Genomic DNA, 57,671 nt, shown 5'->3' with positions numbered 1-57,671 from the left:
CTTTCGAGCACATAAGTGCTAGCGTCCTGCCGTCCTGGCCAAGCACTGCTTCGATGTTGTAGACAAGGCTGCCGTGCAGAATGCGCATTTTCGCCTCGATGCCGGCGCGATAGCGAATCGTGATGGTCGACACCACCTGGTTTTGCGTGGCGCCAGCGGCCGCGAACTCGCGCCCGTTGATGTCGCGAATCCCGGCCCACACCTTGCCGTCGCCATCCAGCATCAAGTTGACCCAGCCGGCCGGCAACGGCTGGCCAGCAGCATCCTGGCCGGCCGCCTGCACCTGAATGGTCACGCGCTTGTCCAGGCGCAGCGCCAGGCTCATATGCGGCTCCGGCATGCATCCAACAGGCGCGCGATGAAGGGCGAAGGTGCCGTTTCCTTCTCGGCGCGCGTGTTGGGATCGAACTGATCGACAAGCTTGGCTAACAGGTAGAGCCGCACATTGGCAGGCACCTTATCAGGAACGTCCCCATAGCCACACGCCACCGTCACCACCACCGCACTAGGGTCAGCAGATACCGCAGGCCATGCGGTGCCACGCGCTGGCACTAGACTCGACGCGTATCGCCCTGGCACCAGTTGGTATCCCTCGGGTGCCAGCTGCTGCGCCACACCCTCCTGATCGATGTAGGCGACAAACTCGACTTCCAGCACCGGATGAGGCAACGGGATCGAGGCCGGGAAGGAATCGAGGCGTACTTCCCAGGTCTGGCGCATCAGGCATTGGCCGATCTCATGCTCGGCAGCCGCCGTGATACCTTCCAGCCAGAGGGTCAGGAACTGATCCATGTCCGTGCCATCGATGCGCATGTTGGCGCGCGCCTGCTCGATGGGGACGGCCAGCGAACTCGGCGGGATGATGCAGATTTGGGTCATTGCCGGCTCAGCGATTCAGCGTACTCGACCGCAGCCGGGTCGGTATCGACAACAGTCGCGAGGGCTTCGGTCATATCGACATCGATCTCGACTACGTCGTTCGGGGCACCGAATTCGCAGTCAACGAGGACACGGGCCTTAATAAGAACCGTCTCAGGCTGTGCAGCCGTCTCAGGCGGCGCGGCCGTCTCAGGCTGTGCGGCCGTCTCAGGCTGTGCGACCGTCTCAGGCTGTGCAGCCGTCTCAGGCGGCGCGGCCGTCTCAGGCTGTGCGGCCGTCTCAGGCTGTGCGACCGTCTCAGGCTGTGCAGCCGTCTCAGGCTGTGCAGCCGTCTCAGGCTGTGCGACCGTCTCAGGCTGTGCAGCCGTCTCAGGCGGCGCGGCCGTCTCAGGCTGTGCAGTCGGACCTGGCTGTGCGACCACAGGGTCTTGACCAACAAATTTTGTTTTTGCCATGATATTTCCCTATCAAGTAAAAAAGGCGGGCCGAAACCCGCCAACAAATTAGGCCGCGGACTGCTGGTACAGCTTGATGCCGTTCAGATCCAGCAAATTGCCGCCTGCACGCGCCCACGCCAGAAAGCCAACTTGCCCCTTGCTGGTATAGATCGAGTCTTCGAAACGGAACAGCAACATTTCCAGTACATCGCGGATCATGTACTTCGAGAAGTCGCCGAAGCCGATGGTTTTGGCGTTCGCCGCTGGCTGCGCCATGTCGTTGTTGATCACGACATCGGAGCCGAGAAGTTGCGCCGGCGTGCCAGTCTTGATACCCGCTTCGTACGACTCGGCCCAGATAGGGCGACCCGAGCTATCCTTGAGCTTGCGGACGCCTTTGCGGGTCTGCTGGTGCATCATGAAACGGCAGGTACCGGTGTCTTGATATGCCTGGTCAATCGATTCCTGCAGGTCAATCAGATCATCCACGGTAACAGTGGCAGTCTGGCCGCTGGCGCCGATCTTGCCCACACCGGCCACCGAGGCGAATCCGAACGGCTGACCAACGCCCGAGCCGGTGCTAAAGCCCTTGTTCATGGTGCGCCCAATACGATCATTGATGCGCTTGGTGACCATCGCGATGATGTCGATGGAACTATCTTGCAGCAACTCCATCGGAATGGTGATAATTTTCGAGCTGGCCTTGAACGCGCCCAGGCCAACGGTGCCAAACGTGGGATCAGCGCTGGATGCCTGGGTATTTTCTGGCACCCATTCGCCCTCTTCCGACGTGCCGTCCGAGGTTGGGTAGCTCAATGGATTGCCCTGCGAGGTGGTGATACTACTGGCGACGCCGCGCATGCCGCCGAACGATTTCAGGGCGTCGATCAATTGTTTGGCAACATCCGACTGCACTGTGTAGCCGCCCTGGCTGCCCGTGCCAGTCGACATGGTATTACGAATTTCCGTCACTTCTTCGCGCGTCATGTTCTGCGGCCCTTCGCGCAGCAGTTTGGCGAACAGTTCGCGCGACTTGTTGTTTTCCACACGGGCGGCCGGGTTGGTACGGAACTGCTCAACATCGCGGTTGTGGTCTTCGATTTCCATCTGCATGACCCGCTCGGTCGCAGTGATCTCACTCTCCAGTGCCTCGATCTGGTCGGCGCGCGCATCGAAGGCAACCTGGTCATCCTTGGTCCAGGCCCGGTCGCCCTTGTTCGCCAGCTGGTTGCGGGCTTCTTTTGCGAGCGACTGACGCTGCTCGCGCAATGCTTGAATCGATTTCATTGGTTCATTTCCTTATGATGGGCGTAAAAAAAGCCGCTCAAGAGCGGCCGGTATCAGGATTGCGCGAGCGCGTTATCCGATTTCGTGCAGACGCAACCGGTTCATGTTGCGCTGGCGGGTAGCCTCCCACTGCAAGGCATCCGCGCCCGCATCTTCGACTTGCGGCGCGTTGTTATATGCCGAGAGGTTCCACTTGTTTTCCACTTTGGCGACCTCGCTGATGGAGTCGACAAAACCATTCGCAACAGCTTCCTCGGCCGTGAACCAGGTCTCGGCCTGCATCCATGCGATGATTTCGTCGTTGGACTTGCCTGTCTTCTTGGCATAATCGGCCACGATGGAGTCATCGATCTTGCCGAGCAGCGCAGCCGTCTGGGTCAGGTCGCCCTTGTTACCGTAGGCCATGGTCCAGGCTTCGTGGATCATGTAGAAGCTGCCGGCCGCGATAGTCACCGTGGCGCAGGCGGCAGTCACGTAGGTGGCGGCACTAGCCGCCAAGCCTTCGATTACCGCATGCACATTGCCGTGCTGAGCAATCGCCGCCGCCATGGCCCGCCCGTCGAACACGTCACCGCCTGGCGAATTGACGCGCAGCGTCACCTTTTTCCCGTTCAGGCCGGCGAGCGCCTTGTTGAACTCTGCAGCACCAACACCCCAGTAAGGATCGATGACCTCATACAGGAACAGAGTGGCATCCTCGCCTTCAGCGCGAATCTTGGCCGGCTCACGCCCAGCATTGTTACGAATCAGTTGCACCAGTTTTTTCATCATCATCCTTGATTGAGGGTTCAGAGGCGGCGAGCGCCAAGTTGTCTGGCCGGAACAGAACATCGCCACCAGGTACAGGAGGCAAGTTTTTGACGCGGCGCACTTCGTTGATCGTCATCCAGCCTGGCCCCTGCGAGCCACCGACACACTGACGCAAATAGTCGCCTTCAGCCTTAGAGTCACCGGCCATTAGCGATTCCATCTTGTGTTCCACAAACGGCGAGGCACGGCGGAACAGCTTGCGGTTAAGTTCCTGTCGGGCAATGTCCAGATGGGCCTGCATGGAGAATTTGATAAAGCCCAGGGTTTGCGCCTGTACTCCCGAACCCCACGAACTTGTGGACTCCTGGGCGCCAATCATGTGTGCCGGCACGCCGAATGCACGGGCGATATCGACAATTTGAAACTTGCGTGACTCCAGCAGCTGCGCGTCGACGGACGTCATGCTCATCTCTTTGAGGTCGACACCATTTGGCAGCACCATCGGCGTGCCGGCGTTACGGGCACCTGCGTACTTCTTCAGATATTCCGCGCGAAGTAACTCGATTTGCTCCGGGTCCAGCTTGGCCTGTGCCTTGAGCACATGCTTCGGTGCCGCGCCATTTGCAAAGAAGCTTCCAGAGAAGGTATCGGCAGCCAGCGAGATCCCGATGGACTGGAAGGCGCCCCACTGGATGGCGGACATGCTGCGGATACCGTTAAAGCCAAACCCGGTAAAGTGCAACATGTCATCCTGATGCACTGCGTAAACGCTGCCATCGTCCCTTGTAACGCTATACACCAGGTAGTCGCCGACCTTGCGACCAAAAACCGCGTCCGGGTGAAGTGGGCGTAGAGAACGGATGCCGGCGCCGGCGCGAACGATCTCCACATAGCCATCGCCGCGCATCATGCGGCTTTGCATGACCCAACTCCACATCGCCGCAGCAGTCCAATTGCCGATCGGTTCCTCGTTTAGCAGCCACCACAAATCCGGCTGAATGCTCTCTCGCTTACCGTCCGACTCACGATAAATCGACACTGGAATCGATGCCAAGGTTCCGGCTAGGAGGCGCACCGCTGCGAAAACCGCTGACACGCGCATCGATGAGTCAGGTGTAACGGCAAACCCACTGGTCGACTCGGCACCGCCCAGCACGGCGATAATCTGCGGGTCGCTCGACCTGGTCACCGTGACGGAGTTTTCAACATCTACCCCCCCAGGTTCGATCCGCTCCACCACTGCCGTACTTGGCGCGCCACCCGCCCACATGGCTGCGAGCGCTCGTATTGGATTAATCATTATGCTCAGCCGCCTTACAGGGAAATAATTTGTACAGTTTCGTCAGGGTGAAGGATCATTGCCCGGTTCAGGCACATGATCAGCGCCACAACGCCATCGATCTTGTTTTCCAGCCGTTCCTTGTTCGGGAATATGTTTTCCTTCGCGTCGCGGTGGCAGACTGTATTGCTGACCATCCAGGTCAACACGGGGTCACCGTCATGGTGAAAGCGGCCTTCCAGTACCAGCGCCTCCAGCCACTTCATCGGCTCGCTAAAATTCTTCACGGTTGCACCCACCTCGATCATAGGCAGGCTGGCAGCGACCATTCGCTGGCTGAACTGGGTCGCTTGAAACGGGTCGTAGGGAGCGTCGGTCAGCGTGAACATTTCGTGGTCAGCCAACAGGTCGTCTTCGATGACGCCAAAGTCGGTAACGTTGCCTGGCGTCGAAACGATATGACCAGCGCTTGCCCAGCCTTTGTACTGGGAGTTCGTGCCAGCCTCGATGGCCGCCTCGTTCAACCAGTAGGTGCCAAATGCGTAGTAATGCTGCACGCCATCGATCTCGCGCCAGAACAGCTTCATCTTGGCCGCGATGTCCACCTTGCTGGCCAAGTCATGCGACGCGATTACTTCCTGGCCAATGAACTGGCTGATCTTCATTTCAGGGTCGTAGCATGCCTCCCACGCCCTCATGTCCATCCAGGCGCTATCGGCGTTGACCCATATGTTGACGCGCTTGGTCAGGAACTCGTTCTGGGCGCTCATCATCTTTTGTGCTTTGCTGCAGGCGGCGCGCATGTCGCCCAGCTTGACCGATACACCCAGGTTAGGATTAGCCTTGCGCCAAACCGTTTCGTCTGCCCAGTCGTCTCCTTCGTCCAGAGTAAAGATGATGCAAAACACCGTATCGTCGACGGCCACTTCGCCGGCCACCTTGTATCCCATGCCGTCATGAGCATGCAAAGTGGTATTCAAGATCATGCACGCATAGCTGCGCTGCTCGTAGCAGACCCCCGCACGGTCGCTACCCGCCGTGGTGATCGCAAACCCGAGCGGCTGGGAACGCGCCCCAGTGGATGAATCGACCACGTCGTACAGGCCGCGATCCTTCTGCGCATGCAGCTCGTCGGCAATAAATCCGTGCGTATTGAGACCGTCGAGCGAGTCGAAACCACGCGCCAGCGGCTCGAATTTACTATTGGTCTCGGTGTTGTAGATCGATGACTTGTTGGCCTGCAGGCCCAGCTGGCCAAAGTCAGGCTCACGCTGCATCATCGCAGCGGCAGTCGACCAGACAATCTTTGCCTGCTCCTTCTTCGTGGCGAAACTGTAGACCTGGGCGCCGGACTCATCGTCCGCCGCCACCAGATACAGCGCGATGCCTGCCGCCATGGTCGACTTCGCATTCTTTCGGGCCACCTCCTCATATGCCCGCCGGAAACGGCGCAGGCCCGTGATCTTGTCCAGCCAGCCGAACAGGTTGACCAGGATGAATACCTGCCAGTCTTCCAGCCTGATCTTCTGGTAGGTTTTCACCTGCCCCACCCATATCGGCTTTCCCCACTCCCCCTCGACGTGCGGTAATAGCTCGATAAATTCGCAGATCCGGGTACCTTCAGCATGGTCTAGCCGATAGGGCCAGTCTGTTTCCTGCCTATCCAGGTCATCCAGGTAGCGCTGGCACGCCGCTTTTTCCCACTTACCGGCAACTACATCTCCCTCGACCACGGACTTTGCATACCGCAGTGCGCGTTCGATGAAGTCCATAGTTACCTTTTACTGAAGTTCCCCAGGCTCTTCACGTTCGGTGGTGCATTGGGGTCTATCGGCGGCGTGTCCGCGCCAACGATTGGCACCGGGTCGGCACCCACAATAGTTGGAGCGAACAGCGACAGCTGGGTCGTGGCCGGCGCCAGGTTGACTCGCGACGACGGGGTCAAACCGAAATCGCTGCAGAGCTTGTGGTACAACTCGATTGCACGATTGCTGGCCATCAGCGCAATCGAGTGAACCGTGTTGCCATTGGAAGTGACCGTGCTGAAGCCGCCACTTCCTGGGATATCCTTCGCCGCCGCAGCGATCATGTCCTCGGCTTCGACATAGCGGCCCCACTGTGTGCACAGCATCGCAAGCGCGCCACGGTCCATAGCCGAAACCATCTGATAAGCAGCCAGCTCGGCGCACACCCGCACCCATTCCTTTTTTGCCTCACCCTTCAAATGGCGTGGACAATCCGGCGCTTCAGCGACGGGGCGAAATTCGTTCTTGTTGACCGGGCGCCGTCCTGCATTTCCATCGATGGCGCGCAGGGCACTCGGTTTTGCTTTACGTCCCATATACCCCCCCCCCTCCTAAAATAACGCGCTTGCGAAAATTCGACTATATGGCCGGTCTTTGACGTTTTCGGGTTTGACTTTTTGATGCCCCCGGGTAACATTTCTTGGGTGAAATATGTTGCCTTTACGCAACAACATCGATGTAATTCGATGCACCATTGAAACATTTCTAATTAGTAACATTTTTCCACCGTCCGAACGCACCGTCCTCGGTCGCGGTCTTGATGTCATGGTGGGTCTTGCACAGCGGCTGCCAGTTGCCTTCGCTGTCCCAAAACAGGGCCCTGGCTTTGACAATGGCCGCTGCATCACCACTATCCATCGCGGCCTTCAGCTTGTGGTTGATGATGTGGTCGACCACCGAAGCCGCAACGACGCGGCCCTCGTTCATGCAATGCTGGCAAAGCGGATGCTTGGCCAGGTAACCTGCACGCGCCTTTACCCACGCAGATGTGTATCCACGCTCGTGCGCCGTGCCGCGTGCTGCTGCGTCCATCACTTGCATCTGCTTCTTGTGCTTGTCGCAGCGACCTGGTGCTGCGATCAAAACCCCGCAACCGGCATGACGGCAAATACTCTTCGCTGAACTGGCCATGGAATCACCTAGAAATGCCTTGGCAGCGATGATGTGCAGACGTCTGCACAAAACGCCCCACAAGAAACGCAGCCGCCTTGTGGTTGATGCGTGCGCCCTGGGGCACTATCATCAACACAAATAAAAAAGCCCACCGAAGTGGGCAAGCACCAGAAACGAATGTATCCCCCGCTATGGAGCGGATCGAGATAGATCACCTCTTTCGCTGTTGAAAAATCGTATCGCTAAACGCAAAAAAGCCCGCTTGTGCGGGCTTTAGGCGTTACTGCTGCGAGAATGACCGAAATATACACCCGCTGTAACAGCCGCGTCAAGCTATTGCAAAAACTCCTCAACCACGCCATCAGCAACAAAGCTTGGAGCGAGGCGGTTCAATGCCATCTCCTCAAGCTCCCGCACATGCCCGTGCATCTTCGTCGATGCCCGCTGATAAGTCATGTGGCTTGCACCAAATGACTTGGCCAGGTCACGCACCGTGATATCCAGCTGCTTATGGTTGGCGAACAATCGCCCCAGCATGCAGTCGACTGCATGCGGGTTCAGCCCAGGAAACATTGGCCGGAACCAATCCGCCAATCCCTTAATGGCCTCGATGCGTTCAACCGAGAAAGCAAAGCGGCGATGACCATCAATATCCTCGAAATCCGTCTGCCCGTACTTTGCCTGCAGCACCCACATTTCCGTTTTCGGCAGCCGATGCTTTACCGCCTGCAGCACCAGGGCGCACTGGGCGCGCACCTCGTTGCCATCCAGGCCGCCGAAGTTAATTGTTCCCGACGCCGTGCCGCGCAGCTGCTCCAGCCAGCAACGCTGACGTCCGCTCAACTGCACCGACTCCATCGCCTTGATCAGTGCCGCCCGCAACGGCGCATCCTGCTTTGCCTCCTGGGCCATGATCAGAAACGACACATGCACCGCCTGGCCCACATTTTCAAATACAGCTTCTTCCGCTTTCACTTCCATCGCCTAGCCCCTTTTCTCATTTTCAATCGCCTGCTGATCCAATGCTGCCTGCCATGCCACTTGCCCACTCCGTGATTCATACTCCACTGCCACCACATGCCGGCCTATCCTCACGCTCCGATAAACCGGGGTACCAACTTCATGACCGCCTTCCATTGCATGAAACCCCTGTTGCCCTCGCATGCCTCGTCGTATCGCACTGTCGACCGCCTCAGTCCCAAACACCTCGCGCATCTTGTCGATCCAGGCCGCTGTTACCGGCATCGCTTCGCGCATTCTTGCTTTCCCGCTCATCGCCTCGACCTCCACGTACTACTTTTTGATCGGAACCACTACAATTCTTAAACCCGTCATACCCATCACATACCCATCACATCGCTAACCCGCATGGATACTGACTTGTGATGGGTATGAGTACTGTTATTACTTCTTTCTACTTTCTGACAAAAAAAATACAGCGAACCATCGACATTCAAACGGCCTTGCCCATCAATGCGCGCATGTGTGCGTGCGCGAGAACCCGTAATACCCTTCATACCCATCACATTCCTGCATCCATGCGGGTTTGCGATATGATGGCTTTGTGCGATGTGATGACTTAACCCTCAACATCGGCCGCATCAACCCCGCTGCGACTCCGGTATGCCCTCAAGCTTTTCTCGAACAGGCCCGATGCATCTGCCGCCCACTCTGCAAGCGTCTTGCCCTCTGGCTTCTTCCCGGCTAAAAACACGTTGCGTTGCTTGACCACCGATCCCAGCTCATACTTGATCAGGTGCTTTTCCAGCGCCTCGCCGGCGTACCGCAGCACGGTGGGCGAAAAGATGGTCTGCGAGATGTACTTCGATTCACCGCTCTTGTCGCACCAGACCTTGTAGGCGTCGTATAGCTGGGTAGCGCCGCACGTGATGAAGGGCAGCGGCAGGAAACCCCGGCTCCAGTCACGGTAGAAGCGCTCGGCTGGCGTCAGGCTTTTCTCGATCAGGTCGTCCTTGGCGTCGGTGTAGATCGGCTTGGTGTGCTCGTCAAAGTCGCCCATATCCAGTTCGTGCATGAGATAGTGGTAGTACGCCTCGATGCCGCCATTGGCGATCTCTTCGGCCACCTGGACATAGAACTCGCGCGACAATGCCGGCGGCGTCCAGATCACCAGGTAGCGCCGGTCTGTCTTGTCGAGGGCCAGCGGCTGCAGCTCATTCGACAGGAACACGAAGTTCATATGGTTGGCCTCGCCATGCTCAGGCAGGCCCTTCGGGTTGATGATGATCATGTCGCCCGACACCAGGTACTTGAGCTTGCCCTTCATGTGCTTGAGTTCCGAGCGCGTCACTACCTCGTCCGCCACCATGAAGAGCTTCATCGATGCCCAGTCGTTGAACTGGCTCTCCAGCTGCGCATTGCCGATCACATAGCCGTACTCGCCGTAGATTTTCTTGATGACTTTCTCGAAGAAGAAGTTCTTACCGCTACCCTCGTCACCGTGCATGATGATCGACGTCTCCATCTTGGCGCCGCGATTGCGCAACGGGTAAGCCAGCCAGCGCTCGACCCACTCGACCAGGGCATCGTTGCCGTCGCACAGGTGAGCGATCAGGGTCTGGATGCGCAGGCAGCTGCCGCGTCGCGGCTGCATCTTCCACCCATTGAACAGGTTGACCGTGGCCGTGGCGCCGCTCGATGCCGGCGACGGCGTATCCTGCGGGTCGAAAACGATATTCTTCTTCAGTACCCAGCGCCGAGCTTCGCCGCCCCAAAACTTCATGACATCGTTATTGGCCACAATCGTGCGCATGCTCGATATCTTCATCAGCATGCGTTGCGACACATCCCACACCAGGTCTTCGCCATACACCAGCACGAAGTTTTTCAACACGTACTCCACCTGGTTCCAGTGGTCCGCGCCGTACACCTTCTTCGGTTTATCTTTCGCCTGCTTGCCTTCGCCCCCCGCCCCCGGCGCGGAAGCGGAGCCGTCCGCATCTGGAGGCTCAGGCAGCGATCCATCCGCATGCCCTGCCTCCAACGCTGCAGCAAGGCGCGCATCGCTATCGTCCGCCTCTGCGTCGACAGCGCTCCTGCGGGCTGGCTGCTCCGCACCAGGGGGTGGGGGGGATTCATCGGTAACACCCTCAGCAAACAAGACCCCGAGGTCGAGCACTGGCGCGGGTACGCCAGCATCCGAAAGGCCTGAATCTGGCTGCTGCGCAGCAGGGGGAACGGGGGAAGCACCTATGGCTGCGAGAGCAGCTGCAGGCGAAACCATTGGATTGGCCGCTGACGCGGCAGGAGGAACGGGAACAGCAGATTTGGGCTGCTTCGCAGCAAGGATGGCAACCCCAAGTTGCGCCGCCACCGTCTCCAGCCCTTCCTCGATCTGCAGGTCGTTGAAGTCCGACAGCTTGCGCCCCGCCCTGTCGGCGAACACCGGCATGATCATCGAAGTGCGGTCCATCTTCCGGCACAACGCCGAGCAGCTGGCCACGCCGGCATTCTTGAACGTGTAGCGCTGTTGCCGGCGGCCGGTGCGCACATCCGCCTCGATGTACCGCACGCCGGCCGCGTCGGTGCGCCACCAGGCAGTGACTTCCACGTCCGCACCATCGTCGGCCAACACGACATGCGAGTTGCCGTCGATCAGAACAGCGGCCAGCACCTGATAGTCCTCGAGCAAGCGCTCGATGAAACGCTCGACTAACTGGTCATCATCGTCAGTAAGAAACAGCAGATGCGCGTACGGGAACGTCTCGCGCAAAGCGGTAGCCACGGACGCCAAAGAACCGGCGTCAAAAGCCACGGCCACAGGCAGGTCGGCGCTGGCCAGCGCTGCAGCCGCACGCGCACTCGCACATGTGGCGTAACCCTCGCCAACGGCGATGACAGTTGCATCAAGCGGCTGTCCAAGCATGTGGTACGCGCCAGGCTTGTCCATGCCGGCGTTGTAGCGCTTCTCGCCCGCTTGGTCGATCTTCTGCAGACCAACCAGCTGCCCGGCACGCTGCAGCGGTATCAGCAATGATCCGGCGCGGTCGACGCGTACGCCCTCGCCCGCGATCTGCTTGCGGTCCAGGTACGGATGTTGCACAGCGATGCCAGCGGCTTTCATCCACTGATCGCGCGCACGGTTGGCGGCCAGCTGCGCTTCGCGCTGCTTCTTCTCGGCCTCACGCTGTTCGTTCTCGCGCAGCTTGGTCGCAAACTCCGCGCGCTCGTCATCCGTCATCGCCTCGGCATCGACTGTGACAGGTACTGTATTGCGGTTGTCGCCCTGGTGGAAACCGAAAGCTCCGGTGACGACCCTGCGGCCGGTCTTGAGAACCAGTTCGCGCAGAATGTACCAGCCCTTTTTCTTTGGTCCAAAGCGGTGAAACTTGCCATCTAAAACGGGGTGATTGGGTGGGAGTTGCGGCATGTCATATACCGCCATTTGAGCAATAACCTGGGCAACATCACTCACTGACAATTGCTCCCATCACACCAGGCATAGCCACGCCGTGCGGCACGCGTTGACTACCCATACGGGAAGGGATAGTTGCATAGTCAAACGAGCCAGGACGGGCCAGTGGCGCGCGCACCATGTTCGCGGGAGACAAAGGGAGTTTCTTGCCAACATAGCGAGGCCCTGCAACCTGGCCTGCCGGCGCCACCTTGGCTTGAGTCGAGCGGCCAACAAAATCCCAGCCCTTCTGCGTCACCACAAAATCGCTTGCCTCGCGGCGCACCACGTGACAACGCATCAGCGAATTGATGATTTCACGCTCAAACGTGGTAATCGGGCGCGTCCAGGTAATGGCATTCATCCAGCCATGCAAGCCAGCGCGGCCGCCCAGCTGGACCAGCTTGCGAAAGGCGAGATCAGGGCGCGTTCCGGCGCGCGGACCAAAGTGGCCAGTCATTCAGCACCGTCCTTGCCTTCGGATGGGCAATAAACCGCGAGCGTCAAGGACAGCAGCTCAGCTACTGCACGGTGCATTGCATCTGCCACCGCCTCCAGCTTCGCGCGCTCAAGCGAATCGATCAAATCATCTGCAGTAGCTTTTTCAAAAACGTCCGCATACGTGCCAATCGCAACATAGACCTTGCGAAATTTCTTGGCCAGCATTTCATTACTGTCGGACATTTGGGTCGGCAATGTGACGAACGTCCCGCCGCTCGATGCAGCGACCGCCTCGGCGAACAATGTGGTTCCAGAGAACGCCTGTAACTGCAGAGCGGTATCAACCAGTACACCTTGCCCCCTACGCTCGTAAACTCGGTTTTGCAATGCATCAAAGCTCATGCCAAGAGCGCCACACATTGCGTCCCAACCGCCAGGGAAAGCCTTGATCATGCCAAGGTACGATTTTTTGATTTTCACAACATATCCTTCTTCTTGGTGGTTGTTCTCATCACGCGGTCAAGCTACGCTTGCGACATGAAAGTTGATCCTGCTCATGCCCGGCTTCGCGGATCGACACCCACAACGGAATGCTCCGGTACGGTATCGAGAATGTTTGTTGACGAAGGCAGCTGACGTCCTGCACGACCGGGCCCAGGAGCGAGCCGCCCTTCTGAACTAAAGACTTCTGGCCGCGCCAGTTTCAAGAACATAAGACGCGCACGCGGGATGCCGTTGCGGCGCCATTCAGATACGGACGGGTCTTTAACTTCGCAAATCCGTGCGGTTTCTGACGTGCCGCCAAGCGCGTCAATAATTTCGTCGGCTGTAAGTTCATTAGTCATACCTTATTTTAGGCAAGCCTAAAGAAATAAGCAAGAATAATTTAGGCATCCCTTATGTGGAAATTGTTAGGATTACCTAATGGATTGGCATAAAAGACTTACGCTGGCCCGCGAGGCCAAAAACATCAAAAAATCAGCTTTTGCGAAGCTGGTGGGGGTATCCGCGCCGACAGTTACCGACTGGGAAAATGGCGATACAAAAATGATCGAAGGCAACAACCTGGTAAAGGTTTGTCAAGTGCTGGAGGTGTCGCCAGATTGGCTGCTTCACGGAACCGACAAAACGATAGAGGACGCTCGGAAGCTTTTGCCTGGAGCCGTTTCCATCTCACTTATCGAAGATGACGAGGAGGCGCTTTACCGCGTTAAATTAGTACAGTTGCGGCTACAAGCCGGAGTAACAGGCTTTCAAACAGAACCTGACAACACCGATGGCGGGACTCTGGGACTATCTAAATCATGGGTACACCGCAAGGGCTTTGACCCTGAGAGCCTTCTGGCAGTCAAGGTAAAAGGCGAAAGCATGGAACCTACTTTCTATGAAGGCGATACGATAGTTATAAATCTTGCCGACAAGAAGCTAACAGACAACGGCGTGTTCGCAGTCAACTACGGCGGGGAAGCTGTTGTAAAACGGCTCTCGCGTGACGCCGGCCAATGGTGGCTGATGTCTGACAACTCCGATCAACGAAAGTTTTATCGCAGGAATTGTCGAGGCAACGAGTGCATCATTATTGGCAGGGTGGTACGTAGAGAAGGCGACCACTTTTAACCCAATCACTTAAAGCAATCCACCCCGCACGCCGGGGTTTTTTTTCGCCTTGTCGAAAGCATCACAGCACCAAACCACCAATAATTTAGGTATGCCGAAAATATTAGCTTGACTGTTTCTTTAGGCATGCCTAAACTTCATCGTGTTAGCAACCACAACGATGGAGCAAAGACGATGGAAAACCTTCCAAAACCCCCTCTCACAGTTCTTGAGAGTATTCAACAATGCATTGACGTCGCCACGAGCAGGCACCCGCAAGATCGCGTCCTGTGCACCGAAACCTTCATCGCCGCACTATCTGGCGCGCTGCAACGAGACGACATGACGCTGGCCAACCGCGTCTTTGCATTGCTGCTCACCCCGAAGAAAAAGGCTCAACAGTGAGCGCCTTCCGCGTCACCGTCAAAACCTCGCTCGGCGTGACGCACTACTACGCGCTGGCCAGCACGGCCGCAGGTGCGTGCGAGGACGCCGTCGACGCCCAGTGCGGCGAACCCTGCGGCGTGACCGCGCATCCACTGTAGGAGGCCGCAGCCATGCCCTCGACCGCTACCCGCAAGCCGGCTAAAGCGCCGTTGCCATCGTCGCAAAGCCTGCACGACACCCTGGCCAGCGCGAACGACGCTGCCCAGTTGGCCCGCTTCACGCGCAATACCGGCTGCGCTGCCAACGAAGTGACCGGCGCCGATGGCCGCCTGTCCATCCTGCAGGTGTTCGAGGCCATGCGCCGCCGCGGCTACCACGTCACCGAGCCAGTGCGCCCACAGCAGCAGCCCCGCGCCGGCTTCACCGCCTGGTGCGTGAGTGTGACGCTGCCCAAGGGCATCAGCTTCAAGCTCGCCTACCACACGCCAGGGACGGTCAAATGACAGTCCCTCTCGTCCACCTGGCCATAGACGTGCGCAGCGTGCTGGCCAGGCCACTGCACGAGCTGCGCGGGTTCACGCACCCGGACGGCCGCGCCATGACCCCGCGCCAGGCCAAGGCAGCCCTGGCGGCGCAGCTGGCCGAAGGCCATGAGCTGCTGCCCATCGGCCGCAGCACTCCTTTCGATTTCATTAAACGCTAACCGGGCCGTCCCCGCCCAGAACCAGGAGCCGCACATGAGTAGCGACCTCGTAATACCCACCATCGGAGGCATGAAGAAAGCCCCGCCCCGCAGCGAGAAACGCATCGTCGTCGACGAACTGGTCGACGACCAGGTATTCGCAATCACCGACTGGGCCGACATCCGCCCCAGCTACACCAACCGCAAACGGTTCAACCAGACCGCGCTGGAGCAACTGGCCGCCAACATCAAGGAAGTTGGGATTGTCCAGCCCATCCTGATTCGCCCCGTCACGCCAACCGTTGACGCGCCTCAGCATTTCGAGATCGTCGCCGGCGAGCGCCGCTGGCGCGCCGGCAACATCGCCGAGCTGCAGCGCGGTCCGACCATGATCCGCAAGCTGACGGACCTGCAGGCGCGCGAAATCCAGCTGCTGGAGAACCTGCAGCGCGAAGACCCACACCCGATGGAAGAAGCCGAAGGGTTCCAGGAGCTGATGCTCAATGCCGGCTACACCGCTGATCGCCTGGTGGAAAAACTGAAAAAATCGCGTAGCCACATCTACGGCCGCTTGAAGCTGTGCGCACTGACGACCGAGGTACGCGAGAAGTTCCTCGATGACGCGATCACGCCGTCGACCGCGCTGCTAATCGCACGCATTCCCGTGCCGGCGCTGCAGATCAAAGCGCTTGGCGAGATCAGCGCCCCTATCTACCAGGGCACCGGCGAACCTATGCCCTATCGCGCCGCACTTCGGCACGTTCAGCAAAACTACATGGTTGACCTGACGCGCGCACTGTTCAAACTGACCGACGCAACCCTGCTGCCGCTGGCCGGCGCCTGTACCAAATGCCCTAAAAAATCCGGCAATCAACCGGAGGTATTCAGCGACACCAAAAGTGCAGACGTCTGCACAGATCCTAATTGCTACGCCGAGAAGCGCATGGCGCATGATGCGTTGGCAATTGCTGCGGCAGGCAAGGGCGGCATCCCTGTCTATGAAGGCGAGGAAGGGGCAACGCGATATCGTAAAAATACCAACGACAAATACACCCTGTACGTCAAAGCCGACGCTGCCTTATGGATGTTTGACCGCAACGCACCTGCCACGCAAAACTACGGGAACGCAACCACGTTCCTCGAAGGCGGTCTGCTACCTGAACCGGCATGGTATGTGAAGCATGACAATGGCGATCTGACGCCCTTCTACGACAAAGCACTCATCCAAAAATTGCTGGAAGACGCTGGTGCATGCGAAACGGTCGAAGTTCATGCGGCGCGCATGGCCGATGTGCGCGCCATGGCGGAGAGGAAGGAAGCGGCAGCGAACACACCGGCCAAACAGGCCCATGTAGCCAAGGTGCGCGCGGAAGAGGTCGCTGCCGAAAAACAGGCCGAACAGGACGAGCTCTACCGCATCGAACTGTACAAACGTCTGCGTGCTAAAGGCGCGAATGGATTCTCACTGGCCTCGCTACGCGAATTTACCAAATTGGTGCTGATTGACCGCGATCTTCCAGACCAGGCCCTCGCTGGCGTTTACACGTTTGACACCTCCAGCACCGAGAACATCCACGCCTATATCGATCAGGCCGGCCTACCCGATGTGCAGCTGCTGTTGGTCGACATGCTGCTGGGTGACTGCCTGGGCGGCATGGGATGGTTCAAAGCAGAGGAACGTGAAGCTCAAGAGGCCACAATTCACGCCATGGCCAGGCATGAAGGCATCGATCCTGATGCCGTGCGCCTGCAGCTGGAAATGGACGAGATTCCATTCGAGGACGTCCAGGTACACCAACTGGGCGACTTCATTGCCAACTCACCAAGCCGCCTGAACGATCTCACCAAATTCATCCTCGCCGAGTGCCCACTGATGATCAAAGCCCTCGAACAGGCCGCAAATACCCACGGCTGGTATTACGCACCTGGTCAAGTCTGGCTGCGCGCCGGCGAAACAAGCACACCTGGCATGACCCACGTGGCGCCGGAGCAATCCAACGATGAAGATGCCGACGACCTCGCCGATCAAATCAACTTGGCGCCGCAGGACGACATTGCCGTAATCGAGCCGCCGGCAGCGGTTGCGGTCGAGCCGCCAGAACCAGAAGCCAAGAAGCCAGCACCACGTACATGTAAGCCCAAAAGCCCAACGAAACCTGCAGCATGGCCCTGGCCAACATCCGCAACCGCATCACCAACTACCGTGAAGGAAGCACAATGAACAGCGAGAACATCGCGGCCACGCCCGCCCATGAACGTATTGACGCAGTCGAAGTCCAGGAACGCCTGTCCTGGCCAAGCGCTCCAGCCGCCGCTTACTGCGACACCTGGCTTATGGTCAACGCCGGTGCACTCAATTTCAAAGCCAGTGAAGAGCATCAAGTATCGGCCATGGCCAACATTGGCCACCAGCTGCTGCAGGAGATTGCAGCCTATCGGCCAGCGTTCAAGTGGACCATCAGCCCGGCTGAGATCGTCGGCGCATTGATCGAGGAGGTCAGCACGAAGCCTCCGACGTTACCACGAGTCGAGATCGTGCCAGAAATGTGGCAATCCAGGATCGCCGCAGTAAAGGAACGGTTTCCTGCTATGACCCATCAGGAAGCCCAAAGTAACGCAATTCTGTCAGAGGTAGTTGATCTACGCCGGGCGCTTGCAGATGCCTTGGCCGCAATCCCAAGCGGGCCAACGCAGTCATCGTCCTGCCCAACGGACTCCGACATGATCGACTTTCTTGAGCGCACAGGCTCAGTGGTGTGGGACTTTGAAGCCTGCAGCATCCGCTTTGATGTTCCTAATGACCTAATTTTCGGATCGGTACGTGAAATTGTGACAGCCGCGATTGTTGCCGAGGAGGCGAGAGTATGACAGTCACTCAGGATAATTACTTTCGCCGCCTCCTGCGTCGCTTAGAGAGGCACCTCGCCAACAAGGTCGAGGAGCGCGAAGATATCGCTATCGTGGCGCACTTGGCGGCCGTAACAGCATCTATCGGCGCCCCGAGTTCCCGGCGCCAAGGCAGCTCCGAGCCAATGCCGTACCGCTCCCGGATCGTTTTCGCATTCGCGGTACTGGCTGGCGCCCTCGCCAGTCTTTCGTGGTGGTGCCCATGACGAACTACTTAAGCGCATCCGAGCTCGCCGAGCTGGTCGGATGCAAGCCTGGCCAGCGCTGCCGCATGCAAGCATGGCTGACGAAGAACCGCTGGAAGTTTGAAGTAGACGCACGCGGCCTGCCAAAAGTGGCCCGCGCTTATCACGACCGCAAGATGGGCATCACCGAAGACGCAACCTCAATCAAATATGACCAAGCACCAAACCTCCAAGCCTTCTGCTAAAGAACGCACCGGCGTCGACCGCCTTTACAAGCGCGTCGGCGTCCGGAAAATCTCCTACTACTACCAGCACCCGGACGGCAGCAGCGAGACACTGGCCACGGCCGTGGTCGGTGATCGGAAAGGCATCGCGGACGCTGACCGCGCGGCCAAGCGCAAGGCGCTCGACATCATCGAGGGCAAGATCATTGCCGGATCAGTGGCCCAGCTGATCGAGCGATTCCGCGACGAGATCGCTCCCACCCATTACCTGGACCAGTCCAAGGATGGACTCGCCGTCAGGGAATCTGGCTACAAGAATCTGACCAAGTTCTTCGGCAAAATGGACCCGAAATCACTGCGCATGCTGCACGGCTATCAGTACCTGGACGCGCGCGCCAAAGCGGGTGCGCCGGCGAAGGCGAACAAAGAGCTGTCGCTGATGTCGACCATCTGCAAATACGCCGTGCGCTGGGGCGTGATCGAGGCGATGCCGTTCACGGACATTATGCAGAACGACATCGAAAAGGATGTGCGGACCATCTCACGTGGCCAGGTAGTGCGTTTTTATCTGTGGTCGCTGCGCCAAACCGCCACATTCCGCAATCTAGGGTGCGCGGCCATGTTCACCTACCTGACAGGCTTTCGCGCGGCCGAGGTGAGGCCGTTCCATATCGATGGCAAGACGAAGGAAGGCGTGCTCGTCACCAGCGCCAAGCGCAAGAAGGGCCAGGCCGAGGTATTGAAGCTGCGCGAATGGTCAACCAGGTTGCGCGTCGTTGTCGCGCGCGCCGAGCAAACGCACTCGGTTCCACGCCAGTTCCTGTTTGCCAATTCAAAAGGCCAGGCATACACGCGGTCAGGAATGGGGTCCGTGTGGCAGGATGCCATGTTCGAATGGATCGCATCGTTTGACCCCCAGGCAGCGGCAGCGCTCGCTCGCAAACGCGCTGCTGAGCTGGAATATATCCTGGCGTATAAGAAGGGACTGAAAGTGGCGAAGTACGAAGCCGATTACCGACTGGCAGACCATGCGCAGTACTTTTCGCTGCAGGATATCCGGCCGGCCGCTATCACGACCAAGTTCCAACAACGTAACGCCGACGCATACGACTTTGCCGCCCATGCGGACCCAGGCACCACACACAAGCACTATGATCGCAGGAAAGTAAAGAAGGCCGGCGCCACCGAGTAAGCATTTTCCTTTGCCTGCTTTTGAGCGATAGCCTCCCCCTGATACTGCGATTCCTAATCGGCCCACAGGGCCGCCGAGCCGGAAGCACGCTTTACTCCGGCTCCATCTGTAACGGTAATATCATCACCCTCTCGTTTCCAGCAGACGAGGTTCTCCATTCCGCTGTTCTTCCCTGGTTCGCGAATTTGAAGTGCATTCCACCCCTCACAAGCTCCTCCGATGGAGGAGGGGTGGTCAAGTGCAACGTACTCCGTTCCTGCGTCAATCCTGAGTTTACCGGTGTACTCGGAATTTTTTTGCGTACAAGCACTTAGGAAAAGTACTAACAAGCCGACGGTCAAAAATCTCATCATTTCCTCATTAAAGATGCAAAATAAGGCCGACAGGATAACAGTTTTGCAATCTGAAATATGCGTTAAAGCCAATACCTTAAACCGCGAAATACTTGGCTCACCTCAACACAAAGAGCCGACTCTGGCCCGAAAGCAACCGTCCGAATCTTCCAACGAGCAGGCTGCGGGCCGCATAGACTGGTGAGGAAAAATGTATCAGCATTGGAAAATAAAATAACTAAGCCTTTGATTTAAAAAAACAATGTGCAGTTAAGCGCTAGGGTTGTGATTCCTGTTGTCGTGGGTTCGAGCCCCATCAGCCACCCCACAGAATTAGCGGTAAATAAAAGGATTACATGCTTCGGCTTGTAATCCTTTTTTCATTTCCACACACATGCATGAGGCAACATCAGCCTTCTTCTCCCGCAGCTTGTCCGGCGAAGGCAATCCGAGCTTCGACACCATTTTGAGGGTGACGCATGCACTCGGCTTGCAATTTCGCGCCGCAGCACTGAACACCTGACCACCCATCAGGCGGGGCGGTGGAAAACCTACCCCGCCAGCACCGACTGCACCGTCGTCGCCAGGTCTTCCAGGCGCACGGGTTTAACGAGGAAGTGGCGGAAGCCCACGGCCAGCGCATCGTCCATGTACATGGGCAGGCTGTGGCCGGTGACGGCGATCAGCACGGCGTTGGCCGTCTCGGGATTGTGGTGCAGGCGGCGGCCGATTTCGATGCCGCTGATGCCGGGCATTTCGATGTCGAGGTAGACGGCGTCGGGCACGCACAGCTTGACTTGCTCGACGGCCATCTGCCAGTTGCGCACCACCACCGCGTGGTGACCCAGCGCTTCGAGCAGCATGGCCAGCGATTCGCCCACTTCCTGGTTGTCGTCGACCACCAGCAGATTGAGTTTGCGCGCAGCACTTGCCGGCTGGTCGCCCTGGCGGCGTTCCACGGAGGAACTGCCTGGTGTCGTTTCAGTTGTCTGGCTCATTGTACCTTCACGTCTGACGGCTGCAAAAACGCGAGTATACAAGAAGCACGTGGAATGCCGTCGCACCCCAGCAATGCTGCCAAGCAGCAATCCAGGCGCCCCGCTGTACCGCGCCAGCAACACTTCCCCACCCCGCGCGGAGAAAGCCAGCCCTACGCAGTTTGCGCAATTGACGGATAAAATGAGAATCATTATCATTCTTATCCCCTTGCGCCGGATGTCCACGCCACGCTGTTGTCGCGCCGCCTGCTTGCCCGCGCAAACATTGTCACTACGGAGATCCATGCATGGCCGCCACACTTTCCACACTGCCGTTTTCCCTGCGCCCGTGCGCGCTGGCCATTACCCTCGCCTGCCTGGGCACGTCCCTTGCCGCGCAGGCACAGGAAACCACTACGGCTAGCACAGCCGATAACGCCGGCCCCATCCTGGAATCGATCCAGGTCAGCAGCAACCTGCTGGGCACCAGCATGGCCGCCAGCACGAAGAATTTCGCGGGCGCCCGCACGGTGGTGCAAAAGGACGATATCGACGACTCGGGCGCGACCAGCCTCAGCGATGTGATGCGCCGCATTCCTGGCGTGCAGATCAGCGACAACTCGGGCAGCGCCGGCAGCGCCATCTCGCTCAATATCGGCGTGCGGGGACTGGCCGGGCGCTATTCGCCGCGCAGCACGGTCTTGCTGGACGGCATCCCGATGTCGGTGGCGCCGTATGGCCAGCCGCAACTGTCGTTCGCGCCCGTCAGCCTGGCCAATGTCGAGACGGTCGATGTGGTGCGCGGCGGCGGCGCCGTGCGCTTCGGCCCGCAAAACGTGGGCGGCATCATCAACTTCAAGACGCGCCGCGTGCCCACCACGCCAGGCGTCACGGGCGACGCCAGCGTGCGCTACAACACGTACAGCGAAGTGGGCCACAACACGCAGGCCAGCGTCTTTGCCGGCACCCAACTCGACAGCGGCCTGGGCCTGGCGGTGCTGTACTCGGGCATCCGCGGCAGCGACTGGCGCGTCGGCAGCGACGAGAAGGTCAACGACTTCGCCCTGAAATTTCGCTACGACCTGAGCCCCACGGCCGAGGTGTATGGCAAGCTGTCCTACTACGATGTGACGTCGCGCACGCCGGGCGGTTTGACTGCGGCGCAATACAAGGCGGACCCGTTCCAGAACACGCGCCCGACCGACTTCTGGAGCGGCGAGCGCAAGGCCTTCGACATCGGCTACCTGAATGCCCTGTCCGGCACGCAGGAATTCGAGGTGCGCGCCTATTACAACAAGAGCTCGCGCGAAAGCACCCTGATCAGCGGAAAAAACCTGGGCCACCAGCCGCGCAACTATGAAACGACGGCCATCGAGCCCCGCTACACGCAGCGCTTTACCACCGGCAAGGTTTCGCAGGACGTCACCGTCGGCTACCGCTACCTGGCCGAGCGGGCCGATGAAGCCATCTACAACGTGGTCATCGCCAGCGGCGTGCAACAGGCGCCGACGCGCTTTGCCAATAACTCGACCGATGCGCAGGCCGTGTACATCGACGACAAGATCGCCATCGATGCCTGGCGCATCACACCGGGCGTGCGCTACGAGCACATCAAGACGGAACGCTACAACCACTTGCCGGTCGACCAGAAGATCGAGTTGCTCAACAACAAGGCCCTGCCCTCGCTGAATGTGGCCTACTTGCTGAGCAACAACGTGACCCTGTTCGGCAACTACAACAGCTCGTTTGGCGCCGTGCAAAACACGCAGCTCAATGCCCAGTCGAGCAAGAATCCGCTGCAGCCGGAACTGGCGAAAACAGCCGAGCTGGGCGCGCGCTGGAAGAGCGGCCAGCTGTCGGCCGAGGCGACCTTGTTCAACATCAAGTTCGACAACCAGATCCAGTCCGTCGGCAGCGGCGAAAACGTCGTCTTCTACAACGTGGGCGCCACGCATCACCGGGGCCTGGAATCGGCCATCGACTACCATTTCGACCGATCCGGCCCGCTGGCCGGCTTGAACGCCTACGCCACCTACACCTACACCAAGGCGACCTTGCAGGATGGCGCGAACGCGGGCAATGACGTGCCCTTCTATTCGCGCACCACCGATACCGTCGGCGCCCACTACCAGCTGGGCGCCTGGGGCTTCGATTTGTCGAGCAGCCACCAGAGCCGCCAGTTCGCCGACGAGGCCAACACCGTGGCGGAAAATGCGGCCGGCAACCTGGGCGTGATTCCCGGCTTTCGCACCTGGAACACGCAAGTAAAATGGAAGGTGCCGGGCCAGAAAGGCCTGGAACTGGTCGCCGGCGTCAACAACCTCGCCGACAAGCGCTACTTTACGCGCACTTCGGACGGCAACCTGGGCAAGCTGGTGGGCGCACCGCGCATGCTCTATCTGCAGGGCCGCCTGGCGTTCTGAGCATTGCGTGCGGCAGTTCCTATCGAATCGACATGTCGCCGCAGCCGCACCTACCCTCCCAAAAAACCTGCATCGTTGTTGTTACGATGCAGGTTTTTTTACGCCCGGATGTTACAAAAATACTGCCATGCAAGAAGGTTAGAAGTCGCGCTCGCCTTACATCACGGCAGTGATTACTTCGCCATGGAAATTAATTACAATACAGACACAAATAATTTCACAATTGCAAATATTTTTTAGCAGACCCTGGTTTTTTGTGTGAGTTTTGGTGATATCATTTAAATGTCATTTGAGAAATCAAATTATCTTATAATCAACTAAATTGGAACTCCATGAAAATGCCAGCCACCTTCCTGAAGATTGCCGCATTGGCCGCCCTGGCCACCGCTGGCACAGCCAACGCCGCGACCGAACTGGTGGTCAATGGCAGTTTTGAAAACAATGTCATCTCATCGCCCTGGGCCGCGCTCAGCAGCGTGACAGGCTGGACCTCGTCAGCCAGCGGCAACTCGGCCTTTGAAATCCAGAAAGGCGCCACGCAAGGCGGCCTGAGCGGCTTCAACCCCGTCGCCGCCGCCGGCACGCAATACCTGGAACTCAACGCCGCGCGCCTGACGTCGGTATCGCAATCGATCGCCACCACGGCCGGCGGCACGTATGCGCTGTCGTTTGCCTATTCGGGCCGCCCGGATACGCCAGGCGGCGCGAGCAGCCTGATGAATGTCTACTGGGGTTCCACCCTGCTCACGCCAACGGCCCTGATCGGCACCACGAGCGGCGTATGGCAAACCTACAGCCAGAACGTGACCGCGCTCGGCTCGTCGAGCCTGCTGCGCTTCGAATCGATCGGCCCCGTCTCCGCACCGACCTATGGTTCCTACCTGGACAATGTCTCGGTGATGGCCGCCGTGCCGGAACCAGAAAGCTACGCCATGATGCTGCTGGGCCTGGGCTTGCTGGGTTTCGTGGTGCGCCGCAAGAACGCCGCCTGAACCCGGACAGTCGCCGCGCAACAGCCGCCCCGCCATCTGGCCGGGCGGCTTTTTCATGGGCAAACGGGTGCATTACCTCAGGAAATGTTGCAAAGAAGAATTAAATTGGCGCTACAATAGCGGGGTATCAAGCAATGCCAAGCATCGCTCCGCCAGGGCCCCTACCCCGCCCTGATCATCAGCACGCATTTTTTGAACAGGATGACTGGCGCTGCCGGGCCCGATTGCGCTCCCGGTACGGCCGCCACACACGCACCATGTCTGCAGAGAAAACCATTACCGAAACCAGCTCCTACGGCAAGGATACGCCCGTGGGACGTCCCGACATCGATGGCCGCGCCGGCATTTTCGTGCCCACCGCGGAATTTGACCTCGACAACACCACCACCATTCGCAAGGGCGCGGGCATCGTCGGCTTCGGCAACCTCGATGGCACCCTGACCGTGTATTTCGAAGCGAACCGCTTCGACGAAAGCAATCTGCACAAGTGGGAACACAAGGCGCGCAAGGCGTATGACCGCATGGTCATGGGCGCGCCCACGGTGTCAAAGGCGAAAATCGATGCGCGCATGCTGGAACAGGTCGGCATCATCGATGGCATGGGCATCAATCTCAAGCATCCGGAACGCCTGACGCACTGGCTGGCGATCTCGAACGTGCCGGACACGGCGCCGGAAGAGCCGGTGGTGCGCTGGAAAAACCGCTAAACGACGGGAGAGCGAGGCGGGGCGCCAGGCACGAGGTGTTGTCCTACATCGCGGCGGACATTCATCCGATGCCCGAGAGCATCAACTCAACCTATGATGAAAGCCTGACTACACATTCCCCACCACTCAGGAGTACGACATGTCCCGCCTCATCCCGATCAGCTTTGGCGCCTTGCAAATAGGTCTGGCAGCGGCGGCGATGTACATCTTGTGTTCGGCGGACATACTGCACCAGGGTTCGGTTTATTTCCACTAATAAAATGACAAAGCCGGGCAAGCAACGCTTGTCCGGCTTTGTCCTGCATAGCACCGCAATAGATTAGCGGCGGCCGTAGTAGCGTCCGTGCCCGCCCCAGCCGCCCCGGTGTCCACCGTAGCGTCCAAAACCAAACATGAAGTCCAGCCCGATCGATACGGGTGGATTGTAATAATACGGTTGTGGCGCGTACACGGGTGCCGGCACATACACAGGTTGCTGCACGTACACAGGTTGCTGCTGCACGTAGACGGGTTCATTCGTGTATTCCACGCGCGGTGCGCTCATCACGCGGCCCGACTGCACCGGCTCGGACGAAACCGTATGCCAGTCGTATGGATTGTAGGCTCCCTGCGGCGCGCGCGAACCGTAATACGCAGGACCGGGGGGCGCCACGACGCAGCCACCCAAAGCGGCCAGCGAGATTACTGCCAACAGGGTTTTCATCGCAATTCTCCTAATGTGTACTACCAGTACTATAAGAAATTACGCCGAGCTTTGCTGCGCTTTTACCGATTGTTACACGCCGACGCACGCCGCAACATGAAATGTGGCAAAGCTGCCACAAGCGGGCCAGGCGCCATGCTTCCTCAAATAAACGGAATCGCACACGTGTCGATGGCCTTGCCGGCCGCATCGTAACGCTGCACGCATACCTGGTAGCGCACGCCGTAATCGAGCTCGACTTGCTCGACCTTGCCATACTTCAATTTCCAGCCGGGCTGCACGCGCTGCTTGCCCCCTAGCGCGGCCACATCCTGGGGAATCGCCATCGCCGTTTGCGTCTCGCCCTGGCGCGCATCCTGGCGCCGCGCCACGTCGATCGATACGCTCACGGCCAGGTCGACCCCGCCGTCCACATAGGCCAGCGTGGGCGCGCCGCGCTGCGCCCGCATCACGCCCCAGGCGCAAGGCTTGCCATCCGCATCGCATTGCTTCAATTGCGCCAGCGGAAAATATTCAGGGGCAATCTTGCCATCCTTGATGGGCCAACTGGTGCGCACGCCGTCGCGCTTGCCCGTCAGGGGATTGTCCCAGCTCAGGCTATTCACGACGGCCACGGTCTGGCCCGCCTGCAAGCCAGCAGGCGTGCCCAGCGACGCGCAAGCGGAAAGCAGCAAGCCGGTGGCGGCCAGGGTGGAAAGTGTCAGGATGCGCTGCATGGTAAGCCTCTTGTGATGGGATTTCCCGAAGGTATATTTCGAGGGTAACAGAATCGGCAGCGACGGTGCCGTTGGCTGGCGCACATAACAGAACGGGCGGCACCCTTGCAGGCGCCGCCCGTAGCGGAGTCGGCCATGCCGGGAGACCCGCTCCCGGCGCTAGGTGGATCAGTCCAGCTTCCAGGCGTAATCGACCTTGGTCCAGGTTTGCGCTGCGGCGCCATCCTTGGTGCCCGGCTTGAACTTGCATGCGGACAGGGCCTTGATGGCGGCCTTGTCCAGGTTCTTGAAGCCGCTGCTCTTGTCGACTTTCGAATCGGCAACGCTGCCATCGGCATTGACCAGGAAGGACATCGACACGGTGCCTTGCTCTTCGTTCATCAGCGAGGCTTTTGGATAATCGGCCTTGCAGCTCTTGGCATCGAACGACGCCGGCACCTCGGCCGCGAAGGCGGCGGAAGAAACGGACACCAGCAAGGCTGCTGCAACACTCATCAAACGCTTATTCTCAAACATGTGCTTCCCCATGATTATTATCAAATACGGTAGTTACAATTTCCAGGAATAGTGAACCGTGGTCCAGCTTTCCACTGCGCGGCCATCTTTGCTCGCTGGCACAAATTGACAGCGAGCAGCGGTCATGACCGCAGCCTTGTCCAGCTCGCGGAAGCCGGTACGTTTTTCGATCTTCACATCCGCTACCTTGCCTTCCGCCGTCACCAGCACGGACAAGGTGATGTCGCCCTCTTCCTTGTTCAGCCGGGCACGCTCCGGATAGCCGACCTTGCATTGTTCTGCATCGAATACTGGCGGCACCTCCTGCGCCAGGGCCGCGCCACTCGCGCCGCAAAGCAGCGCGGCAACCAGAAAAGCGCCAGGGCATTGATACGGAACGTTCAAAACTCTTCCCAATCGTCATTGCTGCCGGCTCCTGCCGCCTTGCGTGGCGCCGCAGCAGCCACGGGAGCGGCCGCTTCGGCCTTGCGGGTCAGCGACTTGACCGGGCGCAATGCCGGCGCCGGCTTGCGCACGGGGACGGGGACGGGTGCGGCGGCCACCGGTGCCGGCACATACGCTGCCGGCTTCTCTTCGCCTTCGACCAGTTTGAAGATGCTGACCACGTGGGCCAGTTCGGCCGCCTGGTCTTGCAAGCTTTGCGCCGCGGCGGCCGCCTGTTCCACCAGGGCCGCATTTTGTTGCGTCATGCCATCCATCTCGATGATCGACAGGTTGACCTGTTCGATGCCGGCGCTTTGCTCCTGGCTGGCACTGGCGATCTCGCTCATGATGTCGGTCACGCGGCGCACGCTGTCGACTACTTCGCCCATCGTCACGCCGGCCTGGCCCACCAGGCGCGTGCCGCGTTCCGTCTTCTCGGCCGAATCGTCGATGAGGATCTTGATTTCTTTCGCGGCGCCAGCGGAGCGCTGGGCCAGGTTGCGCACTTCCGAGGCCACCACGGCAAAGCCGCGGCCTTGCTCGCCAGCACGTGCCGCTTCCACGGCCGCGTTCAGCGCCAGGATGTTGGTCTGGAAGGCGATGCCATCGATGACGCCGATGATGTCGACAATTTTCTTCGCCGATTCATTGATCGAGCTCATGGTGTCAACCACTTGCGACACCACGGAGCCGCCCTTCAGGGCCACGTCCGAAGCGGTGGCGGCCAGCTTATTGGCTTCGCGCGCATTGTCCGCATTCTGTTTCACGGTCGAGGTCAGCTCTTCCATCGCCGATGCCGTTTTTTCCAGCGCGCTGGCCTGCATTTCCGTGCGCGACGACAAGTCGATATTGCCGTCGGCGATCTCGCGCGACGCCGTGCCGATGGTTTCCGTGCCGACGCGTACCTGGCCGACGATACTTACCAGGCTGTTGCGCATTTCCTTCATTTCCGCCAGCAGGCTGGACGTATCGGACGGCTCGGTGTGGATGCCGATCGACAGGTCGCCATTGGCGATGCTCCCGGCGATCGATGCCGTGTAGTCAGGCTCGCCGCCCAGCTGTTTCAGCAAGCCGCGGGTAATCACCAGTGCCGCCGCCACGCCCATCGCCACGGCCAGTACGCCGAGGATGATCATGAACAGGCGCGCGCTGTCAAACGCCTTGCGGGCGTCCGATTGCATCTGCTCGTTCAACTTGTCTTCCAGGGTGGCCAGTTGCTCCAGCGCATCCATCCATTTTTTCTGTACCGGGCGGATTTCCTTGATCATCACGCGCGTGGCGCCTTCCGCATCGTTGGCCATCCACAGTGCCGACGCCTTGGCGATGGCCGGCATGGCTGCCGCCTCGTATTCCTTGATCGAAGCGAGCAAGGTTTTTTCTTCGGCAGTCGACTCGATGGCGAATTTCTCTTCGAGCTTTTTCTGCGTTTCCTGATAGGTGCTGGTCTGCGTCTTGATACGCGCCATTTCCGGCTCCATATCGCTCGCGTCGGTCATCAGGGTGAGGATGCGCAGCGAGGTGATGCGGTCGCTGACGTTGCCACGCATGTCGATCACCAGGCGGGTGACGACATTGTTGACATTGATCACGTGATCGAGACGTTCCTGGATTTGCGCCATGCGCGCGATGCCGAGGACGGTCACGGCCACCAGCAGAACCAGTACCAGGGCGAATCCCAGGCCCAGGCGTGTACCAACCTTCATTTTTGCTAAATTCATTTCGGCTCTTCGTAAATGAAACTATTGATAAGAATTTTTGCCCGGCACGACAAGACGAAGGCCGCGAGACACCGGTATCCGCCCTTACCCATTGGTATGCTGGCGGTATCCGGCCGCACGCAGCCTGGGGTACTTCCTGGTCTACAACAGCCCTGAAAACGCCAGTGACTGCGAATGCAAATTTATTCCACACACTGAATTGTTGACACCGTTGATGTGAGATCAACATCAAACATTCATATGAGAAATATTTGTCTATAATCAATTATAGGTGTAAATTTTGCCTCAAAGCAAGCAATAAGTACCTGAATAAATGCCTGATTAACTTTCTTCGGGGAAATGGCAACAACGCCGTTTCTTGCCTACTAGAAATGCCCCAAGGCAGTGCGCGCGTGCGCCGAAACAGCGCATTTACAACACATGGCATAGCCATCAGACATCATTTGTGGAGGGGTGCTCAGAGGAAGGGGGAGTGCGGACAATACCACTGCGCCGGGGCAGCGGTATAGACAAGTTGGATCAGCTGTCCCAGCTGCAATGCATCACATAGGCGTGGCACTCTGTGCCAAAGACAAAGACGCTCCAGATGGCGCCCAATTGTCCGGCCAGGCTGCGCTGACCCGATGATACCAGTTGATACCAGTGCGGCTCGCTGCCCAGCAGTTCGGCCAGTTCGCGCTCGAAACCGTCGAACAAACGCACGTCGAGCGGCTGCCGGTCGGCCTCGCTGATCGGACGCAAGCGCTCGAGCAGCCACTGGCGCGGCGTGCACAAGGCGCCGCTGCACACGACTGTTTCTATCGGCTGCAGGCGCAGGCCGTCCGGCGCTATCTCCAGCGCGCGGCACAAAGCATCGAGCGATGCCTGCGGCGGCTGCGCGCCCAGATAGGTACACGCGAAGAGGCTGCCATCATCCTTGAGCGCGCTGACTGCCAGCAGGTAGCCGTCGATCAGGCGCGCAAGGCTGTGGCAGTCACAGCTCATCAGGCGGGCAGAGACAGGCGCGCCGCCGCTTCCAGCAGCAGGCGCGGGTCACCCGAGGCCAGCTTCTTCGAGTCGGACAGGGTCTGACGGAAACCGCGCGCGCCAGGCAGGTTTTGCATCAGGCCCAGCATGTGGCGCGTGATGCTGTTGAGCTTCAGCCGCCCCGCTTCCTTTTCCAGCTGCGCGCTAATATAGGGAATCATCGCTTCGAGCACCTGTTCGCGCGTTTTGACAGGAGTGTCGTCGCCGTAGTAGCGCTGGTCGAACTGCGCCATCACATACGGGTTGTGATACGCCTCGCGGCCCAGCATCACGCCGTCCAGGTGCTGCAGGTGCAGGTCGATCTCGTCCAGGGTCTTGATGCCGCCATTGATAATGAACTCGAACTGGGGAAAATCACGCTTCAAGCGGTAGGCATAGTCATACTTGAGGGGCGGTACTTCGCGGTTTTCCTTCGGGCTCAAGCCTTTCAGGATGGCATTGCGCGCATGCACGATAAATGTCTTGCAGCCGGCATCGGCCACGGTGCCCACGAAATCGCGCACGAAGTCGTACGACTCGCTGTCATCGATGCCGATGCGGTGCTTCACGGTGACGTCGATATCGACCACGTCGCGCATGGCTTTCACGCAGTCGGCCACCAGTTGCGGCTCGGCCATCAGGCAGGCGCCAAACGCGCCTTTCTGCACGCGCTCGGACGGGCAGCCGCAATTGAGGTTGATCTCGTCATAGCCCCATTGCTGGCCCAGCCTGGCGCTGGTGGCCAGGTCCTTCGGGTCGCTGCCGCCCAGCTGCAGCGCCACCGGATGCTCTTCCTCGTTGAAGCGCAAGTGGCGTTCCACGTCGCCGTACACCAGCGCGCCCGTCGTCACCATCTCGGTGTAGAGCCAGGTGTGGCGCGTGATTTCGCGGTGGAACTTGCGGCAATGGCGGTCGCTCCAGTCCATCATGGGGGCAACGGACAGGCGGCGGGAAGGCAGGGTTGGGACAGTCACAATACGCTCGCTACAAAAAAGGGAATCCAGAACGGCAAACCCGCTGCGTCGCATCACCGCAAGGTCATGCAAGCACAGCGGGTCTGGTTGGCGCGGCACCGCAGCGCCGCACCACTACACCACTACAACAATTACGCGTCGCGGCCGGCGCGCTTACGCTCGTTTTCTTTCAGGAAGCGCTTGCGCAGACGGATCGATTTAGGCGTGATTTCAACCAGTTCGTCGTCGGCGATGAATTCCACCGCGTATTCCAGCGACATTTGCACTGGTGGTACCAGGCGCACTGCTTCATCGGTACCCGACGAACGCACGTTGGTCAGCTGCTTGCCCTTGATCGGGTTGACGACCAGATCGTTGTCACGCGAGTGAATACCGATGATCATGCCTTCGTACACTGGATCGTTGTGGACCACGAACATGCGGCCGCGATCTTGCAGTTTCCACAGGGCGTAGGCAACAGCGGCGCCGTCATCTTGCGAGATCAGCACGCCGTTACGACGGCCAGCCATTTCGCCACGGGTGTTGTCGACTGGCGCGTATTCGTTGAATACGTGGCTCATCAAGCCGGTGCCGCGGGTCAGGGTCATGAATTCGCCCTGGAAGCCGATCAGGCCACGCGCCGGGATCAGATACTCGAGACGCACGCGGCCCTTGCCATCCGATTCCATGTTTTGCAGGTCGCCACGACGACGGCCCAGCTCTTCCATGACGCCGCCCTGGTTGACTTCTTCCACGTCGACCGACAGGTTTTCAAACGGCTCGTGGCGCACGCCATCGACCATCTTGTAGACCACGCGCGGACGCGATACGGCCAACTCGAAGCCTTCGCGACGCATGTTTTCGAGCAGAATCGTCAGGTGCAATTCACCACGGCCCGATACTTCAAAGATCGTGTCGTCGTCGGTCGGCGCTACGCGCAGAGCAACGTTGGCTTTCAGTTCGCGGTCCAGACGGTCACGCAATTGACGCGAGGTCACGAACTTGCCTTCGCGGCCAGCCAGTGGCGAGTTGTTGACCATGAAGTTCATGGTCAGGGTTGGCTCGTCGACGGTCAGCATAGGCAGCGCTTCCGGGGTATCCAGTGCGCACAGGGTCGAACCGATGCCGATTTCGTCGATACCGTTGATCAGGCAGATGTCGCCGGCAACGGCTTCGTCTACCAGCACGCGCTCCAGGCCCTTGAAGTTCAGCACCTGGTTGATGCGGCCTTTGATAGGCGTGGCGCCTGGACCGTTGATGACCAGCACGTCCTGGCCGACCTTGACGGTACCGCGGTTGACGCGGCCAATGCCGATCTTGCCAACGTACGACGAGTAGTCGAGCGAGGTGATTTGCATCTGCAGCGGGCCTTCCGGATTGTCATCACGGACAGGCACGTGTTGCAGGATGGCGTCGAACATCGGCTTCATGTCGCCGCTGCGTACGTCTTCGGTCAGGCCGGCATAGCCGTTCAGGCCCGAAGCGTAAATGATAGGGAAGTCCAGTTGCTCGTCGGTAGCGCCCAGTTTGTCGAACAGTTCGAACGTCTGGTTGATGGCCCAGTCCGGACGTGCGCCTGGACGGTCGATCTTGTTGACGATGACGATAGGCTTCAGACCCAGTGCCAGCGCTTTGCGCGTGACGAAACGGGTTTGCGGCATCGGGCCTTCTTGTGCATCGATCAGCAGCAATACCGAGTCGACCATCGACAGAACACGTTCCACTTCGCCGCCGAAGTCGGCGTGGCCTGGGGTGTCGACGATGTTGATGTGGGTGCCTTCGTACTCAACAGCGCAGTTCTTCGACAGAATCGTAATGCCGCGCTCCTTTTCCAGGTCGTTCGAGTCCATGACTCGGGTGTCGACCGCTTGGTTTTCACGGAAGGTGCCGGATTGGCGCAGCAGCTGATCCACCAGCGTGGTTTTGCCGTGGTCAACGTGGGCGATAATGGCGATATTACGAATTGCGCGTTTTGTATTTGACATGGTCGTAGTAGTTACTGAAAAACTGCGGAGTGCGTACAAGGTGTACGAGATACCCGAATGCTAATCTATTTCCGGAACCGCGTAGTATAGCATGTTGCGTTGCAACGCTATCTAAAAATGCTGGCGGCTCCCACAGTCGGGGACGATTTGTTTAAAAAAGCGACACTGTTTAACGAGTGTCGCTGGGTAATATGACGTTGCTGTGACTTATTGATGCGCCGTGGCAATCAAGCGTTCCGGCGCCAGGATGCTGTATTCCTGCAACTGGCCCGTGCCCAGCAGCTTGCTGTCGTGATACACGCGCACCCTGCCCGGTTCGGCTGGTACGGCGACGTCTTCCTTGCCCAGTGCGATGCGCTGGCCATGCAGGAAACGCTTGGCCAATTCTTCCGTCAGCTGGACGGCGGGGAAACTCGACAACAATGCATCGACGGGCGCAAGCAAGCTCAGCGGCGCGGCATGCGCCGTCAGCTCGTCCAGGGTGACGACGCCATCGAGGGTCAGGCTGCCCACCTGCGTGCGGCGCAAGGCGTTCAGATGGCCGCCGCAACCGAGGGCATGGCCGATGTCTTCGCCCAGCACGCGGATATACGTGCCCTTGCTGCACATCACGGACAATTTCAGGAACGGGGCTTCGTAGCCGAGGAACTCGAGCTTGTGGATGGTCACCGGGCGCGCTTCGCGCTCCAGGGTGATGCCGGCCCTTGCATACTCATATAAGGGCTTGCCGTCTCTTTTCAAGGCCGAGTACATGGGCGGCGTCTGCAAAATCGGCCCGCGGAACCGCGCCAGCACGGCTTCGATCTGCTCTTCGGTGACGTTGACGTCGCGCGTTTCCAGCACCTCGCCCTCGGTATCGCCCGTATTCGTCGTCTGCCCCAGGTGCACCAGGGTTTCGTAGGTTTTATCGGCTTCCAGCAAGTCCTGCGAGAACTTCGTGGCCTCGCCAAAGCACAGCGGCAGCAAGCCCGTGGCGAACGGGTCCAGCGTGCCCGTATGGCCCGCTTTTTTGGCATTCAGCACGCGCTTGGCCTTGATCAGGGCATCATTGCTGGACCAGCCCACGGGCTTATCGAGCAGCAAGACGCCATCGACCAGGTCGCGCACCCGCTTGATGCCGGGTGGTTTCTTCGGACCCGCCACGTTTATTGCTCGTCCGCTTTGTCTGCTGGCTTTTCGTCCGGCTCGGCGTCGGCCGCGCGCGTGGCGTTGGCCTTATCGATCAGCAAGGACATTTCCATGCCGCGCGACGTCGAGCTGTCATGCACGAAATGCAGCATCGGCAGGGTATGGATGTGCAGGCGCTTGCCCAGCAAGCCACGGATGAAGCCAGACGCGGCCATCAAGCCTTCGGTGGTGTTCTTGATGGCTTCCTTGCTGTCTTTCAACATCGTGAAAAACACCTTGGCATGCGCGTAATCGGGCGTGATCTGCACTTCGGTGATGGTGATCATCGTGCCCACGCGCGGGTCTTTCAATTCGTAGGCGACGATTTCAGCCAGATCGCGCTGGATCTGGTCGGCCACGCGCAAGCCGCGCGCTGGCATGGTTTTGCTATGTTTAGCCATGATTTTATGCTGTCCTAAGTGCCGCAGGGCGCATGAGTCAAACGGTTGCCCGTTGACCAATGCGCCCCACGTGTTTGCGCGGACATCACTATGTCCGCGCCATTGTTCTTGCTGAGATTACAGGGTACGAGCGATTTCCTGGACTTCGAACACTTCCAGGGTGTCGCCAACCTGAATGTCGTTGTAGTTGCGCAGCGACAGGCCGCACTCCAGACCGGCGCGAACTTCTTTCGCATCGTCCTTGAAGCGTTTCAGGGAGTCGATCTCGCCGCTCCACACCACGATGTTGTTGCGCAACAGGCGGACGGAAGAAGCACGCTTGACCACACCATCGGTGACCAGGCAACCGGCAATCGCGCCCACTTTCGAGACCAGGATAACCTGGCGGATCTCGACCTGGCCGATGACGGTTTCGCGTTTCTCTGGTGCCAACATGCCCGACAACGCCGATCGGATCTCGTCGATCGCATCGTAAATGATGTTGTAGTAGCGAATGTCCACGCCATTCGACTCGGCCAGCTTGCGTGCCTGGGCATCAGCACGGGCGTTAAAGCCGATGATGACCGCTTTCGAAGCGACTGCCAGGTTGACGTCCGATTCCGTGATGCCGCCGACTGCCGCGTGAACAACTTGTACGCGCACTTCGGAGGTCGACAGTTTCTGCAGCGAACCGACCAGCGCTTCTTGCGAACCTTGCACGTCGGTTTTGATGATCAATGGCAAGTTTTTCACTTCGCCTTCGGCCATCTGGTCGAACATGTTTTCCAGTTTCGCAGCTTGCTGCTTGGCCAGTTTCACGTCGCGGAACTTACCTTGACGGAACAGACCGATTTCACGCGCCTTGCGCTCGTCAGCCATGACGACGACTTCTTCACCGGCAACCGGCACTTCCGTCAAGCCCTGGATTTCGACCGGAATCGAAGGACCCGCTTCAGCGATGGACTTGCCGTTCTCATCCAGCATGGCGCGAACACGGCCATACGAAGAGCCAGCCAGAATCACGTCGCCGCGTTTCAATGTACCGGACTGCACCAGGATCGTCGCGACAGGACCACGGCCCTTGTCCAGACGTGCCTCGACAACCAGGCCGCGCGCAGGCGCATCGACCGGTGCCGTCAGTTCCAGCACTTCGGCTTGCAACAGCACTTGTTCCAGCAGATCGTCGATACCCTGGCCCGTTTTGGCCGAGACCGGCACGAATGGCGATTCGCCACCGTATTCTTCCGGCACGACTTGCTCGGCGACCAGTTCCTGCGTCACGCGGTCCACGTTGCCACCCGGTTTGTCGACTTTATTGATCGCCACCACCAGCGGTACGCCGGCTGCTTTCGCATGGGCAATCGCTTCTTTCGTTTGCGGCATCACGCCATCGTCGGCGGCAACCACCAGAATCACGATGTCGGTTGCCTTGGCGCCACGGGCACGCATGGCGGTAAACGCTTCGTGGCCCGGGGTGTCGAGGAAGGTGATCATGCCGCGTGGCGTATTGACGTGGTAAGCGCCGATATGCTGCGTAATGCCGCCCGCTTCGCCGGAGGCAACCTTGGCGCGGCGGATGTAATCGAGCAACGAGGTCTTGCCGTGGTCGACGTGACCCATGACGGTGACCACCGGTGCGCGCGGCTTCGACTCGAAGTGCGCGTGCTCGCCCACATCGGCCAGCAACGCTTCCGGATCATCCTGCTCGGCGGCGAACGCCTTGTGGCCCATTTCTTCCACCAGAATCATGGCGGTTTCCTGGTCCAGCACCTGGTTGATCGTGCACATCTGGCCCAATTTCATCAAATGCTTGATGACTTCGGATGCCTTGACGGACATTTTGTGTGCCAATTCGGCCACGGTGATCGTTTCCGGTACGTGCACGTCTTTGACGACGGCTTCCGTAGGAGCCTGGAAGTTCGATTCACGGTCGTCATGGTGCGTCGGGCGACGGCCCTTCGCGCCACCGCGCCAGCTGTCACGGCCGCCTGGGCCGCTATTGCCGCGTGGCTTGGGACCACCGGTGGTGCCGCGTTTTTTCGCGTCATCGGACCAGGTGGACGACACATTCGCCGACTTGATGGATTTCTTGTCTGCAACAGCAGGCTTCTTGTCGCCAGGCTTGTCGCCAGGTTTCTTGTCAGCAGGCTTGTGCAAGGTGCCTTCCGGCGCCTTCGGCTTGACCGGAACCGGTACGGGTTCAGGAGCTTTGATGGCGCGGCGTGGCGCGTTCATCATGGCCTTGATCTGGGCGACTTCGTCGGCAACAGCCTTGCGTGCACGGTCCGTGGCTTCCGCTTTGTCAGCGGCTTCCTTGGCGGCAACAGCGGCGGCGGCGGCCTTCTTCTTCGCTTCTTCAGCGGCAGCAGCTTTTTTCGCTTCGGCAGCGGCGTCGTCAACGACAGGCGCAGCGGCGCTGGCGGCAGGCGCGGCAGCAGCCTTGGCAGCAGCTTTCTTCGCTTCCGCTTCAGCTTCTTTCTTCGCAGCCAATTCAGCCTGTTGCGTGGCTTTCGCCTGGGCTTCTTTTTCCGCGTCGAGCTTGGCCAGACGTTCTTGCTTTTCGCGCAGATCAGCTTCCTGGCGGGCGATCAGTTCAGCCTGTTTACGGGCATCTTCTTCACGGCGCGCCACGTCGGCGGGATCGATCACCGGTGCGGCAGGCGCGACCGGTTCTGCCGCGACCGGCGCAGCTTCGTCACGCTGGACGAAAGTGCGTTTCTTGCGCACTTCCACCTGGATGGTGCGCGACTTGCCGGTGGCGTCAGCTTGCTTGATTTCAGTCGTTTCCTTGCGGGTCACGGTGATTTTTTTCTTTTCTGTGTCAGCCGCTGCGCCGTGTGTGCGGCGCAGATGATCCAAAAGCTTGTCCTTATCATCTTTCGACAATGGATCTGACGTCGAACTTTTCTCGACGCCGGCAGAACGCAGCTGCGTCAGCAGCAAATCTGCAGGCATCTTCAGTTCGGTGGCAAATTGGGCTACGTTGTTACTCGCCATTCAGTCCTCTTTTCTATGTGTCGCGGAGATGATAAAGATACTCAAATTAAGCCTTTGCGGATTCGGCCAGACTCCATGCCTTGGCTTGCAACGCCTTGGCACGATCGTCATATTTCGAGTCAACCAACTTCATCTCATCGTCGGTCACATCTTTAAATTCACTTGTAATCAGTTCACGCGCACGGTCCGCAGACAAGGCCAGGATTGCGCCAAATTCGTCGTATGCCAGTGCTGCAAATGCTTCAACGGTCTTGATACCAGCCAGACCCAGCTTGCCGGCGGTAATGCGGTCCATGCCTTCCAGACCCACCAACGCCTCGTCCATGCCTTCCAGACCCTCTTCCGAAGCAATCGCTTCGGTCACGAGCGCGTCACGCGCACGGGTACGGAGTTCATTGACGGTATCCTCGTCAAACGATTCGATTTCCAGCATTTCGGAAATTGGCACGTAAGCGATTTCTTCCAGACTGGCGAAACCTTCTTCCACCAGAATATCGGCCACTTCCTGGTCGACATCGAGCTTTTCCATGAACAGGATGCGCACGGCAGCCGTTTCCTGGGCAGCTTTGTCAGCCGATTCTTCGGCCGTCATGATGTTGATCTTCCAGCCGGTCAGGTCCGAGGCCAGGCGCACGTTCTGGCCGGAACGGCCGATCGCGATTGCCAGGTTTTCTTCGTCCACGACGACATCCATCGCGTGTTTTTCTTCATCGACCATGATCGACGACACGTTCGCCGGCGCCAGGGCGCCGATGACGAACTGCGCCGGATCTTCCGACCACAACACGATGTCGACACGTTCGCCACCGAGCTCGCCGGTAACAGCCTGCACGCGCGAACCGCGCATGCCGACGCAGGTACCGATCGGGTCGATGCGCTTGTCGGCCGTGTAGACGGCGATCTTGGCGCGGACGCCGGCATCGCGGGCAGCGGATTTAATTTCCAGCATGCCTTGCTCGATTTCCGGCACTTCCAGTTCGAACAGCTTCATGATGAATTCTGGCGCGGTGCGCGACAGGATCACTTGCGGGCCGCGCATATTGCGGTCGATGCGCAAGATGAAAGCACGCACACGGTCGCCGATACGCAGATTTTCTTTCGGGATCATCTGGTCGCGTGGCAGACGCGCTTCGATCTTGCCCGATTCAACGATGGCGTCGCCGCGTTCCATGCGCTTGATGGTGCCGGTGACGAGCGAATCGCCGCGTTCCAGGAAGTCGACCAGGATCTGTTCACGTTCGGCGTCACGCACGCGCTGCAGGACGACCTGTTTGGTATCCTGGGCGAAACGGCGGCCGAATTCAACGGATTCGATCGGCTCTTCGATGTGGTCATCGACTTCGATATCGGAAATCTGTTCTTTTGCCTCGAAATGCAGGATCTCCTGATCCGGCAATTGCAGGCCAGCTTCATCGGGCACCACGTGCCAGCGGCGGAACGATTCGAATTCGCCCGTTTCGCGGTCGATCGAAACGCGGATGTCTACCTCACCCTCATACCGTTTCTTCGTGGCTTGCGCCAACGCGAATTCGAGGGCGCCGAAGACGACATCTTTATCGACGTTTTTTTCGCGCGCCAGCGCGTCAACCAATAATAAAACTTCGCGGCTCATGCTTTGCGTCCCTTAAAAACCACCTGCGGCACCAAGCGTGCCTTATCCACATCCGCGAGCGTAAATTCCAACATCGCCGGACCATCCTTACCTTCAAATTCCAACGACAATTTATCGCCCACGGGTTCTTGCAAGATCCCCTGGAACGATTTCCGGTTGTTCGTACCCGGCATCGCCACATTCAGCTTGACGATGATTTCCTGACCTGCGAAACGGACAAAGTCTTCCAGCTTGCGCACCGGACGATCCAGACCCGGGGAAGAAATCTCGAGACGCTCGTAAGGAACGTTCTCTACCGTCAACACATGCGATAACTGGTGACTCACCGTGGCACAGTCTTCGACCGTGATCGGACCTTTTTCAGCGGCATCGGCGGCGCTGAAATCAATAAAGACGCGCAGCATTCCGCGCTCGGCACGTTCGACATCAACGAGCTCATAGCCCAGACCTGTAACTGTCTTTTCAATTAATCCCAACTGCTGCAAGAAATTCTCCAGAAATAAGGCCCGTTTTCGGCATGACAGCGCCGCATTGAGCGCCGACAACATGCAAAAACACGCATTCAAGTCATATATGGCCCCTTGCGGAGCCATGACAAACGGTTCAACAAAAAAAAAATGGGCATCTGCCCATCTTCCTGTATTTCCCCAACCAGATAAGCACTCCCCGCCAAACAACCCTGCGGAGAACTTTTATTAGGCTGCAGATTATAACCTCTTATTAACTTCGCCGCAATGCCGCACACAAGGAGCGGCCCGGCTTACAACAGTTACAAGAGCGCGCGCCCGGGGCTAATTATCGGGCGAGCAAGAAGAAATCCCCTGATTTAACCTTTGCTGCGACGGCGCGGCATGCCATCCATGCCGCCACGGTCCATGCCGCCACGCGGCTGGCCACCGGAACGCGCCTGACCACCTGCAGCACCGCCCGCATTGCGGCGCGGACCCGTGTTGGCAAAGCCGAAGGTCGTTTGCAGCGGATCGGGCTGACGCGGACCGCGCTGCGGCGCGCGACCCTCACCACCGGCAGGACGCCCCTGCCCCTGGCCTGCCGCACGCGGCGGACGCCCCTGGCCTTGCGGCGCACCTTCGAAGGATGCCGACGAGCGCTGCTGGCCACCCTGGAACGGACCTTGCGGCTGGCCACGGCCAGGACCACGCGCATCGCCAGGACGGCCGGCGCCGCCTGGGCGACCCTGGCCTTGCGGACGGGCAAACTGGCCTTGCGGCTGACCACGGCGCGGCGCGACCGGGAAAGGATCGGCGTTGCGGTTGCTGACATCGATGCGGTTGCCATTCGGCTCATCATCGCGGTCCTTGCGTTCGACCTTGCGCGCTTCGCGGCCCTTGGCGGCACCAGCGGCACGGGGGTCGCCCGATGCCGGCATTTTCTTTTCGATGCCGTAGGCGGTCAACAGATCGCGTACGGTATTTTCTTCCATCTCTTCCCAACGACCGCGCTTCAAGCCGCTTGGCAGGGTCATGGCGCCGTAACGGGTACGAATCAGGCGCGAAACGGTCAGGCCGATCGCTTCGAACATGCGGCGCACTTCGCGGTTACGGCCTTCGCCGATCACCACGCGGTACCACTTGTTGATGCCTTCGCCGCCGCCATCGGCGATCTTCGAAAATTGCGCCAGGCCGTCTTCCAGCTCGACGCCGGCCAGCAGCTTCTGGCGCATGCCCTCTTCCAGCTCGCCCAGGGTACGCACGGCGTACTCGCGGTCGATGCCGTAGCGCGGGTGCATCAGGCGGTTGGCCAGGTCACCGGAGGTAGTGAACAGCAGCAAGCCTTCCGTGTTGAAGTCGAGGCGGCCAACGGCCAGCCATTTGCCCGCTTTCATGGTCGGCAGGCGATCAAACACGGATGGACGGCCGTCCGGGTCGTTGTGGCTGACGATTTCGCCGGCCGGCTTGTGGTACACCAGCACTCTTGGCGGCTTCTTGCTGACGCGGCGCTGAATCAACTTGCCATTGATGCGCACGTGGTCGCTTGGCAGGATGCGCTGGCCAATGTGGGCCGGCTCGCCATTCACGGACACGCGGCCCGACACGATCAGGTCTTCCATGTCGCGGCGCGAACCGAGACCGGCTTCGGCCAGCACCTTGTGCAGCTTCGGCGCGTCGTCGTCGGACGTCAGATCGCGGCGCACGGCCACTTTCTGCACGCGGCCCGCGCCGCCTTCTTCGCTGTCGAACGCGTCGGAGGTGACAAACGAGAAGACAGCATCAGCGTCGCTGAGTTTACCTGGCGCAGCCTGGCGGCCCTTGCCCTTCTTGCGGCTCTTGCCGGCATTCTTGCCGGCGCCCGGCACGTCGTTGCGCGGACCGCGCGGCAGGCGCGGACCGGAAACGAGGTTGCCTTCGGCATCGAACACATCGGCGACAGGCGCGGCGGCTTGCTCGGCGGCAGGCACTGCCGCAACGGCTTCGGCCGCCTGCGGCGCTTCCGCGCGCGGCGGCTGACGCAGTGCGCGTTCCGCCTGCACGCCACGCATCTGGCGCGGACCACGGGTTGGGCGTGCTTCGGCAGGCTTGTCAGCGACGGCTTCCGGCGCGGCTTCCGCCTCGGCGGCAGCGGCCTTGGCGGCGGCGCGGGCGCGCGGCGGACGCGGCGCCGGGGCGGCAACCGCCTCGGCAGCGGCTTCGGCGGCATCGGCGACGGCTTTCAGGGCCGGCTTGGCGCGGGTTTTCTTGACGGCTGGCGCAGCTTCAGTTTCCGCAGCGGCGGTGACAGGCGCGTCGGCGGCCACGTCGGCTTTGGTGCGGCGCTTCGGCTTGGCCGCGACGGCGTCGCCGGTAACGGCAGCAGCGGCCGTATCAGCTTCGATCTGGGCCTTGGTGCGGCGCTTGGGCTTGGCAACGATGGCTTCGTCGCTGGCGATTACTGTCTCGGGTGTGTTCGGATTATTCATTCTTCGTTTCTTGGCTGTGCTGACCTGGCGCAGCGTCAACCGTTAGTTCTGGCGCAGGGTCGTGAGTGTAGGCTTCGTCCGTGGGCGAAGCATCGGGGCCGGCATCAAGGCTTGCTGTCACATCTACATCTGTCACAGCCGTATTGCTACCTGCACCAAGCTGGGGGGCAAGCTCGTTGCTTGCCTTGTCAAAATTTTCTTGCAGGGCCGCTTCCAGGGCTTCGAGCCCATTGCCCTGCATGTCACTGATTTGCTGCAAAGGCGGCAGCTGGGACAGCGAATGCAAACCCAGGTCATCCAAAAACTGCTTGGTGGTGGCCAGCAAGGCCGGCCGTCCCACCACGTCGCGGTAACCGATGGCATCGACCCAGCCACGGTCTTCCAGCATCTTGATCGTCTGCGAATTGACGGCAACGCCGCGGATTTCCTCGATATCGCCGCGCGTCACCGGCTGGCGGTAGGCGATGATGGCCAGGGTTTCCAGGGTCGCCCGCGAATACTTGGGCGGCCGCTCGGGCGTCATGCGGTCAAGATACATCTTCATTTCCGGGCGGCTTTGAAAGCGCCAGCCCGAAGCCAGACTGACGATCTCGATGCCGCGCCCCTCCCACTCCTGCCGCAATTCTTCCAGCAATTGCTTGATCGTGTCGGCGCCGACGCCGACGCCACGCACGCGACCATTCTCGTCCGCATCGACGAACAGCTTTTTCAGGCTGTGGATCGTCAGCGATTCACGAGCGCACAGCAACGCGGTTTCGAGGACTTTTTTAGCCTCAATTGTATTCATAGCAATTCTGTGCGGATGTGTATTGCAATTCGTAGGCAGAGAAAGAAATCAAAAACGTTCATTTCAACGTAACAGATGGCAGACATCGATGATGACGCCGTGCTGGGTTACAAGTTGAGGCTGTTTTTCCGACGCCTTGGCCGATGCGCGCAAAGCGGGATTAAAGCGGATGCAGTGAAAGTCCTGCCATCCATGGTGCTGGCCTTAAATAACCAGCAATGAAACGAACTCCGGAGCTGCTGCTATTCCCGTGCTATTCCCGTGGCGAAAATTCAGCCAGACAGGAGAGCGACAGTCGTCGTTTCATCCAACGATGCCAATTGTACCTGATAAAAAGCGGAAAAGCGCAAAACCGGGCAAAACACGCGTTTTACCCGGCCCTGGCGCGACACATCGCCCACTGCCCGCATCACAGGGAGGCGAGTTTCTCCGAGAGAATGGCCGATGCACCCAAGAAAGCTGGGTACTGCGCCGTGATGACGAAGGTCGGCACTTGCGAGACATAATTGGCAAAGCGGCCCTTGCGCTCGAAGCGGGCGCGGAAACCGGAACGGTCGAAGCGCGGCCCCAGGCGCGGCACGATGCCGCCGCCGATATAAATACCGCCGAGCGCGCCCAAGGTGACGGCGACGTTGCCCGCCACCGTGCCCAGCATGCAGCAGAATGCTTCGATGACGTCGTCGCACAGCTGGGATTCGCCGGCCAGCGCGCGGCGCGTGATTTCCGCCGCCGGCAAGGCTTCCGCCGGCACGCCCGCGCGGTCGGCCAGGGCGCGGTAGATCAGTTCCAGGCCATCGCCGGAAATCAGGCGCTCGGCCGAGACGTGTTCGTATTCGCGCCAGGCAAATTGCAGGATGCTCACTTCCACTTCATTGAACGGCGCAAAGCTGACGTGGCCGCCTTCGCTTTGCAGGGCGATCCAGCCGCCGTGCGAGGGAATCAGGCCCGACACGCCCAGGCCCGTGCCGGCGCCGATCAGGCCGATGGCCGTGTTCGGACGGGCCGTGCCCGCGCCCACCTGGTGCTTTTGCTCGCTCGACAGTTGCGGCAAGGAACGCGCCAGGGCCGTGAAATCATTGACCACGTCCAGGGTCGTGAAACCGCACTCTTCGCGCATGGCGCGGATCGAGAACGACCAGTGGTGGTTCGTCATGCTGAGGAAATCGCCGTCGACCGGGTTGGCGATGGCGATCACGGCATGGCGCACGGCTTGCCCGCCGGCGGCGGCGATGTGCGGCAGGGCCAGGTAGGCTTGCAGGGCGGCGGACAGGCTCGGGTAATCGGCACAGGGCAGCACTTCCACCAGGGTGATGTGGCCGGCGGCCACTTCCAGGGCGAAACGGGCATTGGTGCCACCCACGTCGGCCAGCAGGCGCGGTCCATCGGCAAAGGCGGAAGTCGGCAGTACGGGAGAAGACGAAGCGCTCATGATTTTAAATGATGAAGTGGGACGCATGGGACGCCAAGCTTAAAGGATGAATGCGCCCGGAGGCAAGCAAAGTTTGTAGTTTAAGTACATCAAAACCAGCCTTTATTGGTAGTTCCACTCCAAATGCAACAGGCAGGGCAGAAATTACTCAAAAACAATGGTTTATAGTAAGTACTTGCACTCGGCAAGCGCACGAAAAGCATGCTGCACAGCAGCAGGAGTCGCCCTTCACGGAGAGTATGCCGCAGTTTGCGCAAAGGCGCTTTGTATGGAACGGCGCAGGCGTGGCGCTGCCGTCCCGGTGGCCCGGCGACGGTGTTTTCGTATTATTACTACCAGTTTTTACTGATCAGGAGGGCATGCCTTCGCCCAGCAGGCTGGCGGGCGCCGGCTGGTCCGAGCGGTAGGCGGCGTTCCACGCATCGAGGCCGCCATGCAGGGGCTTGGCCCGGTGAAAGCCGTGCTGGTGCAACAGCTTGGCCACTTGCGCGGCCGTCACGTCGTTGGGACAGCTGCAATACACGATGATGTGGCGGTCCTTGTCCATGGCGATCATGGCGGGCACGGGCTCCTTGCCATTGAAGAACAAGGCGCCCGGCACGGCCGGTTCCAGCGCTTGCGCCGTGGCACTGCGCGCGTCGACCATCAGCGGCTCTTCGCCCTGCTCTATGAGTTCGAGCAATTCATCGATGCCGATGCGCTCGATCTGCAAGGCCTGGCGGAAACGCCGGCGCTCGAGGAATTTGTACAGCAGGAACAAGCCCAGCAAGGTGGCCAGCATCAGCAAGGCGGTGCTGCCCATGGTGCTGAGCAAGTCGAGCACCTGCTGCACGCTGGCATGGAAAATCACGCCGACGACGATGCCGGTGCCGCTCCACAGCAAGGCGCCCAGGCCCGCGTACAGGAAGAACAGGCCCGGCGGCGTACCCAGCGCGCCCGACATGGGCGCGGCCACGGTATTAAATCCCGGCACGAACTTGGAGACGATCAGGGCTTTCGGCCCCCAGCGCTTGAATTTATCTTCCGTCTGGCTGACACAGTAATCGGGCGACAGCGAGATGCGGCACAGCAGCCGCAGGATGCGCTTGCCGAAATGGCGGCCCGCGCGGAACCACGTGAAGTCGCTGATCAGGCAGGCACCCAAGGCGGCAGCCAGCACCAGAGCCCCATTCATGTCGCCATCGACGGCCAGCGCCCCCGCCACCACGAGGATGGGAAAGGCGGGAATCGGCAAGCCGAGCTGCTCCACCAGCACGATGCCAAAGACAATCAGGACACCGTAATGTTCGAGCAGGTAAATGAGGTTGGGCATGGCCGCTATCTTACCGTAAAAATCCCCCTACAATTGCACGCCCTTCGGGATAGCGCTCAACAAGGTGCGCGTGTACGGATGCACGGGATTGCGGTACAGCTCATCCGAATCGGCCAGCTCCACCACCTGCCCCTTGTGCATCACCATCACCTGGTCGGCGATGTATTTCACCACCGACAAATCGTGCGAGATGAAGATGTAGGACAAGCCGAATTCATCCTGCAAATCCTGCAACAGGTTGAGTACCTGCGCCTGTACCGACACGTCCAGCGCCGACACGGATTCGTCGCACACCAGGATTTCCGGCTGCATGGTCAGGCAGCGGGCAATCGCAATGCGCTGACGCTGGCCGCCGGAAAACTCGTGCGGATAACGGTGGAATGCCTGCTCCGGCAGTCCCACCTTGTCGAGCAGCCAGTAGGCCTTGGCAATGCGTTCCTGGTCGTTCGCGCCGATCTTGTGGATGCGCATCGGTTCGAGCAAGATCTGCCCCACCGTAAAGCGGGGGTTCAGCGAGGCGTATGGATTCTGGAAGATGATCTGGATGCGGCGTTTATACGGCAAATACTCCCTGTTCGGCATGGAAATGAGGTCCTTGCCGTGGAACATGGCCGTGCCACTCGTTGCCTGGTGCAGGCGCAATAAAGTCAGGCCCACCGTCGTCTTGCCGGAACCGGACTCGCCCACCACGCCCAGTGTCTTGCCGCGCGGTAGAGTGAACGACACATCCTTGACGGCCTGGAATTCGCGCTTGCCGAACAGGCCCACACGCGTATAAAAACTTTTACTTAAATTATTGACTACCAGCACCGGTTCATCGCCCGGCGTGTAGCCGCGCGTGCGCTGCTTCATGTCGATACCGGGGCCGGCCTTGATTGCCTCATGCTTACCATCCATGTAATCGGCGATCACGGGCAGGCGCCATGGCCGTTCATCCAGCGAGGGCCGACAATGTAGTAATGCTTTGGTGTACGGGTCTTTGGGGGTGTCAAACACTTGCCGCACTTCGCCCGTCTCGCGCACTTCGCCGTGGCGCATGACGATCACCTGGTCGGCGATCTCTCCCACCAGGCCCAGGTCGTGGGTAATGAAGAGCACGGACATCTGATGTTTCTTTTGCAGCGCCGCGATCAGGTCCATGATCTGCTTCTGGATCGTCACGTCGAGCGCCGTCGTCGGCTCGTCCGCGATCAACAGTTTCGGTTCGCAGGCGATCGCCATGGCGATCATCACGCGCTGCTGCTGGCCGCCCGACATCTGGCTCGGGTAGGCGTCGATCTTGGTGTTTGGATCGGGTATGCCCACTTCCTCCAGCAATTCCAGGGTACGGGCGCGCGCCTGCTTGCGGTTCATGCCCATGTGCTGGCGCAACACTTCGGCGATCTGGAAGCCGACCGTGAAGACGGGATTCAGCGACGACATCGGCTCCTGGAAGATCATCGAGATATCCTTGCCGCACATGGTACGCCGCTCGGCGATCGACAGTTGCAGCAGGTCGCGCCCGCCGAAATGGATGCTCGATGCAGGATCGATGATGGTGTTATCTGGCGGCAACAAGCCCATCACGGCCAGTGAACTGACGGACTTGCCGCTACCCGATTCGCCCACCAGGGCGACGGTGCTGTTGCGCGGCACGTTGAACGAGATGCCCTTGACGGCTTCGAACGTGGTCTTCTTGTCCAGGCGGAAGGTGACGCGCAGGTCGCGCACTTCCAACAGGTTATTCTGGTCCATGAGCAACTCCTATTTCACTTTGGGGTCGAGCGCATCGCGCAAGGCATCGGTAAACAGCGAGAACGCCGTCACCAACACGGCCATCGCCGTGGCGGCGGCGGTCAGCTGCCACCATTTGCCCAGGATCAGTTCATTTTGTGCCTCGTTGAGCATGCTGCCCCACGAGACGGTGCCCACCGGCACGCCAAAGCCGAGGAAGCTCAAAATCACTTCGGCCTTGATGAAGCCCACCACCAGAATCGACATTTGCACCAGCGCCACGTGGCTCACGTTGGGGAAGATGTGCGAAAACATCTTGCGCCAGTGCGAGGCGCCGATGGCGTCGGCCGCCATCACGTATTCGCGCGCCTTGTGCTTGATGTATTCGGCGCGGATCAAACGGTACGGCCCCGTCCAGCCCGTCAACCCGAGGATCAGCACGATGGTCAGCACGCCCTTTTGCTGCAGCACGGCCGCCACAGTGAGAATCATGAGGATCGATGGAATCGACGTAAAAATGCTGTAGAACCAGTTGAAGAAGTCGTCGACCATGCCGCCGAAGTAGCCGGACACGGCACCAAAGAGCGTGCCCAGCACCACGGCCAGCAAGGCTGCCACCAGGCCCACGACGATCGACGTTTCGCCGCCCTTGATGGTTTTCTGCACGATATCGTGGCCCCACTTGTCGGCGCCGAACGGTAACGTTGCCGCCTTGTGCGCGATCAATTTCTTGGCCTTGCCCATGCCGGCGCGCAAGGCCGTCAAATCGTCGGCCAGCGGGTCGGTGACGCCGTACATCTCGACGCCGGCCGATGGATTGCTGCCCATCTGGGCGCGCAGTTCGGCGATATCGTCGGCCAGCGGATCGAGCACGTTGACGGGTGTGGGCGCGCTGCGCTCGTCCGTCACGGGCATCGCGCCATCGGCGGCGACATCCTTGTCGGCGCCCACAAACGTGGGCGGCGCATAGCTGACGGCCACTTCGTCTTCCCAGTTCGCCGCCACCAGGCCGCTGGCGGAGGCCAGTACCAGCAGGAAAAAGGCGCCGACCACGGCCAGCGATACCATTGCAATCTTGTCGCCGCGCAAACGGCGCCACGCCAGGGCCCACAGGCCGGGCGATGTATGAGGTTTCGACATCGTCTCTTTCTACTTCAGTTGTACGCGAGGATCGACCGCCTGGTACAGCAGGTCGGTGAGCAGGTTGAAGAGCATGGTGGCGGCGGCGACATACACGGTGATCGCCTTGATCACCGGAAAGTCGCTGCGCTCGACGGCCAGGATCACTTCACGCCCGATGCCGGGGATGCCGAAAAAGCGCTCCAGCAGGAACGCGCCGATCAGCAGGGCCGGCAAGTTCGACATCACATAGGTGATGATGGGGATGCCGGCGTTGCGCAGCACGTGGACCCACATGATGCGGCCTTCCTTCAAGCCCTTGGCGCGCGCCGTGCGCACGTAATCCTGGTTCGCCTCGTCCAGCACGAAGGTGCGGAACAGGCGCAGGGTCGGCGCGATGGAGACGGCCAGGCCGATCAGAATCGGCAAGGTCGAATAGCGCAGCAGGTTTTCCCAGAAGCTGTCGCCCCAGCCCTGCACGGGGAACAGGCCCAGTTTATAAGCGAAGCCGTACTGGAAGACGATGATGTAGACGAGGATGGAAATCGACATGCCCACCGTGCAGGCGATCATGACGGCGCGGTCCGTCAGCGAACCGCGCACGAAGGCGATGGCCAGCGCCAGCGCCACGCCAAAAAACGTTTCCAGCACGGTCAGCGGGATCAGCACCATCATCGACGGCCCCAGGCGCGAGGTGATGATGTGCGACACGGACTCGCCAGTCGCCCAGCTCTGGCCGAAATCAAACGTGACGATCTGCTTGATGAAGATCCACAGCTGTACATAGTATGGCTGGTCGACACCGAGCTGGCGGCGGATGTTGGCGATGCTTTCCGCACTCGACATCTTGCCGGCCAGGATGTAGGCGGGATCGCCGCCCACCCAGTTGAAAAGGATAAACACCAGCAGGACGACGCCCAGCATGGTGGGCAGCATCTGCCACAGGCGGCGCAGGATATAAGCAAACATAATGATTCCTTGTCTTTATAAGCTGCGCTTATTTGGCGGCTGGCGCCGGAACTGGTGCGCCATTGCTGTCGATGTCCATGAAGGCCCACTCCTGAAACAGGATCGGGTGCTTCTTGTAGCCTTGCACCGACTTTTGCGCCAGCATGTTGCGGTAGCGCGCATAGCCGATCAGGGCGCCCGCGTTCACTTCCAGGCGGCGCGCCATCTTGTGGAACAGCTCGTCGCGCTCGGGGCTGGCCGGCATGGCCTGGCTGGCCGCATACCACTTGTCGTATTCCGGGTCCTGGTAGCAGCCGTTGTTGTTCTGGTGCGTGTTGGGGCCGTAGAACAGCTGCATGAAGTTGTCGCCGTCCGGATAGTCGGCCAGCCACGGCGCCGTGCGCGTCTGCATCTTGCACTGCTTTTCCGTCTTCAAAATGTCGGAAAAGATCATGCGGTCGTTTTCCATGCGGATGCCCAGCGAGTTATACGTCTTGCGCCACATTTCCGCCTGCAGCACGCCATTGGCTTCGTTGCGCGAAGCGTAGCGGATCAAGAGCGGCTTGCCATCCGGCAAAGTGCGCCAGCCGTCGGCGCCCTTCTTGTAGCCGAATTTATCCAGCAATTTATTCGCCAGCACGGGATCGTATTGCAGCAGGGATTTGTAGTGCGGATCGTAGCCGACCACGCCGGGCGGAATCGGATAATCGAGGCGCTTGGCCTGGCCATTCCAGATGATGCGGATTTCCTCATCGATATTGTGCGCCATGGCAATGGCGCGGCGCAGGGCGATCTTTTCCTTGCTGAAGCCACCGAGAGTCGGGTCTTCCATATTCCAGTAGTAATAGCTGATTTCCGGGTCCAGCAGGCGCGACAGTTGCACGCCCTTCTCCGCCAGCTCGGGCCGCAGCTTGCCGTTGAGCATCGCTTTCGGCGCCAGCGGGCCATCGAGCCAGAACACGTCCGTGCCGCCGCTCTGGAAAGACAGCCAGCGCGACTGGTCTTCGATCATCACGGAAATTTCGATGCGGTCGATGGCGGGAATGCGCTTGCCCTGCATCTGGCGCACGATGCGCTGGTCGTCCGGGTCGTCGCCGGCCATGAAATTCCACGTCTCGGGCAAGTGCTGCGGGTTGCGGTTCAAGACGATGCGGTTGCCGCGCGTCCACTCACCGAGCGTGTAGTAGCCGGTGCCGACGGGATTCGAGCCCACTTCGCCCTTCACGTCGCCATACTTGTCCACCACTTCGCGCGCCACGGCGGCCGTCGGCACGTAGGCGAGGATCATAGGGAAATTAAAATCCGTCTTGGTCAGCGTGATGCGCAGGGTGTACGGGTCGAGGATCTCGAGGCCGGCCACCTTCTTGCTGTAGTCAAACTTGTTCGACTTGGCCGCTTCCTTGGCCAGATCGTCCAGGCCCACCACCTTGCCTTCGAACAGCCAGCTGTGCGGCGAGGCCAGGCGCGGGTCGAACAAACGCTTCCACGAATACACATAGTCGGCCATCGTCAATTCGCGGCGCTTGCCGCCGAACGCGGCGTCGGGCGTGAACAGGATGCCTTTTTTCAGGCGGATGGTGTAGGTCTTGCCATCGGCCGACACTTCCGGCATGGCCGCCGCCGCGCCGGGCACCACCTTGACGGGGCGCGCCAGGTAATCATAGGTGTACAGGGTGTCGAAGACGGCCTGCGTGATGTGGTTCGAATACAGGTCGCGCGCGGTGGCCGGATCAAAACCCGTCTCGGCGGCCGGCAGGATATAGCGCAAGGTTTTTACCGGCGCGGCCGCGGGGGCAGCGTCAACGGCAACGGCCGCCAGCGGCAGGGTGGCCAGGCAGGCGAGCAGCGCCACGCGCCGCATCCATGGTGACTTCATGTAATACCCTTCATCTCGATTATCTGTCGCACCGTATTGGTGCGCTTGTACTGGCTTCCCCCTGGGATACAGGATTCCACCACCAAAACCAGTCCATCCTCGCAAGATCTGTGCCTTGTTCGCAGCCTTCTCGACTGCCTGAAAAACGCGTAACGATAACGCAGTTTCCCCCTCGCCGACAAAGAGAAATGCAGGGGCCGCCACTCCTGACCCGCTGCCCGTCCGATTTTGCTGCATTGCACCACACCCTATTTTCATCGGCAAGAAAAAGACCGGCCGGACATCTACGCTGCAGTACAGCATTCGGTGCCGGGGCGCACGCTACGCAGCAAAAAACAGTTTCGGCTGGAAAATACATCACCAAACGAAGACACTTTGTTTTAGATCATTATCACTGAATGGAAGCCGTTGTTTAAAAACACAAAGTACAACACCCTGTTGACAAAGAGTTTTGTTAATCATTACATTCAATCAATTGAAAAGAGATAAATCATTTCACCTTTCAATATTCTCGGACGTGCTTACCGGCGCGGCCGTTCTTGCCCTTTTAGCCAACCGCTTTATCAGGAGTCTTGAACATGATTAGAGAAATATGCCTGTCCCGCTCCATCCGTTTGATCTGCGCCGGCGGCCTCGCAGCCGGCATCCTCAGCCAGCCGGCACTGGCCCAGGAAACCGGTGAAACGGCCGGCATGCAGCGCGTAGAAGTCACCGGTTCGTCCATCAAGCGGCTGGTTTCGGAAACAGCCACCCCTCTCTCCATCTTCAAGGCCGAAGATTTCGCCAAACAAGGCTTGACGACGGCCCAGGAAGTGCTCAGCAAGATCCCCTCGAATTCCTCCAGCATGGGTAGCGGCAATGCCGTCGGCGGCAATACCAGCGGCCTGCCCACGGGCGGCCAGGCCAGCGCCGACTTGCGCGGCCTGGGCGGCGACAAGACCCTGGTGCTGCTCAATGGCCGGCGCATCGCCAACCATCCGTATGACGGCGCCAGCGTCGACCTGAACATCATTCCCATCGCCGCGCTGGAGCGCGTCGAAGTACTGCGCGACGGCGCCTCGGCCATCTACGGCACGGACGCCATCGGCGGCGTCATCAACTTCATCACCAAGCGCTCCGTCAACGTCACGAATATCACCGCCGAGGTCGTCGCGCCCGAACACAAGGGCGCGGGCGAGCACCGCATCAACCTGTCGACGGGCTTCGGCAAGCTCGATACGGACGGCTACAATATTTTCGGTGTGGTCGATTACCACAAGCAAAATGTGCTGACTTCGCAAGACCGCGCCTTCTCGGCAACGGGCATCATTCCCGAGCGCGGCCTGTCGCTCACCAGCGGCACCACTTTCCCCGGCAACTACTTCGATGCCGCAGCCAACGGCGGCAAGGGCCTGGCCGGCAATCCGTATGCGGCCACGGGCTGCAACCCGCCCCTGTCCGTGGCGGCTGCCAACGGCACCTGCCGCCAGGACTACACGCGGCAGATCGACGACCTGCCGGCACAGGAGCAGGTGGCCTTCTTCGGCAAGGGCGCCTTCAAGCTGGGCGGCGGCCACCTGGCCACCGTGGAATATCTGCATTCAGAAAACAAGGTGAAGGCGCGCACGGCGGCACCGCCGCAAACGGGCTTGATCCTGCCCATCAGCAGCAAATACTACCCGGGCAATGCGGGCGGCGTGCCGGCCCAGCCGGGGCTGTCGGGACAGCCACTGAGCGTCAACTGGCGCCCCGTGGAAGCGGGTCAGCGGCAGATCGATTCCACCGGCAAGGCGGACCGCCTGGTGCTGGCCCTCGAAGGCGAGCTGGCTGGCTGGGACTACAAAACGGGCCTGAGCCATGCGATCAGCAAGTCGTCCGAGAAATTCACGGGCGGCTACGTGCAGGATGCAGGTTTTGCCGCTGGCGTGCTCAATGGCATCCTGAATCCGTTTGGCATGCAGGATGCGGCCGGCAAGACTTACCTGGACAGCACCGCCCTGCGCGGCGAGGTACAAAATGCCAAGGTCACCACCACGGGCTTCGACATCAAGGGCAGCCGCGAACTGATGCAACTGGCCGGCGGCCCGCTGGCCATCGCTCTCGGCGGTGAACTGCGGCGTGAAAAAGCCGACTTCAATGTCAACCGGGATATCGCCAGCCAGGCCACCAGTTCCGGCCTGTCCGGTTCGCTGTCGAAAAGCGGTTCGCGCACCATCCAGGCCGTCTTCGGCGAAGTCAACTTGCCGCTGATCAAGGACCTGGAAGTACAACTGGCGGCCCGCTTCGACCATTACAGCGACGTGGGCAGCACCACCAATCCCAAGCTGGCCCTGCGCTACCAGGCCAGCAGTGCGCTGGTGCTGCGCGGTTCGGCCAGCACGGGCTTCCGCGCACCGACCTTGTTTGAAAAGAACGCGCCGCCGTCGAAGAACGATACCAACGATTCCTACGACGACCCGATTCTGTGCCCGGGCGGCGTGCCGCAGCCGGGCGCCAATCCCCTGCGCGATTGCGATTTGCAGCAATTCAAGCTGCAAGGCGGCAATGAAAAGCTGAAACCGGAAAAATCCACCACCTTCGCCTTCGGCCTGGTGCTCGAACCGGTCAAGGAAGTCACGGTTGCCATCGACTACTGGAACATCCACCTGAAAGACAAGATTTCCTCGCTGCCAGAACAATCCATCTATGGCAACTACGAGAAATACAAGGCCTTGTTCCTGCGCAATCCCGACGGCTCGCCTTTCGCCATTCTCGACCTGAACGACAACCTCGGTGAAGTGAAAACCGACGGCATCGACGTCAGCCTGAATGCGCGCCTGGGACGCGGGGCCTATGGCGATTTCAGCGTGTCGGTGGACGGCACCTGGACCCACAAGTATGACTACCAGAACGAGCGCGACGGCGCCTTCATCGCCAACGTGGGCCGCTATGCGGACAACAATCCCGTGTTCCGCTGGAAACACACGGCCGCGCTGAACTGGCGCAAGGGCAACTGGGGCGCCACCGTGTCGCAATCGTTCAAGTCCGGCTACACGGACCAAAACCAGGTCGACCCGCAATACCGCCACGATGTGCCGTCCTACAGCCTGCTGAACGTGTCGGGCAGCTACGTGTGGAAAGGCTTGCTGCTGACGGCAGGCGTGAAGAACCTGTTCGACAAGGAACCACCGTTCTCGAACCAGGGCACCCTGTTTCAGAAAGGCTATGACCCGCGCTATACGGATCCGATCGGGCGCGCGTATTACCTGCGCGGAAGCTATACGTTTTAAGGGAAATTTTCAGGTCGATAGATAAAACAGGCAGCGCTGGCAACAGCGTGCCAGCAACAGAAAAGCGGCGCCGTCAGCGATGATGTGCGCCGTTTTATTTTACCCATCTGAGCACGGCTGACAAGGGTTCACGATATTTTATTACTGAAGGATTATGAAAAAAACAGGAATATGTTGCATTTCATCCAAAAAGTCCGCACGAAATTGACAATCTGAATCATGAATGCTTTGATGAGGGCCCAGAAAATTTACAGAATTTTCATTGGTGGATTTTCAAAAAGGCAAATAAATTGTTGGTAAGCAACAAGTTATTTCAAAATAATTGCCGCCTTTATCACAATAACAAGGAATTTCAGAAATGATAGAAAATGTAATATCGCGGTCGCTGCGCCTGATGTTTGCAGGCGGCATGGCCCTGAGCATGCACACCGCGTATGCGCAAGAAACAACAGATGGCACCATGCAGCGCGTGGAAGTCACCGGTTCGAGCATCAAGCGCTTGTCGTCTGAAACGGCGTTGCCGATCACGTCGATCAAAGCCAGCGACTTTGCCAAGCAAGGCTTGACGACGGCACAGGAAGTCCTGTCCACCATTTCCATGAATCAAAGTACCCAGGGCAGCAGCCAATCGGTGGGTGCAGGCACGGGCGGCCAATCCGTCGCCGACCTGCGCGGCATCGGCGGCGACAAGACCCTGGTGCTGCTGAATGGCCGGCGCATCGCCAGCCATCCGTTCAACGGCTCGTCCGTCGACCTGAATATCATTCCCGTCTCGGCCCTGGAAAGAGTGGAAGTGCTGCGCGACGGCGCGTCCGCCATCTACGGTACCGACGCCATCGGCGGCGTCATCAACTTCATCACCAAGCGCTCGGTCAAGGGCGGTTCCGTGACCGTGGAACACTACGAGCCACAAAAATCGGGTGGCGGCGACGAGTCGCGCCTGAACCTGTCCGCCGGCTATGGCGATCTGAACAAGGATGGCTTCAACGTCTTCGGCGTCGTTGACGTGCACCGCCAGTCGGCGCTGAACGCCAGCGACCGCGCTTTCTCGGCCAACGGCTATGTGCCGAACAAGGGCGTGAATAACCTCAGCAGCACGACGCCGATCGCCAACTTCACCACGATCAATAAAGATCCGGATCAAGTATTCTCCGGCAACCCGGCGTTTGCCGGTGGCTGCGTGGGCGAAAACCTGCGTCCGAATCCGAGTGGCCGTCCGACCTGCGCGTTTGACGCCGCGCCGTACATCCAGGACATTCCGAAGACCAACCAGGAATCGTTCCTGGGCAAGGCCAGCTTCAAGATCAACCAGGATCACCTGGCCACCCTCGAATACCTGCACGCACGCAGCACCAATGAGTCGCGCATCACGCCGCCGACCTTGACGCGCATCGGCCTGATCATGGACAAAAATTCGCCATACTATCCGGGCGGCAGCGCCGGTGTACCTGCCGTTCCTGGCCTGGCAGGTGAAAACCTCGACCTGAGCTGGCGTCCGATGGACATGGGCCAGCGCATCGGCTTCGACACCAGCACCTCGGACCGCCTGGTTGCCGCGTCCGAAGGCATCGTTGCCGGCTGGGACTACAACGTCGGTCTGAGCTACTCCGTGAGCAAAGCCACCAGCGCCTTCGTCAACGGCTACCTGGGCGACCAGCGCATGATCGACGGCGTGGCCAGTGGCGTGCTCAATCCGTTCGGCCAGCAAAGCGCCGCCGGCCTGGATTACCTGAAAAAGTCCTTGTTGCAAGGTGAGTACCTGAGCGCCAAGATGACCAGCACCGCGGTCGACGCCAAGATCAGCCGTGAAATCTACAACCTGCCAGCGGGCGCCGTCGGCTTTGCCGTCGGTACCGAATTCCGCAATGAAAAGGCGGAATACGACATCAACACGGCGCTCGCTTCGCAAGCGTCGAGCTCCGGCTATGCCGAAGCCAAGGACCAGTCGGGCAGCCGTAATATTGCCGCCATCTTTACGGAACTGAGCATCCCTGTCGTGAAAAATCTCGAACTGTCGCTGGCAGCCCGTTACGACCATTACAACGATGTCGGTGGCAGCTTCAATCCAAAAGTCGGTGTACGCTGGCAGCCGACCAACCAGATCCTGTTCCGCAGCTCGTACAACACGGGCTTCCGCGCTCCAACCCTGTATGACCTGCATGGTCCGATGAGCAAGACCTTTACGGCCGGCAAGTACAGCGATCCACGTCTGTGCCCAGGCGGCGTAGCCATCCCTGGCGCGAATGAAAATTCGGCTTGCAGCACGCAGCAATACATCCGCTCGGGCGGCAATCCGGAAATCAAGCCGGAAAAATCGAAGACCTTCAGCGCCGGTATCGTGCTCGAGCCAACGAAATCGCTGACCGTCTCGCTCGACTACTTCCAGATCAAGCTGCGCGACAAGATCGACCGGGTGGCTGAACAAACCCTGTTCGACAAATACGATAAGTACCAGAACAACTTCGTATACTCGGCCAATGGCAACGCGCTCGATTATGTGCTGTCCCCGCTGGAAAACCTGGGCGAAATGCATACTGCGGGTGTCGATCTGGGCTTGAACTGGAGATTGCCACGCAGCCAGTATGGCAATGTCACCTTTGCCTTCGACGGCACCTGGGTGCAGAAATATGAGTACCAGAACGAGCGCAACGGCGAATACGTGCAAAACGTGGGCGTGTATGGCGAAAATGGCCCGGTGTTCCGCTGGAGACATAATGCTTCGCTGAACTGGAACCTGGCTCAGTGGAACGCCACCTTGTCGAACAAGTACATGAGCGGCTACCACGACATGAACGACGTCGACGACGAATTCAAGCAAAAGGTCAAGGCATACTCGATCTGGTCGCTGTCGGGCATGTATTCGGGCTTCAAGAACACGGAACTGACCGTGGGCGTGAAAAACCTGCTGAACGAAGATCCACCGTTCACCAACCAGTACACGACGTTCCAGTCCGGCTACGATCCGCGTTACGCCGATCCGCTGGGCCGTACCTTCTACGTGCGCGCCACGTACAAGTTCTAAGCTGATTGCATCTGCTCCCGGCTAAAAACTGAAAAACCCCGGAAAGCTTAGCTTTCCGGGGTTTTTTTTCATGCTACACGCCACGTCATTTCATTCCTTGTCGCCCTGCAGGCGGCGCA

Annotated in this window: 50 protein-coding genes (2 of these 50 cut by a window edge); 14 read left to right on the top strand and 36 right to left on the bottom strand. The window is 59.6% G+C overall.

Annotated features, from left to right (window positions below):
* From O0882_RS23325 to O0882_RS23265, 13 genes are all read right to left on the bottom strand, one after another.
* Positions 1 to 325: the 5' portion of a phage head closure protein gene (locus tag O0882_RS23325; protein WP_289951912.1), read on the bottom strand. The gene continues 11 nt to the left of window position 1, outside the view; 325 of the gene's 336 nt are visible here — the first part of the coding sequence; it begins with the start codon at positions 323 to 325; its stop codon lies off the left edge, out of view.
* A complete protein-coding gene (locus O0882_RS23320) occupies positions 322 to 879 on the bottom strand; it encodes a hypothetical protein (protein ID WP_289951910.1) in 558 nt (185 codons plus the stop codon). Before O0882_RS23320 ends, O0882_RS23325 begins: the two co-directional genes overlap by 4 nt.
* Positions 876 to 1,334, bottom strand: a complete 459-nt coding sequence (locus tag O0882_RS23315) for a hypothetical protein (RefSeq protein ID WP_289951908.1) — start codon at positions 1,332 to 1,334, stop codon at positions 876 to 878. The genes O0882_RS23320 and O0882_RS23315 overlap by 4 nt, the downstream gene beginning before the upstream one ends.
* A gap of 48 nt (positions 1,335 to 1,382) precedes the next feature.
* Positions 1,383 to 2,603: a phage major capsid protein gene (locus O0882_RS23310; RefSeq protein WP_289951906.1), complete on the bottom strand. Its 1,221-nt coding sequence runs from the start codon at positions 2,601 to 2,603 to the stop codon at positions 1,383 to 1,385.
* Between the two features lie 72 nt (positions 2,604 to 2,675).
* Positions 2,676 to 3,371 (bottom strand): head maturation protease, ClpP-related, encoded by a 696-nt coding sequence (locus tag O0882_RS23305; protein ID WP_289951904.1) that lies wholly within the window; start codon positions 3,369 to 3,371, stop codon positions 2,676 to 2,678.
* Positions 3,343 to 4,653 carry a phage portal protein gene (locus O0882_RS23300; protein WP_289951902.1) on the bottom strand — a complete coding sequence of 437 codons (1,311 nt, stop codon included), beginning with the start codon at positions 4,651 to 4,653 and terminating at the stop codon, positions 3,343 to 3,345. The genes O0882_RS23305 and O0882_RS23300 overlap by 29 nt, the downstream gene beginning before the upstream one ends.
* Positions 4,654 to 4,667: 14 nt before the next feature.
* Entirely contained in the window at positions 4,668 to 6,404 is a 1,737-nt protein-coding gene (locus O0882_RS23295; RefSeq protein ID WP_289951899.1) for a terminase TerL endonuclease subunit, read from the bottom strand.
* 2 nt (positions 6,405 to 6,406) lie between these two features.
* On the bottom strand, positions 6,407 to 6,973 hold the full coding sequence (locus O0882_RS23290; protein WP_289951897.1) for a phage terminase small subunit P27 family: 567 nt from the start codon (positions 6,971 to 6,973) through the stop codon (positions 6,407 to 6,409).
* A 169-nt stretch (positions 6,974 to 7,142) separates the two neighbouring features.
* A complete protein-coding gene (locus O0882_RS23285) occupies positions 7,143 to 7,568 on the bottom strand; it encodes an HNH endonuclease (RefSeq protein WP_289951894.1) in 426 nt (141 codons plus the stop codon).
* A 315-nt stretch (positions 7,569 to 7,883) separates the two neighbouring features.
* Positions 7,884 to 8,531 carry a hypothetical protein gene (locus tag O0882_RS23280; protein WP_289951892.1) on the bottom strand — a complete coding sequence of 216 codons (648 nt, stop codon included), beginning with the start codon at positions 8,529 to 8,531 and terminating at the stop codon, positions 7,884 to 7,886.
* A 598-nt stretch (positions 8,532 to 9,129) separates the two neighbouring features.
* The gene (locus tag O0882_RS23275) at positions 9,130 to 11,985 is read right to left on the bottom strand and encodes a DUF5906 domain-containing protein (protein ID WP_289951890.1); all 2,856 of its coding nucleotides are present in this window, start codon (positions 11,983 to 11,985) and stop codon (positions 9,130 to 9,132) included.
* Positions 11,978 to 12,424 (bottom strand): hypothetical protein, encoded by a 447-nt coding sequence (locus O0882_RS23270; RefSeq protein WP_289951887.1) that lies wholly within the window; start codon positions 12,422 to 12,424, stop codon positions 11,978 to 11,980. The genes O0882_RS23275 and O0882_RS23270 overlap by 8 nt, the downstream gene beginning before the upstream one ends.
* Positions 12,421 to 12,885, bottom strand: a complete 465-nt coding sequence (locus tag O0882_RS23265; protein ID WP_289951886.1) for a YmfL family putative regulatory protein — start codon at positions 12,883 to 12,885, stop codon at positions 12,421 to 12,423. Before O0882_RS23265 ends, O0882_RS23270 begins: the two co-directional genes overlap by 4 nt.
* 444 nt (positions 12,886 to 13,329) lie before the next feature.
* Here O0882_RS23265 and O0882_RS23260 point away from each other — a divergent pair, with 444 nt between their 5' ends.
* From O0882_RS23260 to O0882_RS23220, 9 genes are all read left to right on the top strand, one after another.
* Complete coding sequence (locus O0882_RS23260) at positions 13,330 to 14,022, top strand: XRE family transcriptional regulator (protein WP_289951884.1); 693 nt, start codon at positions 13,330 to 13,332, stop codon at positions 14,020 to 14,022.
* Positions 14,023 to 14,196: 174 nt separating this feature from the next.
* Entirely contained in the window at positions 14,197 to 14,406 is a 210-nt protein-coding gene (locus tag O0882_RS23255) for a hypothetical protein (RefSeq protein WP_289951882.1), read from the top strand.
* Positions 14,403 to 14,546 carry a hypothetical protein gene (locus tag O0882_RS23250; protein ID WP_289917033.1) on the top strand — a complete coding sequence of 48 codons (144 nt, stop codon included), beginning with the start codon at positions 14,403 to 14,405 and terminating at the stop codon, positions 14,544 to 14,546. The genes O0882_RS23255 and O0882_RS23250 overlap by 4 nt, the downstream gene beginning before the upstream one ends.
* A gap of 12 nt (positions 14,547 to 14,558) precedes the next feature.
* Positions 14,559 to 14,891 (top strand): hypothetical protein, encoded by a 333-nt coding sequence (locus O0882_RS23245; RefSeq protein WP_289951879.1) that lies wholly within the window; start codon positions 14,559 to 14,561, stop codon positions 14,889 to 14,891.
* On the top strand, positions 14,888 to 15,091 hold the full coding sequence (locus O0882_RS23240; protein WP_289951878.1) for a hypothetical protein: 204 nt from the start codon (positions 14,888 to 14,890) through the stop codon (positions 15,089 to 15,091). Before O0882_RS23245 ends, O0882_RS23240 begins: the two co-directional genes overlap by 4 nt.
* Before the next feature lie 34 nt (positions 15,092 to 15,125).
* Complete coding sequence (locus O0882_RS23235; RefSeq protein WP_289951876.1) at positions 15,126 to 17,291, top strand: ParB/RepB/Spo0J family partition protein; 2,166 nt, start codon at positions 15,126 to 15,128, stop codon at positions 17,289 to 17,291.
* Positions 17,234 to 17,938, top strand: coding sequence for a hypothetical protein (locus O0882_RS23230; protein ID WP_289951874.1), 705 nt, complete (start codon positions 17,234 to 17,236; stop codon positions 17,936 to 17,938). The genes O0882_RS23235 and O0882_RS23230 overlap by 58 nt, the downstream gene beginning before the upstream one ends.
* Positions 17,939 to 18,179: 241 nt before the next feature.
* Positions 18,180 to 18,407: a DUF4224 domain-containing protein gene (locus tag O0882_RS23225; RefSeq protein ID WP_289951872.1), complete on the top strand. Its 228-nt coding sequence runs from the start codon at positions 18,180 to 18,182 to the stop codon at positions 18,405 to 18,407.
* Entirely contained in the window at positions 18,373 to 19,578 is a 1,206-nt protein-coding gene (locus tag O0882_RS23220; RefSeq protein WP_289951869.1) for a hypothetical protein, read from the top strand. The genes O0882_RS23225 and O0882_RS23220 overlap by 35 nt, the downstream gene beginning before the upstream one ends.
* Before the next feature lie 883 nt (positions 19,579 to 20,461).
* Here O0882_RS23220 and O0882_RS23215 read toward each other — a convergent pair.
* On the bottom strand, positions 20,462 to 20,908 hold the full coding sequence (locus O0882_RS23215; RefSeq protein WP_230538699.1) for a response regulator: 447 nt from the start codon (positions 20,906 to 20,908) through the stop codon (positions 20,462 to 20,464).
* Positions 20,909 to 21,195: 287 nt separating this feature from the next.
* Here O0882_RS23215 and O0882_RS23210 point away from each other — a divergent pair, with 287 nt between their 5' ends.
* The 3 genes from O0882_RS23210 (at position 21,196) to O0882_RS23200 (ending at position 25,009) form a co-directional block, all read left to right on the top strand.
* Positions 21,196 to 23,310, top strand: coding sequence for a TonB-dependent siderophore receptor (locus tag O0882_RS23210; protein WP_289951866.1), 2,115 nt, complete (start codon positions 21,196 to 21,198; stop codon positions 23,308 to 23,310).
* A 332-nt stretch (positions 23,311 to 23,642) separates the two neighbouring features.
* Positions 23,643 to 24,302 (top strand): PEP-CTERM sorting domain-containing protein, encoded by a 660-nt coding sequence (locus O0882_RS23205; protein ID WP_289951864.1) that lies wholly within the window; start codon positions 23,643 to 23,645, stop codon positions 24,300 to 24,302.
* A gap of 257 nt (positions 24,303 to 24,559) precedes the next feature.
* Positions 24,560 to 25,009, top strand: a complete 450-nt coding sequence (locus tag O0882_RS23200) for a hypothetical protein (RefSeq protein ID WP_289951863.1) — start codon at positions 24,560 to 24,562, stop codon at positions 25,007 to 25,009.
* A 319-nt stretch (positions 25,010 to 25,328) separates the two neighbouring features.
* On the opposite strand, the gene O0882_RS23195 is transcribed toward O0882_RS23200, so the two are convergent.
* The 21 genes from O0882_RS23195 to O0882_RS23095 form a co-directional block, all read right to left on the bottom strand.
* The gene (locus O0882_RS23195; RefSeq protein ID WP_289951862.1) at positions 25,329 to 25,712 is read right to left on the bottom strand and encodes a hypothetical protein; all 384 of its coding nucleotides are present in this window, start codon (positions 25,710 to 25,712) and stop codon (positions 25,329 to 25,331) included.
* Between the two features lie 143 nt (positions 25,713 to 25,855).
* Positions 25,856 to 26,428, bottom strand: coding sequence for a hypothetical protein (locus O0882_RS23190; RefSeq protein WP_289951861.1), 573 nt, complete (start codon positions 26,426 to 26,428; stop codon positions 25,856 to 25,858).
* Between the two features lie 168 nt (positions 26,429 to 26,596).
* A complete protein-coding gene (locus O0882_RS23185; protein WP_289951859.1) occupies positions 26,597 to 26,944 on the bottom strand; it encodes an energy transducer TonB in 348 nt (115 codons plus the stop codon).
* Between the two features lie 33 nt (positions 26,945 to 26,977).
* On the bottom strand, positions 26,978 to 27,244 hold the full coding sequence (locus O0882_RS23180) for an energy transducer TonB (RefSeq protein ID WP_289951857.1): 267 nt from the start codon (positions 27,242 to 27,244) through the stop codon (positions 26,978 to 26,980).
* 80 nt (positions 27,245 to 27,324) lie between these two features.
* Complete coding sequence (locus tag O0882_RS23175; RefSeq protein WP_289951945.1) at positions 27,325 to 29,070, bottom strand: methyl-accepting chemotaxis protein; 1,746 nt, start codon at positions 29,068 to 29,070, stop codon at positions 27,325 to 27,327.
* Positions 29,071 to 29,604: 534 nt separating this feature from the next.
* Positions 29,605 to 30,069, bottom strand: coding sequence for a hypothetical protein (locus tag O0882_RS23170; RefSeq protein ID WP_289951855.1), 465 nt, complete (start codon positions 30,067 to 30,069; stop codon positions 29,605 to 29,607).
* The gene (gene dusA / locus O0882_RS23165) at positions 30,069 to 31,064 is read right to left on the bottom strand and encodes a tRNA dihydrouridine(20/20a) synthase DusA (protein WP_277922161.1); all 996 of its coding nucleotides are present in this window, start codon (positions 31,062 to 31,064) and stop codon (positions 30,069 to 30,071) included. The genes O0882_RS23170 and dusA overlap by 1 nt, the downstream gene beginning before the upstream one ends.
* Before the next feature lie 131 nt (positions 31,065 to 31,195).
* A complete protein-coding gene (gene typA / locus O0882_RS23160; protein ID WP_116743332.1) occupies positions 31,196 to 33,028 on the bottom strand; it encodes a translational GTPase TypA in 1,833 nt (610 codons plus the stop codon).
* Positions 33,029 to 33,235: 207 nt separating this feature from the next.
* Complete coding sequence (gene truB, locus O0882_RS23155) at positions 33,236 to 34,171, bottom strand: tRNA pseudouridine(55) synthase TruB (protein ID WP_289951853.1); 936 nt, start codon at positions 34,169 to 34,171, stop codon at positions 33,236 to 33,238.
* A gap of 2 nt (positions 34,172 to 34,173) precedes the next feature.
* Entirely contained in the window at positions 34,174 to 34,596 is a 423-nt protein-coding gene (gene rbfA, locus O0882_RS23150) for a 30S ribosome-binding factor RbfA (protein ID WP_034782531.1), read from the bottom strand.
* Between the two features lie 117 nt (positions 34,597 to 34,713).
* A complete protein-coding gene (gene infB / locus O0882_RS23145; protein WP_289951851.1) occupies positions 34,714 to 37,572 on the bottom strand; it encodes a translation initiation factor IF-2 in 2,859 nt (952 codons plus the stop codon).
* Between the two features lie 46 nt (positions 37,573 to 37,618).
* A complete protein-coding gene (nusA, locus tag O0882_RS23140) occupies positions 37,619 to 39,184 on the bottom strand; it encodes a transcription termination factor NusA (RefSeq protein ID WP_034782529.1) in 1,566 nt (521 codons plus the stop codon).
* Positions 39,181 to 39,669 carry a ribosome maturation factor RimP gene (rimP, locus tag O0882_RS23135; RefSeq protein WP_071079329.1) on the bottom strand — a complete coding sequence of 163 codons (489 nt, stop codon included), beginning with the start codon at positions 39,667 to 39,669 and terminating at the stop codon, positions 39,181 to 39,183. The genes nusA and rimP overlap by 4 nt, the downstream gene beginning before the upstream one ends.
* 341 nt (positions 39,670 to 40,010) lie before the next feature.
* Complete coding sequence (gene rluB / locus O0882_RS23130) at positions 40,011 to 42,098, bottom strand: 23S rRNA pseudouridine(2605) synthase RluB (RefSeq protein WP_289951849.1); 2,088 nt, start codon at positions 42,096 to 42,098, stop codon at positions 40,011 to 40,013.
* Positions 42,091 to 42,885: an SMC-Scp complex subunit ScpB gene (scpB, locus tag O0882_RS23125; protein ID WP_289951848.1), complete on the bottom strand. Its 795-nt coding sequence runs from the start codon at positions 42,883 to 42,885 to the stop codon at positions 42,091 to 42,093. Before scpB ends, rluB begins: the two co-directional genes overlap by 8 nt.
* 409 nt (positions 42,886 to 43,294) lie before the next feature.
* Positions 43,295 to 44,314 (bottom strand): glucokinase, encoded by a 1,020-nt coding sequence (locus O0882_RS23120; protein ID WP_096234051.1) that lies wholly within the window; start codon positions 44,312 to 44,314, stop codon positions 43,295 to 43,297.
* A gap of 349 nt (positions 44,315 to 44,663) precedes the next feature.
* Positions 44,664 to 45,626, bottom strand: coding sequence for a VTT domain-containing protein (locus O0882_RS23115; RefSeq protein ID WP_289951846.1), 963 nt, complete (start codon positions 45,624 to 45,626; stop codon positions 44,664 to 44,666).
* A gap of 27 nt (positions 45,627 to 45,653) precedes the next feature.
* The gene (locus tag O0882_RS23110) at positions 45,654 to 47,360 is read right to left on the bottom strand and encodes an ABC transporter ATP-binding protein (RefSeq protein ID WP_289951844.1); all 1,707 of its coding nucleotides are present in this window, start codon (positions 47,358 to 47,360) and stop codon (positions 45,654 to 45,656) included.
* 9 nt (positions 47,361 to 47,369) lie between these two features.
* Positions 47,370 to 48,479, bottom strand: coding sequence for an ABC transporter permease (locus O0882_RS23105; protein WP_289951842.1), 1,110 nt, complete (start codon positions 48,477 to 48,479; stop codon positions 47,370 to 47,372).
* Between the two features lie 9 nt (positions 48,480 to 48,488).
* Positions 48,489 to 49,427 (bottom strand): ABC transporter permease, encoded by a 939-nt coding sequence (locus tag O0882_RS23100; protein WP_034782513.1) that lies wholly within the window; start codon positions 49,425 to 49,427, stop codon positions 48,489 to 48,491.
* A 28-nt stretch (positions 49,428 to 49,455) separates the two neighbouring features.
* Entirely contained in the window at positions 49,456 to 51,282 is a 1,827-nt protein-coding gene (locus O0882_RS23095) for an ABC transporter substrate-binding protein (protein ID WP_289951839.1), read from the bottom strand.
* 578 nt (positions 51,283 to 51,860) lie between these two features.
* Here O0882_RS23095 and O0882_RS23090 point away from each other — a divergent pair.
* Together O0882_RS23090 and O0882_RS23085 are read left to right on the top strand one after the other, a co-directional pair.
* Positions 51,861 to 54,530 carry a TonB-dependent receptor gene (locus O0882_RS23090; RefSeq protein ID WP_289951837.1) on the top strand — a complete coding sequence of 890 codons (2,670 nt, stop codon included), beginning with the start codon at positions 51,861 to 51,863 and terminating at the stop codon, positions 54,528 to 54,530.
* Positions 54,531 to 54,888: 358 nt separating this feature from the next.
* Entirely contained in the window at positions 54,889 to 57,552 is a 2,664-nt protein-coding gene (locus O0882_RS23085; protein ID WP_289951835.1) for a TonB-dependent receptor, read from the top strand.
* A 90-nt stretch (positions 57,553 to 57,642) separates the two neighbouring features.
* On the opposite strand, the gene aroG is transcribed toward O0882_RS23085, so the two are convergent.
* Positions 57,643 to 57,671, bottom strand: the 3' end of a protein-coding gene (gene aroG, locus O0882_RS23080; protein ID WP_289951943.1) for a 3-deoxy-7-phosphoheptulonate synthase AroG. Its footprint extends 1,036 nt past the window's final position; 29 of the gene's 1,065 nt are visible here — the last part of the coding sequence; the start codon falls outside the window, past its right edge; its stop codon occupies positions 57,643 to 57,645.

The organism is Janthinobacterium sp. SUN073 (assembly GCF_030397665.1).
Taxonomy (GTDB): domain Bacteria; phylum Pseudomonadota; class Gammaproteobacteria; order Burkholderiales; family Burkholderiaceae_D; genus Janthinobacterium.
Note: the sequence above shows the minus strand (reverse complement) of the source record. Positions and strands in the feature narration are given on the sequence as shown.

Bases quoted from the DNA above. Each gene is read 5' to 3' on its own strand.
- O0882_RS23110 (WP_289951844.1), bottom strand. From the start codon at position 47,360: ATGGACCAGAATAACCTGTTGGAAGTGCGCGACCTGCGCGTCACCTTC.
- rluB (WP_289951849.1), bottom strand. From the start codon at position 42,098: ATGAATAATCCGAACACACCCGAGACAGTAATCGCCAGCGACGAAGCC.
- scpB (WP_289951848.1), bottom strand. From the start codon at position 42,885: ATGAATACAATTGAGGCTAAAAAAGTCCTCGAAACCGCGTTGCTGTGC.
- O0882_RS23300 (WP_289951902.1), bottom strand. From the start codon at position 4,653: ATGATTAATCCAATACGAGCGCTCGCAGCCATGTGGGCGGGTGGCGCG.
- O0882_RS23235 (WP_289951876.1), top strand. From the start codon at position 15,126: ATGAGTAGCGACCTCGTAATACCCACCATCGGAGGCATGAAGAAAGCC.
- O0882_RS23270 (WP_289951887.1), bottom strand. From the start codon at position 12,424: ATGACTGGCCACTTTGGTCCGCGCGCCGGAACGCGCCCTGATCTCGCC.
- O0882_RS23120 (WP_096234051.1), bottom strand. From the start codon at position 44,314: ATGAGCGCTTCGTCTTCTCCCGTACTGCCGACTTCCGCCTTTGCCGAT.
- O0882_RS23085 (WP_289951835.1), top strand. From the start codon at position 54,889: ATGATAGAAAATGTAATATCGCGGTCGCTGCGCCTGATGTTTGCAGGC.
- O0882_RS23090 (WP_289951837.1), top strand. From the start codon at position 51,861: ATGATTAGAGAAATATGCCTGTCCCGCTCCATCCGTTTGATCTGCGCC.
- O0882_RS23200 (WP_289951863.1), top strand. From the start codon at position 24,560: ATGTCTGCAGAGAAAACCATTACCGAAACCAGCTCCTACGGCAAGGAT.
- O0882_RS23260 (WP_289951884.1), top strand. From the start codon at position 13,330: ATGGATTGGCATAAAAGACTTACGCTGGCCCGCGAGGCCAAAAACATC.
- O0882_RS23215 (WP_230538699.1), bottom strand. From the start codon at position 20,908: ATGAGCCAGACAACTGAAACGACACCAGGCAGTTCCTCCGTGGAACGC.
- O0882_RS23255 (WP_289951882.1), top strand. From the start codon at position 14,197: ATGGAAAACCTTCCAAAACCCCCTCTCACAGTTCTTGAGAGTATTCAA.
- O0882_RS23295 (WP_289951899.1), bottom strand. From the start codon at position 6,404: ATGGACTTCATCGAACGCGCACTGCGGTATGCAAAGTCCGTGGTCGAG.
- O0882_RS23245 (WP_289951879.1), top strand. From the start codon at position 14,559: ATGCCCTCGACCGCTACCCGCAAGCCGGCTAAAGCGCCGTTGCCATCG.
- O0882_RS23310 (WP_289951906.1), bottom strand. From the start codon at position 2,603: ATGAAATCGATTCAAGCATTGCGCGAGCAGCGTCAGTCGCTCGCAAAA.
- O0882_RS23240 (WP_289951878.1), top strand. From the start codon at position 14,888: ATGACAGTCCCTCTCGTCCACCTGGCCATAGACGTGCGCAGCGTGCTG.
- nusA (WP_034782529.1), bottom strand. From the start codon at position 39,184: ATGAGCCGCGAAGTTTTATTATTGGTTGACGCGCTGGCGCGCGAAAAA.
- O0882_RS23230 (WP_289951874.1), top strand. From the start codon at position 17,234: ATGGCCCTGGCCAACATCCGCAACCGCATCACCAACTACCGTGAAGGA.
- O0882_RS23095 (WP_289951839.1), bottom strand. From the start codon at position 51,282: ATGAAGTCACCATGGATGCGGCGCGTGGCGCTGCTCGCCTGCCTGGCC.
- O0882_RS23220 (WP_289951869.1), top strand. From the start codon at position 18,373: ATGACCAAGCACCAAACCTCCAAGCCTTCTGCTAAAGAACGCACCGGC.
- O0882_RS23105 (WP_289951842.1), bottom strand. From the start codon at position 48,479: ATGTCGAAACCTCATACATCGCCCGGCCTGTGGGCCCTGGCGTGGCGC.
- O0882_RS23205 (WP_289951864.1), top strand. From the start codon at position 23,643: ATGAAAATGCCAGCCACCTTCCTGAAGATTGCCGCATTGGCCGCCCTG.
- O0882_RS23170 (WP_289951855.1), bottom strand. From the start codon at position 30,069: ATGAGCTGTGACTGCCACAGCCTTGCGCGCCTGATCGACGGCTACCTG.
- rbfA (WP_034782531.1), bottom strand. From the start codon at position 34,596: ATGGCTAAACATAGCAAAACCATGCCAGCGCGCGGCTTGCGCGTGGCC.
- O0882_RS23320 (WP_289951910.1), bottom strand. From the start codon at position 879: ATGACCCAAATCTGCATCATCCCGCCGAGTTCGCTGGCCGTCCCCATC.
- O0882_RS23280 (WP_289951892.1), bottom strand. From the start codon at position 8,531: ATGGAAGTGAAAGCGGAAGAAGCTGTATTTGAAAATGTGGGCCAGGCG.
- typA (WP_116743332.1), bottom strand. From the start codon at position 33,028: ATGTCAAATACAAAACGCGCAATTCGTAATATCGCCATTATCGCCCAC.
- O0882_RS23225 (WP_289951872.1), top strand. From the start codon at position 18,180: ATGACGAACTACTTAAGCGCATCCGAGCTCGCCGAGCTGGTCGGATGC.
- O0882_RS23305 (WP_289951904.1), bottom strand. From the start codon at position 3,371: ATGAAAAAACTGGTGCAACTGATTCGTAACAATGCTGGGCGTGAGCCG.
- O0882_RS23315 (WP_289951908.1), bottom strand. From the start codon at position 1,334: ATGGCAAAAACAAAATTTGTTGGTCAAGACCCTGTGGTCGCACAGCCA.
- O0882_RS23175 (WP_289951945.1), bottom strand. From the start codon at position 29,070: ATGAAGGTTGGTACACGCCTGGGCCTGGGATTCGCCCTGGTACTGGTT.
- O0882_RS23190 (WP_289951861.1), bottom strand. From the start codon at position 26,428: ATGCAGCGCATCCTGACACTTTCCACCCTGGCCGCCACCGGCTTGCTG.
- O0882_RS23210 (WP_289951866.1), top strand. From the start codon at position 21,196: ATGGCCGCCACACTTTCCACACTGCCGTTTTCCCTGCGCCCGTGCGCG.
- O0882_RS23100 (WP_034782513.1), bottom strand. From the start codon at position 49,427: ATGTTTGCTTATATCCTGCGCCGCCTGTGGCAGATGCTGCCCACCATG.
- O0882_RS23115 (WP_289951846.1), bottom strand. From the start codon at position 45,626: ATGCCCAACCTCATTTACCTGCTCGAACATTACGGTGTCCTGATTGTC.
- infB (WP_289951851.1), bottom strand. From the start codon at position 37,572: ATGGCGAGTAACAACGTAGCCCAATTTGCCACCGAACTGAAGATGCCT.
- O0882_RS23285 (WP_289951894.1), bottom strand. From the start codon at position 7,568: ATGGCCAGTTCAGCGAAGAGTATTTGCCGTCATGCCGGTTGCGGGGTT.
- O0882_RS23195 (WP_289951862.1), bottom strand. From the start codon at position 25,712: ATGAAAACCCTGTTGGCAGTAATCTCGCTGGCCGCTTTGGGTGGCTGC.
- O0882_RS23185 (WP_289951859.1), bottom strand. From the start codon at position 26,944: ATGTTTGAGAATAAGCGTTTGATGAGTGTTGCAGCAGCCTTGCTGGTG.
- O0882_RS23290 (WP_289951897.1), bottom strand. From the start codon at position 6,973: ATGGGACGTAAAGCAAAACCGAGTGCCCTGCGCGCCATCGATGGAAAT.